Source organism: Acinetobacter sp. YH16032, from assembly GCF_013417345.1.
Taxonomy (GTDB): Bacteria; Pseudomonadota; Gammaproteobacteria; order Pseudomonadales; family Moraxellaceae; genus Acinetobacter.
This window is the reverse complement of the sequence record NZ_VPEE01000021.1, coordinates 1-53,714: the sequence shown is the minus strand read 5'-3', so window position 1 is coordinate 53,714 and position 53,714 is coordinate 1. Positions and strand designations below refer to the sequence as shown.

The window sequence follows — 53,714 nt, the reverse complement described above, 5'->3', positions numbered from 1 at the left end:
TTTGATGCCATTTCTCTTTATATTGTTACTTAGACAGGTAGGACATTTGATTTGTAGCGTTATTTTCATACCTCTATTTTATCAAAAGCCATATTGTTTTTTTCAGCATACTTTTTGAAACACCACCGGAATATTTAGATGAAGGAAGTAAATCGATGCCTTTTAGGTTAGCCCCAAAGGTACGATTTCCTAGTAAATACGCATAAGTTTCTGAGAGTAATAGTGGTGTGGGCGTACTACCTACGGCTCCAATACTATTAATTTTATTGATTAAATCCGTACGGTGAGCAGGTGTAAGTTGTTTTGCTTCTAGTAAGATTTTAGATGAACGAGCATTTTCACCATAGCTTAACCAATCTTCTGTTGTCCCTATTTCACCCGTTGACGTAAACACCGACACCCCAATATAAACATTATCTGGAATACGATAATTTCCTGATAAGTCCTTTGCATTTAAGGCATCTACCAATGAGTTTTTTAAGGCATTTAAACGGCTAACACTTTGACCTTTATAAGTTGCATCTACTGCACTCATACTCATCGAGTTATCAATCGCCAACATGATAATCGGATTATTTTTTGCTACAGGATTTTGATAAATTTGTAGATCACTGGCACTCAATTGCATTGGGATCGCACCCAATGCCATCACGACTGCAATACTTTGCGCAATCATCTTTTTTGTAAAATGATTCTTTATATTTTTATTCACAATACATCCCCATTAAGATTCAGCGCGCTGATAAGCATCAAAAATGTAACTTTGAATTTGGGTGTTATACGGCACACCAATATCCTTTAAACAGGACGAAATGGTTTGTGCATTACCCACCAATGGTGCTGTATGTGGTCGGCGCAAACAAAGATGGATTTCATCCGTTAAATCTGTCGAAGACAATGCGGGTAAGAGCGATGTTGAATAGACTGTTATTTTTTTTGTATCAGAAGGCTGTCCTATACTTTCAGTATCAGTTCCAACGTTTGCGTTTGAAAGTGGGATATCATGATCACTGTCTGATGGAGGGCTTACGATTACAGACACCTGAGTTAATTGCGCCTTACGAGCACTGGCATAATCCCCATCATTTGATAATGAACAAAACCCAGAAACACCATCGACTGAGACATCACTCATTGCTTCATTCCAACGCAATACACTACTGTTGGAAACATTACGCACTATTGGATTGGTTTCTAAAACAGAATATGACTTCGTCACCTTCATTCTGAATCGAGTAACCAATTAAGCTCAGAGGGTTACCACTGGAGGCAGCATAGCCGCCATGCCCCAATCGATAAAAAACAGTATCGGAAGATTGCATTAACAATTGTTGCGCTTGGCTGTTGGTGGTGATATTCAAACTCACCATACTTTGTCGAATCGCCCAAGTACCAATAATGGTGAGCAGAACTAACATAATCAGTACCACAATCAGCGTTGCACCACGTTGATGTTGAATCATAAGCCCTCCGCTGAATCCATCACACTCATACCATTTCGAATCGCGATCGTTTGTGTAATGACTTGTCGAATAAATTTAGTCGCGACGGTTTTTTGTGCTTTTTTTAATTTTACTTTTTGATCAAGAACTTCGAATTCTTGATGAGGAGAAATTGCTTGATTTTGACCTACATTCTCAGATGACCTTACTAATAAACCGACCTGTATTGAATTGATGCGTGGACGTGGATAAACATTGAGCTTTTTATAATCTTCAATACTTATATATCTTTGCTGTGCCGTATTATCGTCATTAGAAATCCCCAACAGATAGTGAAAGTGATCAACACGATGCATCAAAATTTCACCATTCGTTGCTCCAAAGACAGTCTGTTTATTATTAAATTTTTTTAAAATTTGAGTGCTGTTACGCGTGTACCACCCTGCTTCACAGGCCAAGACCAATGCATCGTGTGGTTCTTTTTGAATATTTGCATTTGCATCTTTACGTAGAAAAAAACGTTGAACAATATATCGTCCAGCATCGTAATTATTACCTTCACAATCCACACCTTGTGTATCAGCATAAAACTGCATGACTAATTGGTCGCTCATTCCCGCTTGAGCAGGTTGTGAAGATTCAGCTGAAACCAACTCTATATTACTCGGCATACCAGATTGCGATACAGGCACAACCTCCGTATTTGGAATATTTCGTGAAATATTGACGGGAATATTGGTCGCATTAAATGCCAAATCACCAGATGTAGGCACCACTGGAGACTGAGCTGAAGTGATAACAATGCCACCATGCGTCAAACGATCATTAATGATATTTACTTGACCATAATTTGCTTTACGAATTTCATAAGTAAGAAAGCGCAGACCAAAGTTGCCGTTATCTTGAACCTCCGACATCCCTTTCTGCATCGTGAATCCCATCTGCCCTGTAAAAAACAGATGTACCGCAGCAGCGGTAATCAATAATCCAAGCACCAAAGCGATCATAAGCTCGACTAGCGTCAAACCTTTTTGTGTATACCTAAGATGCTGCATCAATAAAGCTCCATAACGATGCATTGCGCTTTTGGTAAATAACTTCCACCATGGGTACATGCATCTTTTGCAGAAGCATCATCGATAGGTTTTGTTTTTCCCAGGCTACGTAAATGCATCGGCGAGATTGCAAATTATTACTGACTTGGCAATTCGGCATTTTGATACTCATACCAAGACCATTGGCATTTTTTATTATCTGGGCAACATCATAATGGGCAAAATCGGCTGCTTGAACACATGGATTCGTCGTTCCTTTTTGCACACATGATTTGGCTGTAGTTGTTTGTGTTTCTGCATTTATTCTGGCTTGATACTGAGTATAAGCATTTGAGTTCGCACGTATCTTCTCAGATAAGTCACGCGCTAAATTCATGGCTTGTAATTTAGACATTGCTTCATGTGAAGCATCAATTGCGCGCATTTGTAAAAATGAAAACCGTTATTTAAAACCTACTCAAACCTACTCAATGTGGGTTTGATGTTTAATTCCTACTTCACCATCAAGAACCTAAAGCATTTGCTTTAGGGATTACCTCAATTCCATAGGCTGTCACGGTGTAACTCACCGCCTTAATCACCACTTATGCAGTGATTAAATCTTTATCCGCATATCGCAGGATATTAATTGATGCATTAACATCACGATTTTGGATGGTTTGGCAAACTAAGCACCTCCACTCTCGCGCAGAAAGTGTGAGAGATTGATTTAATTCACCACAGCACGAACACATTTTACTACTTGGGAAGAATCGACCAACCGAAAGTACCGATTTTCCATGCTGTTTGGCTTTATAAATCAACTGCCTTTTAAACTCATAAAAACCCATATCGGATATAGCTCTTGCGAGTTTACGATTCCTCAACATGCCTTTAACATTCAAATCTTCAATCGAAATCACATCAAAACGTGTTACCAAATCCGTTGTGACTTGATGAAGATTATTCTTGCGTAGACAGGCAATTTTATAGTGCAGGCGAGATAGCTTGGCTTTTGCTTTTTCTCGATTCTGACTACCTTTTTTCTTACGACTAAAAGACTTGTTGAGTCGTCTTAGTTTTGCAAGCTGTCTTTTAAGTGGTGCGTTAGAAGGAATAACCTCACCATTTGAAAGAGTGGCAAGATTAGAGACACCCAAATCAACACCGATACTTAAACCTGTTTTCGGTTTAAGCTTTTCGATCTGGGTGAGTTCGACAGCGATTGATGCAAACCACTTACCACCTTGTTTAAATATTTTGGCCGAGAGAATTTTACCCTTATAGCGCAGATTCTCAGTCATTTTCACCCAACCCAAATTAGGGATTTTAATAGACCGACCCTTTACGCTAAATTGATCATTTGATAATGAAAAACGGTCATCCTTGCCTTTTTTTCTTGGCTTGGGGTATCCTGATTTGCCGTTAAAAAATCTATCAAAAGCACTACCCAACTGCTTAATCGCCAACTGTGGTGCGCACTTAGTCACTTTCTTCATGAAAGGATATTTTTCAAATTTAAAAGTGTTTAGGTGCTTTCTTAATTTACTCTCTTTAGGTCTATTAAGAAGCATTTCATTCACCGCAACATCATAATACTCACACTGATCACGATATTCCTTATCAGCCTTGTATTGTCGCTGCCACTCTCTTAAAGCCCAATTATACGACAAACGAGCAACACCACTTGCCTGAGCAAAATGGCTTGCTTGTTTATTATTGGGCATCAATTCAATGATATGCCCTCGTATAAATCGACTCATAGTGCTTCTTTGACCGCCTGTATTAGCTTTTGGTTCTTTTTACTTCGGCTTCCATATAATCGTGCTGAAAATACAGTGATAATTTCCAGGACATCTTGAGCCAGCTCCTCCTCAAAACTCAAATTTTCACCCTGATTAATAATTACAATTTCAACATTCCGAGCTTCACATAAAGCAAAAACCAATTCAGCACCAAAACGTAATAATCGATCTTTGTGGGTTAAAACCAATCGACCAATTTCATTATTAATAATTCCATCCAAAAGAGCCTTAAGCCCTTTTTTGTGATAATTCATCCCTGAGCCTAAATCACTAATAATCTCAAATGTCCATCCCTGCTTGGCACAGTACATTTCCAAAACTTGTTTTTGTCGCTCAAGATCAGCCTTTTGATCGTGACTAGATACTCTTGCATAAGCAATAGTTTTTCGGCTGTTCTGGATTGATAGATCATGGATAAGTTCAGGTGTGATCTTGCTTAGATCGTAACGTCTGTGATTTTTTGGGGTTCTATCTGCGACTAAAGTGCCTTCCTCATCCCATCTTCTTAGGGTTTGGATGGAAACACCCAGTGTTTTAGCTGCAATGCCAATACTAACATATCTACTCATTTGTATATAATAATATAGAAATAGGTAGATTTCTATTAGCAGTTATTAACCCCAATACCCCAATGGCCAAAACCAATAAGGCAACTAGAATTTCAATCATTCCTACCCCCTGTTGCGCAGCACGCATTAGCATGTCCCCTCTGCTTTTAAATATTGTGTTCCCATTCTTGTAATTGCTATCGTTTTAGAAACACCTAACACCTTATTACAAATAGAAAAATTTATGTCAGATGTAAAGTCAGAAATTCCCCCATCCATCCAGAATGTGACTTTTTCTTGTGATGAAGTCAATTTATTTTGCGCTTTGGGTGTCCAATGAAAGATTGTATTGCTATCTGATTGATTCGACTGAAGATCTACAGTCACATCTTTTCTTAACAATGTTGCTTGATTACGCGCCATCATCAGCACGCTTGATAATTCACGTACATCTGAATTTAGGCGATATTGCGCAACAATATTTTTAAAAGATGGAATAGCCATGGTTGCTGTGATTGATAGCACAATTGTGGTAATCAACAGCTCAATAATGGTAAAGCCCCGTTGTAAGTCTTTCATATTCAAACTTTTGTATTTATTTATTAATGTTACAAAAGTAATTTTTTATAATAATAAAGCCAACACAGTTATGACAAATGGTATTAAAATGAGGATAAGATCACACTTTTACAATCTGCTCACTTACCCTGCTATGTCATTGATAATTCATTATTAAGCTTGAGTAACTTGAATTCTCAATTCTTTAGGCAAGCTAAAGGTTATATTCTCCTCTCGCCCATTTAATTCCTGTGGTGACGTAGCGCCCCAATCTTGTAGACGCTGAATCACTTGTTTAATCAAAATTTCAGGTGCTGAAGCACCTGCGGTAACACCAATTTTAGTGGTTTCAGCAAACCATTCCTTTTTCAGCTCATCCGCATTATCTACGAGATAAGCATGCTTACCCATTCGCTCTGCCAACTCACGAAGACGATTAGAGTTCGAGGAGTTTGGAGAGCCAACCACTAAAACGACATCACATTGAGTCGCTAAATCACGGACCGCATCTTGACGGTTTTGAGTTGCATAACAGATATCATCTTTACGTGGCCCTTGGATGGCTGGGAATTTAGCACGTAAAGCATCAATGACTTTTGCAGTATCATCAATGGAAAGTGTCGTTTGAGTGACAAATGCTAACTTATTAGGATTATTCACCTGTAAAGCAGCAACATCATCCTCATCTTCAACCAGATAAATTGCACCACCATTTTTTAGATCATATTGACCCATGGTGCCTTCAACTTCTGGGTGCCCTTCATGACCAATCAGAATGGCTTCAATCCCTTCACGCGCATATTTTGTGACTTCGATATGCACTTTTGTCACGAGAGGACATGTGGCATCAAATACTTTTAATCCACGGCGCTCAGCTTCTTGTTGTACAGCTTTTGATACACCATGTGCACTAAAAATCACGATATTGTCATCAGGAACTTCATCTAATTCATCTACAAAAATTGCACCACGTTGGCGTAAATCGTCCACAACAAATTTGTTATGTACCACTTCATGACGAACGTAAATCGGAGGATTAAAGCTTTCAAGTGCACGATTAACGATCGCAATAGCGCGGTCTACACCAGCACAAAAACCACGTGGATTAGCTAAAACAATTTCCATAAGACCCTCAAACGATCGCTAAAATTTGGTCAATGAATCAGAATATTTTTTAAAACAAATGCGAATTGCTATTTAGTTTAAAAGCACTCTGCTCTAAAATAGAGAAGATATTTTATCATATCAGGAAAAATATCATGTCGGGTCTCTTGTTTGTCGTTTCAGCTGCTTCTGGAACTGGCAAAACATCATTAGTTAAAGCCCTACTTGAGCGCGTAAGCAATTTACACGTTTCTGTTTCACACACTACTCGAGGTCAACGTCCTGGTGAATTAGATGGTGTGCATTATCACTTTACCAGCAAAGAATCTTTCATTGAGCAAGTGAATCAAGGTGGTTTCATCGAATACGCGGAAGTTTTCGGTAACTACTACGGCACTTCACAAGCGACTGTAAAAGAACAACTTGCAAAAGGTCATGATGTTTTACTTGAAATTGATTGGCAAGGTGCAGAACAGGTTCGCAAACTTTTTCCTGAATCAAAACAAATTTTCATTCTTCCACCTACTCAATTTGATCTTCGCCAACGCCTATCAAACCGCGGTACAGATTCTGTTGAAGTGATTGAACATCGCTTAAGTTGTGCGGTAGAAGATATGCAACAGTACGTAAACTTCGATTACATCATCTTGAATGATGATTTTAATAAAGCTTTACATGATCTTGAGTCTGTCATTAATGCGAACCGTCTTTCATTATCACAACAGGCTCACCGACATAAAGATTTAATTCAAAAATTAATCACACCGAATTCGTGATTAAACTTGAGTCTATAGACAAAGCATTTTATACTGCGCAGTCTGTTAAAAAATTTCATACATACGAGAACTCTTATGGCACGCGTAACCGTTGAAGATTGTTTAGACCATGTAGACAACCGCTTTGAGCTTGTACTAGTGGCAAGCAAACGCGCGCGTCAACTTGCTCGTCAAGGTATCGAACCAACTGTAGAATGGGACAATGACAAGCCAACAGTGGTTGCTTTACGTGAAATCGCTGAAGGTCATGTCACTAAAGATATCTTGAAACAGCGTGAGCAAGATTATCAAACGTCTAGCTTAGATTTAGCACTTTCTGCAAATAACTTAAACTTAGATGGTTTTTCTTTCCAATAAGCTTAAGCCCTGCATTTAAAAGAGCCTAGTCCAATGACTAGGCTTTTTTATTGAATTTTTTTAGAGAATGATTCGACAAAATTGAAAAAATTTGTTAAAAAAATTAGATCCATTCTCTATTTAAAAATAGAGCATTGTAGCAATATGAATTTTTAGTAAAGTCTTTTACTTTTTACTCTCTTCCACGGATTCAAAGGTGTAGTATGCCAGGCCCATTGGTCAGCCAAGCTAAGCAACAGCTAAAAGTCATCATCGACGCGTATTTATCTGAAAAGGACGTCGACAGAGTACTTGTGGCCTGCGATTATGCTGACATGGCGCATGATGGTATTACACGCAAAAGCGGTGAACCCTATATTCTGCATCCGATAGCCGTAAGTTGTATTCTGGCGCATATGCGCCTAGACCCAGAAACGTTAATGGCAGCACTACTGCACGATGTTATTGAAGATACCGACTTTAGCAAAGAAGACATTACTGAAAAATTTGGCAAAACAGTGGCTGAGCTGGTCGATGGTGTTACGAAATTAAGCCATTCTAGTGACAAAGAATATAATAAAGCAGCCTCATTCCGAAAAATCCTACAAGCCACGTTACAAGATCCTCGTGTGATCATCATTAAACTTTCAGACCGTTACCATAATATGACGACTTTGGAAGCTTTAAGACCGGATAAACGTGCCCGTATTGCGCAAGAAACTTTTGATATATTCGTGCCAATGGCGCGTTTGGTCGGCATGAATGAAATGGCTGACAACCTTGAACACCTCTGCTATCAAAATCTTGATTTAGATATGTTCAATGATGTTCAAGATGCTTTGGCGCAAACCAAACCGCAGCGCTGTAAGTACCAAGCCATTTGGGAAAAGCATTTGAGTGACCTCTTGGAAAACTCCAATATTCCTGGGCGGATTAAAAAGAAAAACAATAACATTGAATTGCTACGCCACTTTGTTAAAAACGAAATTAACCTTCAAGAACTCACACATAGTCATGCGTTTGAAATCGTACTCCAGACCATTGCCGATTGCGATCGTTTAGTTGAGTTACTAAAAGATAACTTCCAAGTTTTAAATTACCAAGATCATATCCGCCGCCCTCTCCCTGGTGGCAATCAATCCTTGATGCTGCGTTTGAAAGGCGAGAAAACAACGCTTTCGCTCACCATACAAACTGAACTTATGCGTAAGGCTGCGCGATTTGGGGTAGTATTAGGTGAAAATGCTCCTCAAACATGCCGATCTGCCATTCAAGCATCTATGCAGAATTTGCATACCTTAGTCGGTGGCGATTGTGCTAAGACCACGTTTAATGATCTATTAGATTATCTACATCAAGAAAAAATATGGGTCTATACTCCTCAAGGTCACTTACATGAGTTACCACAAGGAGCTACAGCAGTAGATTTCGCCTACTCTGCAAGCTTGTTCTTAGGTAACCATGCCGTCGGCTGTAAAATTGATGGTGAAATCAAACCGCTTTCTACACCACTCTCAAGTGGTCAAGTCATTGAGGTGATTACCGATGTTCTCGCTTCACCCAACCCGGATTGGCTGAGCTTTATCAACACTCAAAAAGCCAGACGCTCTATTCAAAATATTTTGCGAGATCAAGATATTGATGAACAGCGCCTTGTCGGTCAACAAGCCTTAAATCGTGCATTAAAGTTATTTAATACCTCTATTCATGATCTAACCGATCAAAATTGGACTGAACTATTACAATGGCGCCATATTCCAAGCAAGAATCAACTTTTTGAACAAATTGCTGTAGGTGATTTGCTCCCACAACTTGTGGCGAACCATCTCTTTGCTCAAGATCATCATCAAGATCAAGCATCAAGTCGCCTGATCTTAGGTACTGATGGTGTAGATGTAAAATATGCCCATTGTTGTAATGCAGTGCTAGGCGATCCTATTCAGGGACATTTATCTCGCCGCGGTCTTATTGTTCACCGTGCTCGCTGTAAGAACCTTCTACACGAACAACAGTTACACCCTGAAAATATTATGCCGTTGCACTGGAAAGATGAAGGTGAATCAGAAATCAACTTCAATGCTTACTTGTGTATCGATCTATTATTAAGTGATGAGCAAATTTCAGAACTGATTTATATCTGTCGTAAATCAAAAATCGGAATCGAGTCCGTTCGAAAATACGATTCAAAAACCTATCTGAGTATTGTTGTTCATAGTCGTCAGCAAATTGCGCAAATCATTCGTGAACTCCGCATGCAATTTGGTTTTCCGCGTATTTCACGCATGTCAGCTCCTCTTGCGGTTGAAGAAGTCTCACAAGCCTGCTAAACAAATACAGATTAGAGCTTTCACCTATAGTGTTCATCCTTTATGATGAAGCTAGATTTGAATAATGGAGAAATAGATGTCCCGCCAAGTCATTCATACTGAAAATGCACCTGCTGCAATTGGTACTTACTCTCAAGCCATTCTTGTCGGCGATACACTTTATCTTTCAGGACAAATTGGATTAGATCCATATAGCATGGAATTGGTTGAGGGCATTGAAGCTCAAATTCGTCGTGTATTTGATAATCTAAAAGCAGTTTGTGAAGCTGCTGGTGGTTCTTTAGCTGATATTGCTAAACTGAATATTTTTCTCACTGATTTATCTCACTTTCAATTGGTAAACCAAATTATGGGTGAATATTTCGCTCAGCCGTATCCAGCTCGTGCAGCATTAGGCGTTGCAAGTTTACCTAAAGGCGCACTGGTTGAAATGGATGGTATTGTGATTATTTCTAAATAATTTCAATATCTTAGAAAATACCACCTATAAGGTGGCATTTTTTTATCTAGAAAAACGATGAATTAAACAGCATTTTTAAATGAATTTCATTGACAAACGATAATAATTATCAATAATATCAACTATCGCATTTATCCTTGTGGTTGAGCAGAAATGTACGTTTGTTTATGTCGTGGAATTACAGATCAAGATATTAAAGATGCTATGGCAAATGGCGCTGAATCTTATCGTGAAATTCGTGACTTGCTTGACCTAGGCACTTGTTGTGGACGCTGTGTTCCTGAAGCACGCAGTATTATTAATGAAGAACTTGCTGAAATAGCTGCCAGAATTTCAATCGCCGCTTAACCTTACATGTGCTAAAAAATAATAACAACTCATTCTATAACTATAATTCAGATTTCCAATTTCTCCCCCCGCTTTGACTCAGCGGGGTTATTTTTTGCAAAAGTGTATTTGATTGCGATTTTCATTTGCTGTTCAATAAATTACTCGTCAGGCTTTAGCAAGTTGGGTTAAGATAATCTCTATCGATAGCCTTCTATGATAGGCTGAATTTTGAGTTTGGAGCTAAGATCATGAAAGGCAGCCGTGACGTTATTCATCAGTTAAATCAGGTGCTTTACCACCATCTTACAGCCATCAACCAATATTTCTTACATTCACGTATGTTTAATGATTGGGGCATCGAACAACTCGGTTCAGCGGAATATAAAGAATCTATCCGTCAAATGAAGCATGCAGATAAAATCATTGAGCGCATTTTATTTTTAGAAGGTCTTCCAAATCTGCAACATTTGGGTAAGCTCTATATTGGTCAACACACCATTGAAGTGCTGCAATGCGATGTTCGGAAAGTAAAAGAAAATATTGAAACGATTCAAACTGCTGTGAAATTAGCAGAAGAACAACTCGATTATGTTACACGTGATTTAGTACAAGAGATTTTAGAAAAAGAAGAAGAGTATTTAGATTGGGCGACCACTCAACTCGACCTTGTCGATCAAGTTGGTGTAGAGAATTATATTCAAAGCCAAATTTAATGATTGAAATAAAAAAATCCCCTTTCGGGGATTTTTTTATTTCAATAAGTCATTATACTCAATATGCTGCTTATGCAATGTTTCTAAAATCCATAATTGATGCTTCGCTTCTTGCTCCTTACCATTAAAAGCCAACACTTGTGCATACTTATGTAAATCATATTTTGATGCCAAGTTTGCAACCATTCGCTCTAGATCAGCAAGTTGTTGATCCGTCATTTCAGTTTTAGGATCTAATCCGATCCACCACACGCGCTCTTTAAATTGAGTTATCAGCCAAATTTTCTTTTGCATGGTGTGTTGTTGATCTGCTGTTAAAGCTTCAGCCTTTGATGCGAGTACACTTTGCTCTTTATATAAAAAATAATCCCGTGTCGTGACTAAAGCACCCACAATCGTGATAAGAGCAACCACTGCGAACACTCGACCATTTATTTTCACTGAAGGCAATTTTGCATATTGCGCCTGAATGATGCCCAGTAAGAAACCTGCTGGAAGTAAAAAATAAGCATAATGTAAAGGAAACTCTAACATCCCATGAATGAGGATTGCACATACCATTAATGTTGCAATGATCGATATATTATCCTTCACCCCTTTATTGAGCCAAAGTAGCCAAGCTGCAAAGTACAGAAGAATAAGCCCACCTAGAATCAAGCCATTCCAGACTAATAGATCTAGAATCATGTTGTGTGCACTTTTATACCAAAGTGAAACTTGGAAGGTATCGGTAATATAATATTGTGCTAAGCCTGTTTGATTCCATCCATACCCCCACCATGGTTGATGCAGAATTGCAGCTATCATTTGTTGCCACATATCAAGACGAATATCGCCCATACCTTGGACAGCACGGTTTGCTGCGGAACTTTGCACAACTGAAGCTGAATCACCAATAGAAAAAATCAACTGGTTGATCATAGTTAAGTTCAGTGTTAAGAGTACAAATACACCTAACCAAAAAGCTAAATGGGTCAATGAAAATCGATTCTGTTTTTTGAATTGTTTGATTAACCAATAGATCACGATAAAAGCACAAACGATAATGCTTGTTCGAGATTGTGCTAAAACAATTCCGAATAAAATGACAAATGCTATTGGTATAACATAAAGATTGGAAAGTAACCGTTTTTCAAATAGATAGAGCGAACTAAGTAGCCCCAAAAAAAGTAAAGTACCTAAGTTATTGGGTTGAGCTAAATTGGCGTAAGGTCTATTTCCCTTTAGCGGGTAAATAAGATCACCAAAAAACCAATTTAACTGGAGCCATTGAAGCACAGCAAATACAGCTGAGATAACTCCAACTGAAACAAATGTTAAACAAGTAATTTTAAATACTTGTTCTCTATTTTTATGCTCAAGGCAAAGTTGATATCCAGCAATGACCATCAATACAAAGAACAGAATATACGCAAAACTAAATAAAGCATTGCTGAAATAGATATTCTGTCCAAAAATAAATTGAATGAGTGGAATACTCAAAATTGGCAATAAATAAAGCTGTGGTTTTGCGATTTTTACTTTAGATTTTGCTAAACATAGTAATAAAAAAGAGGCTGCAATAAACGTCAGTACTTCTGAACCAAAGGTTGGCCAAGGAGAACGGTGATACGGTAAGAGCAAAGAAAGGATAAAAATAAAGACAGAAAATAGTAAAAGTAGCTTCTGCATATGAAATTCAATATAGATACACTAAACCTATTATACTCTTTAAATGAGTGAACTCAGTAATTTCAATTTTCTGAGGGTATTTCGACACTTTGTGTCTTTATAAAAAGACTTTCATAAGAATGATCAATACCATACATAACCTTAAGTATTTTCAATTGACGCTCAGCCATCTCCTTGTGCCCATTATGCGCTAATAAAATTGAATATTTGTACAAATCATAAGGAGTTAGAAAAGAATTCAAATTACGCTCAGCAAGATCAAGTACATTCTGATTTACCTCCATATATGGATATTGTGCAATCCATCGAGCGCGATCTTCATATTTATCAAAGAAAAATGATTCGTAAGGTAATTCAATTTCTGTTTTTAGTTCATTCATTTCATGAGTATTAGCAGCAACTATATTGTCCGTGATCTGTGCGTACTCTTTAAAAACTTGAACCACTATCAAGAGACCAATAATTGTAGCTAAATATCCGTACTTATTACTTATTTCAATTGTTTTAATTTTTTGCTCTGAAAGACTAATACCACACAAAAATCCAAATGGTAATAAAAAATAAGCATAATTTAAAGGATATTCAAGCATAGCATGAATTAACATTATAGAAATCATTAGCCCCGAGCAGAGTGTCTCGATACTTTTAGATTTTAAGACAAATAACCAGAACATGCGTCCAAAATATAGAATAAGAATCAATCCTAAAGGAAGACCACACCATACTAAAATGTCTAAAATAATATTATGCGAACTTGATATCCATTCTCGACCATGGTAAGTATCGATTACTGCATATTGTGCAGAAGTTGTTTGTCCCAAACCATAACCCAACCAAGGTTTATCCTTAATTGCATGAATCATTTGATTCCATATATCAAAACGTAGATATCCTGAAGTTACCCTCTCAGATATTCCATTAATTTTTATTATATTAAAACGCGAATTAAGTAAATCATTAATATAGGGTAAAGATATTACTAACATCCAAAATAAAAAAAATATACAAAGCATATAACATTTTGTTAGTTTGAGAATTATTTTTTTTGATTTAAATACAACCATGATTGGAATAAAAAACATTATTACCCAAGCCGTTCTAGATTGAGTAAGCACAATACCAAACATTAAAATGATAAGAATCATGAACAGAAAAAAATTATTTCTATTTGATTTTTCATATATATAAAAAACTGATATAAGACTTAATAATAAAAAGGTTGATAAATGGTTAGGTTGGGCAAAATTAGCATAAGGTCGTAGACCTATTAGATTATTAGTTAAATATTTAATTTCTAGGTTAAGCCATTGGGAAATAGCATATATTGATGAAATCAACCCCAAGAATATGAAAACCTTAGCAGTAATGTTAAATAAATTTTGAATATCCCCCTCTTTGACCATCGAATAAGAAATAGTCAGAGAGGCAATAAAAGAGAATATATAAATTAAATAAAATTCAATTTCACCATTATTCGATATTAAAAAATTAGTTATTAAAAAAAAACCTGTATAAAATAAAAAAATCAATGCAAAATTTAATGGGACTCTATTTTTTTTATTTATTAAAAACAAAAAAATTAATGACAGAAATATAAATATTTCTGAAAAAAAACTTGGATATGGCTTATTATGAATAGGATTTAATATACCTAATCCATAAAAAAAAATGCTTAAAGCTAGATAAATTCTCATAAAAAAAGGGAGCTATGCTCCCTTATATCATTTAAGGCATCGGTGTAGCTGTAGTTGTACAAGTTTTAGGTTGGAACTCAGTTGCAACATTAGTCGCACATACCCAAGGCTTGATTTCACCAGTATCTGCGACATCTGCAGCACGTGTCCACTGTATAACTTTACCGTCAATTGAAGATGTACCTTTTAATTTACATTCAATTGTAGACTCTCCAGTTGCAGCCACACTTACTTTAATATCACAACGACCAGTAGTTCCCTGAATACCCAATACAGAAGGTGTCGTTACTGAACTTGCTAAACCCTCAGCTAATTTAGCTTCTGCATTTGTTTTAGCAGGTGTAATTTCTGCAAGGCCAGCTGCAACTTGAGACTTAGCTGTGTAATTTTGATAAGCAGGAATCGAAATCGCAGCAAGAATACCGATAATTGCAACAACAATCATTAACTCGATTAAAGTAAAACCTTTTTGAGCGTTCATAACATCTCTCCTAATTTTTTAAGTTCAAAGTTAACAACCTATCCCCAAAATAGATTTTGTTGTTGCTAACTAACTGATGCTATTTTCGGATAACGCTTCAAGGTTGCCAATAAATAATTTTCAAATTTATTATTAATGTTAATTTATGTAAAAAAGTGACATTTTTTGTCACTTTTCTTAACTCAATTTAGAATAATAGGCTGATTACTGAGCTCATTTTCTAAATCTTGCACTTTATCATCATAAAAACGATTCAAAATTTCACCGACTTCTATTACACCAACAATAACACCCTGTTTATAATTCTTATTTTTTAGCTCACGAATCATGTGATCACAGATTGCTTGCCAATCTTGTTGCGTTGTTGCGTTTTGAATCCCACGATCTATCACAATTTCAACTTTCTGTTCACATAGATTTAAATATATCAGTACACCACTATTAAATTCTGTATCCCATACACCTAATTCAGCAAAAAGTTGTTCGGCACGCTGACGAGTATTCATGGAATAAGCTAAGGCACATGGAATATACCCCTCAATGACCACTTGAATCTCTCCAACATGACCTTGCTCCGCATGTTTCACCGCCTCAGCAATTGCATTTTGATCCATCTTAGAAAAATAGCGTTTAGACGCAGGCAAATAACAAAAGTGTCTAATCCAGCGCTTGAAGCTTGGTTGAGATGCTTGTTGCAACTTTGGTTCAGTGATAATTTCTGTCGTTTCAGTTTTTGTTACCATGAGCCTGACGCACCTCCCCCACCAAAGCCACCACCACCGCCACTAAATCCACCACCGCCAAATCCGCCTCGACTGCCACTGCCGCCGCGTCCTCCGCCAGATAAAAATGCTTGGAAAATCAACTGTGCGATGGATGTAAATAATAAAAAGAAAATTCCAATACCCACAATTAAGCTGATTAAAATCCCTGAACCATAAATCATGCTCGCAGCAAAAGCAGTAACACCCGCGACCGAAGCACTTAAACGATTACCAATGATAAAAGAACCAATCACACCAGCGATCAAAACAAATAATACCGTGTTAAATGTCTTTTCTTTTGCATATTGCGCTTTTAAGGCTTGTTCTTGTCTAAGTTTCAGCTCTTCAGCAGCCTGTTGGGCAATTTCAGGATCAAGGTTAACAATTCGTTCAATTTCTCTAACCCCTGCAATTAAACCCTGTCCAAATTCATTGGCTTTAAAATAAGGGGTGATTTGTTCGCGAATGATTCGACTCGCAACGATATCTGGAATCACACCTTCCAATCCATAGCCTGTTGCGATATGTAATCTTCGATCATTAATTGCCACTGCGATTAATAAACCATTATCTTGTTGAGCAGAACCTAACCCCCAAGTCTGTGCAGTCCGCATTGCAAAATCAAAGATACCTTCCTGACCAGTTGTTGGAACGATGACGATTCCAATTTGAGCCTTACCCTCATTATATAGACCGCGAATTATTGTATCGAGTTCTGACTTTTCTTGAGGAGAAAGTATATTCGCTTGATCTATCACAGGTTCATTTAATGTAGGGAGTTGACGTTGTGTGTCTCCTTCCTGCATATCATTTGAAACAGTAACAGGAGGTACTGGAGTTGGTTTATTTTGCTGAGCACTTGATGATGGATTTGTTGAGTTGGGTTGAATCACTTTTCCCAGCACAATCGCGTCAGACTCATGATCTACTGCTGTTGCAGATTCTGCATGAACCATTTGCAATGTACAGGTCATCGCAAAGACAAATAGCCATGAAAGCAATTTCATACTATTGTGTCTAAGATGCTGAGTTCTTATGCTCATATTCATCAACTTCAAATCTTTGATTTAATCAAAAGAAACATTCGGTGCCTTTTGTGCACTCGCTTCAGCACTAAAGTTTTCTTTTGCATCCATGCCAATGACTTTCGCAGTTACGACTTGTGGGAATTGACGAACATAGGTGTTGTAATCTTGGACGGTAGAAATATAGCGATTACGCGCAACTGCTATACGGTTTTCTGTACCCTCTAATTGTACCTGCAAATCACGGAATTGCTCATTCGCTTTAAGATCTGGATAGTTTTCAGTCACTGCCAGCAAACGTGATAATGCACTTGTCATTTGCGATTGCGCTTCTTGATAACGCTTGAATAGTTCAGGATTTTCAAGAACTTCTTTATCAACTTTGAGCCCTGCAACATTTGCACGTGCCTCTGTGACTTCAGTTAAAACTTGTTCTTCATGTTTTGCATATCCTTTAACTACATTCACCAAATTCGGAACAAGGTCTGCTCGACGCTGGTATTGGTTTTGTACCTCAGACCATGATGCAGTCACCGCTTCATCTTTCGCTTGAAGTGTATTGTACCCACAACCTGTGAAAAGCAAGATACTTGATAATGCGAGCACAACAGCTGATTTTTTTAAAATTTGCATGACATCAACCTCATTATTTATTTGTATTTGTTTAATTAAAAATATTGTATACGCAAATTCAAAATTGAATGTAGCATTTATTTTATGGCTTTAATTTATATAAAAACATTAAAATAAAAAAAGCCACCCTAAGGTGGCTTTTTGTTTGAAATTACTCTTCGTCTTTTTTATCGTCAGCTGGAGGTAAGTCCTTCACAGCTTCAGCAATTAGACCAAACATGTAGTTCCCGTATGCATTAGTTTTATCATAATGGAAACGTAAACGAGGTGTGATACGTGTCTTAATACGACGACTCAGCTCATGACGCAGAAAACCTGATGCTTTATTTAAAACATCTAGAGTATCTTTATTTGCTGCTTCACTTTGCTCATCACCAAGTTCACGCCCCATGACAGTAACATAAACTTCAGCATAGCCTAAATCTGGGCTCACTTTCACCGCTGAGATGGTCACAAGACCACCTAAGCGTGGATCTTTCAGCTCCTGACGGATAAGTTCAGACAATTCTCGCTGAACCGTGTCCGCCATACGCTTAAGACGTTGACTACCCGCCATTAAAGACTCCGTTTAATTAATTGAACATCATAGACTTCGATTTTATCGAGTACTTTGATGTCTTTATAGCCTTTGACTGCAAGACCACATTCCATACCAGCACGAACTTCTTCAACCACTTCTTTATAACGGCGAAGTGATTCAAGTTCACCTTGGAACACAACCACATCATCACGTAAGACACGAATTGGTTTATTACGGTGTAATAAGCCCTCAAGAACCATACAACCTGCTGCAGCACCAAACTTACTCGAGTGGAATACTTCACGTACTTCAGCCACACCAAGAATTGTTTCACGATGTTCTGGTGCAAGCTTACCACTCATTGCATCTTTCACATCATCAATCAATTGGTAAATGATTGAGTAGTAACGGATGTCGATACCATCTGCGTCAGCTTTTTGGCGCGCTGTATTATCTGCACGAACGTTAAAGCCTAATAAGAATGCTTCTGAAGATTCTGCAAGTGTGACATCAGACTCAGTAATCGCACCAACACCTGAACCAATTACACGCACTTTCACTTCATCAGTTGAAAGTTCAGCCAATGCAACATGAAGCGCTTCCAATGTACCGCGAACATCTGTCTTCAGAACAACATTCACAATCGGCACATCTTTTTTGCCCATAGAAGCCATTAAGTTTTCAAGACGCATTGCAGATTGACGCTCTAAACGTTTTTGACGTTCACGATCCATACGCGCATCAGCCACTTCACGTGCTTTCTTCTCATCATTTACAACAAGAACTTCGTCACCTGCCATTGGCGCTTCTGGAAGACCTAAGATTTCAACTGGAATCGATGGACCTGCAGACTTAATACGTTGACCATTTTCATCAGTCATCGCACGTACACGACCGTAAGATGCACCAGCTAGAACAAGGTCACCTACTTTTAATGTACCATTTTGAACAAGAATCGAAGTAACCGCACCACGACCTTTATCAACACGTGCTTCGATTACAACACCTTGTGCCGCACCTTCTTCAGAAGCTTTAAGCTCTAGAAGTTCAGATTGAATCAAGATCAAGTCAAGAAGCTCATCAATACCTGCACCGGTGTGCGCAGAAACCATCGCTACAGGGACATCACCACCCCATTGCTCAGGCACGATTTCTTTAGTTGTCAATTCATTCAATACGCGATCTGGATCAGCAGATTCTTTATCCATCTTGTTGATTGCAACAATGATTGGCGTACCTGCTGCACGAGCATGGTCAATCGCTTCCGCTGTTTGTGGCATAACACCATCATCAGCTGCGACCACCAATACAACGATATCAGTTGCTTTCGCACCACGTGAACGCATCGCAGTAAATGCTGCGTGTCCCGGAGTATCCAAGAACGTGATAATACCTTTATCCGTTGTAACGTGATAAGCACCGATATGCTGTGTAATACCGCCCGCTTCACCTTGCGCTACTTTCGCACGACGAATACGATCAAGAAGCGATGTCTTACCATGGTCAACGTGACCCATGATAGTAACCACTGGTGGACGCGTTGTTTGTGCACCACGTGCTTCTTCAGCCGCCTCAAGCAAGTTATCTTCCGCTTGAGTATCTGATACTAGAACTGGGTTATGACCCATTTCTTCAACCACTAGAACTGCTGTATCTTGGTCGATTGATTGGTTTTGAGTGACAAGCTCACCCATTTTCATGAGTGTTTTAATTACTTCACGAACCTTAATCGCCATTTTTGCAGCAAGGTCAGCAACAACAATAGTTGCACCGATTTCAACATCATAAACTTGCTTTTTAACTGGCTTCTCGAAACCATGTTTATTAGCTTGGCTTGATTTCAAACCACGTTTATGAGAGTTGTCACGGAAAGATTGCTCTTCTTGACCACGACGACCACCTTTCTTAGGAGAACGTGCACCTGGTGTGTTATTACCACGCTTAATGTCACGGTCTTCTTTCGCGAATGAATCTTCGTATGCTTGACCAACAAGACCAGCAGCCAATGGAGAATCATCGACCACACGAATCGTTGCAGTTGCATCTTCATTAGAGTACTTAGAAGCCATCTGACGCATTTGTTCAAGCGTACGTTGTTGTGCTTCTTCAGCTGCTTTACGACGTGCTGCTTCTTCAACTGCTTTTAATTTAGCAGCTTCAGCTTCACGTGCTTTTTTCTGTTCTGCAGTTTCAGTTGGCTTAGTTGCTTGTTTAACAATCGGTTTATTTGTTGACTTGCGTTTAACCACAACCGCAGCTTTAGCAACTTCTTGCTTCTCACTCGATTGTTTCGCTGCAGCACGCATTGCATCTAAGTTCGCTTTCGCTTTACTTACTGCAGGTTGCGCCTTCTCTTCAGCTTGAACTGGTTTAACTTCAACTTTTTGCTGTGCTTTTGCTTCAGTTTCAGCTTTTGCTTTTGCCAATGCTTCAGCTTTAATTTGTTCAGGATCTGGCTTAGTGAACGTATGCTTCTTACGAACTTCTACGTTAATAGTTTTAGCTTTACCTGATGTACTTGCTACTTTTGCAGTACTCGTAGTTTTACGTTTCAACGTGATTTTTCCTGCGCTGCCGCTGTCTTGCCCATGCGCTTTTTTCAAATGAGCGACTAAACGGTCTTGCTGTTCTACTGAGATTGTGTCTTCTGCCTTAGATTGAGGCAACCCAGCATCTCGCACCTGATCTAATAGTTTTTCAACTGGAAGACCTACGCTGACTGCTAACTCTTTAATTGACTTATCCGTCATGTATGACCTCCTCGTTAATTAAACCATGATTCACGTGCTTTCATGATCAATTGACCTGCTTTCTCAGCACCTAAACCTTCGATATCAGAGATATCATCAGTTGCCTGATCTGCTAAATCATCTACTGTGATTACACCGCGAGCCGCTAATGCATAAGCAAGCTCTGAACTCATTCCTTCCATCGCTAGAAGCTCTTCGCTCGGTTCTTGAATATTTTCTTGCTCTTTCAGTGCATCTGCTAATGCAACTTCTTTCGCACGGCTTTGTAAAAGCTCAACCGTTTCTGCATCTAATTCGATTTCATCAAATGTTTCAGCTGGAACGTAAGCAATCTCTTCAAGTGAAGTAAAGCCCATTTCTACCAATGCCATCGCAAGGTCTTCTTCAATATCAAGACGACCTACAAACATATCGAGATATTGCTGTGCTTCATTTTGTTGACGAGCACGGTACTCTTCTTCAAGCATCATATTGAGCTTATAACCAGTTAACTCAGAAGCTAAACGTACGTTTTGACCTTGAGAACCAATTGCACGCGCCAATTGATCGCTTGTAGCAAAAATAATATCTGCTGTGCGTTCTTCTTCATCAATCACAATACCCGATACATCTGCTGGCTCTAAAGCACTTGCGATATATTGAGCTGGATCATCTGACCAAACTACAACATCAATACGCTCACCGTTCAATTCTTGCTGTACAGCTTGAATACGTGTTCCACGCATACCAATACATGCACCAACTGGATCAATACGATGATCGTTCGTTTTCACTGCAATTTTAGCACGAACACCCGGTTGACGTGCAGCAGCTTTAATTTCGATGATTTCTTCAGAAATTTCTGGAATTTCTTTTTTCATCAATGCCATTAACATTTCTGGCTTAGCACGAGAAAGTTGTAGCTGCGCACCACGACCTTCACGGTTTACGTTAAATAAAATCGCATTTACACGCTGTTTAGGACGTAAAATTTCTTTTGCGATCATTTCTTCACGTGCAAGATATGCTTCCGCATTCTCACCGAGGTCAATGATGAAACCATCTTTAGTTTGTTTCTTTACTTCACCGTAAATTAACTCACCAACTTTAGATTCATATGCATCTGCAATAAGCGCGCGTTCAGCTTCACGAATTTTCTGAACAATAACTTGCTTCGCGATTTGAGCTGCAATACGACCAAATTCAATTGATTCTACTTCAAGCTCACGCACATCACCGATTGACCACTTCGCTGGGTCCACATCAGAAATCGCGTCTTGGCATGCAGGCATTTCATGATCTTCATCTGCTACTACAGTCCATTGACGGAAAGTACGGTATTCACCAGTCTTACGATCGATTTCAACGCGCAACTGTGCTTCTTCAGAATTTGTGCCTTCGTAGAATTTTTTCTTCGTTGCAGCAACTAGAGCTTGCTCGAGCGCTTCGAAAATCGCTTCACGACTAACACCTTTTTCATTACTAACCGTCTCAGCAACGGTAAGAATTTCACGGCCCATAAGTCACCTACTATTCAAATTCTTTTAGTTAAGATTAATTTAGTCTTGGTAGATCAAGTTGGCCTTATCGATATTGTGACTATCGATCTCGAGCACTTGTTGCTTTTCAACTTCAACTTGGATCATTTCATTTTCTACATCTACAGCAACCAGTTTCGCTTGGAATTTACGGCGGTTATCCACTGCAGAAATCAAACGTAAAGCAACTTGTTGACCAATATATGCTTGCATCTGTTCAAGTTTAAAGAAAGTGCGATCCCAACCTGGTGATGAAACTTCTAATGCATATTCACCAGAAATTGGATCATGAACATCGAGGATTGCACCAACTTGTTGGGTAACACGTACACAATCTTGCACACCCACACCACGACCAAGATCAATTTCACCGTCTTCGGAAATAACAGGTTCTTTGTTTGGATCTTCAGGCTTGTCAATGTAGATACGTACTAGCGAACGCTTACCCTGAGGTGTAAATTCTAAACCCCATAGTTCAACATCGCACGCCTCAACAGCGGGTGCGATCAGTTCATACAATGCTTGGGTTTTATTTGATAACTTCATTTACTCTCGTCATTTATGTGCGATTCAATCGGCCAACAGACCGACACAGACTAACTATAGTGATAGCATGATTATTTGACCAATTGATGTCCACACTACACGATAGATAACAAAAAAGGGCGCATTCGCCCCCATTATTGCACAGAAAAGCAATGCCCACTGTGCAAAAAGGCCCACCTAGTTGTGAGCCTCTTTAGAAACTTGGTAGCGGGAGCTGGATTTGAACCAACGACCTTCGGGTTATGAGCCCGACGAGCTACCAGACTGCTCCATCCCGCATCAACGTGCAAAATTATATCTAAATTTGAATCATTTTTCAATCAGAAAAATTTTCTAATTAGACTTGATTAAGTTGCACCTTAATCAAAAGTGGTAGCGGGAGCTGGATTTGAACCAACGACCTTCGGGTTATGAGCCCGACGAGCTACCAGACTGCTCCATCCCGCATCAACGTGCAAAAAGTATATCTCAACTCAAACCTTGTTTAAGTTGCCTATCTTAAGTTTGCATCTTAATTATAGGATTGATTGGTAGCGGGAGCTGGATTTGAACCAACGACCTTCGGGTTATGAGCCCGACGAGCTACCAGACTGCTCCATCCCGCATCAACAGATTTTGCTGCAAACACCAACTTAAACTTCTGGATTATAAGTTGGTGCGGAAGGGGGGACTTGAACCCCCACGCCCGAAAGCACTACCACCTCAAGGTAGCGTGTCTACCAATTCCACCACCACCGCAGCTGTGACGCATTCTAGTGGTTTCAATGAAAAATTGAAAGCGAAATATTCAATTATTCAGCTGGTTTTGGTGCAGTTGATGAAGTTTCAGGCGATTTTTGATCAACTTGCTCAGTTGTGTTAATCGTTTTCAAACCATAAGCATCTGTCGTTTGCTGCTTCGCAAAGTAAGCCAAGCTAATACTTGTGATAAAGAATAAAGCAGTAAGTATCCCGGTTAAACGAGTTAAGAAGTTACCAGAACCAGAAGCGCCGAATACAGTCGCTGCACCGCCACCGCCAAAAGACGCACCTGCATCTGCACCTTTACCATGCTGTACTAGAATTAAAATAATCATCAATAACGCTAAAATGATGTGTAGCACCAGTACAAAAGATTGCATGATGAACTCCTAATTATTTTGATTGGGCAAATGCTTGCGCAATTTGAACAAATGATTCTGCATTGAGTGATGCACCGCCTACAAGGGCACCATTGATATCAGGGCATGCTGCCAATTCAACAGCATTCTCAGGTTTTACACTACCACCATAAAGAATTGCTATGTTTTGACCTTCAGGTGTAATTTGACTCAATCCTTCACGAATTTTAGCATGCATTGCTTGTGCATCATCCGGGGAAGCTGTTTTACCAGTTCCAATTGCCCAAATTGGCTCGTAGGCGACGGTAATATGCACCCATTGCTCTGGATTCACAACACCTGCAATGTCACAAATTTGTTGTAACACCACTTGCTCAGCTTGCCCACTTTCACGCTGTTCAAGGCTTTCACCCACACAATAGATGATATGTAAGTTAGCAGCTAAAGCATTTTTTATTTTTTCATTAAGAATCGCAGGCGTGTCATTAAATATTTCACGACGCTCAGAATGTCCAATTAATACATAATCGACTTGGCTATCCTTTAAAAGATCTGCGCTAACTTCACCTGTAAATGCACCAGTACCCGCAATACGTGATACATCTTGAGCGACCACAAACACTTCATGAGCATCTGTTGCAAGTTCATTTTTTACTTGGAGTAAAGCCAATAAAGTTGGCGCAACACCAATTTTACAAACATCATGAGGGATTGAAGCTTGCTCAAGCTGTTGTTTCAAATCAGCTAAAAGCTGTTGCGTGTTAGCCTGCATTGGGTTCATTTTCCAATTGCCTACAACCCACGGAGTAATTGTCGAACCCGACATAGATCTAACCTTCTATCAAAAATGCGCACATTCTACACGGATTTTAAAAAATTAACGTAAAAATTCAATGGATACAGATTCAGCACCTAGAATTCTTTAAAAAAAGACAACCTAAGACACAATACCCACCAGAATTAGTGAAAAAATTCAATTTTTTCATAGTATTCGGATAATATTAATGATTTTAAGTATAGAATTTTCTACTTATAACCGTATAATTTTAGTATTCGAATTATAAAATGAATTTAAGGCGTATTGGGGATGACTTTAGATCAAAGTGGGCCAAAATTTTCTGGGTTAAGTCGTCGTTTGGTTGATGAAGGCATTTTGACCTCCCAGCAAATGCAAAATGCTATTATTAATTCAAAAAAATCTCACCAAAAATTAGTACCTTACCTCGTTGAACATCTCAAAATACGAGCAAATACGATTGCTGAAATGGTTGCTCAAGAGTTTGGGGAGCCACTGTTCGATTTAGATGCATATAATGTTGAGTTACTACCCAAAGATATCGTTGCAGAAAATCTTGTTACAAAACATTTAATCTTACCTTTATATCAACGAGGTATATCTTTATTTGTAGCGACGAGTGATCCTACAGATATCGAAGCATTGGAAGCAATTCGATTTAATAGTAAATTAAACGTCGTTCCTATTACTGTAGAACATAATAAACTTGAAAAACTGATCGAAAAGCATTTTTCTGAAAATGAGAATTTCAATTTCGGTGATGAAGATCTTGACGTTAATGTGGTCGAGAACGATACACCGCAAAATAATAACGATGATGGTCCTTCAGGTGATGATTCCCCGATTGTTAAGTACATCAACAAGCTTTTAGTTGATGCCATTCGCATGGGTGCATCAGATTTACACTTCGAACCTTATGAAAAAACGTACCGAGTTCGATACCGCGTTGATGGTGTTTTAAGAACTATTGCAAATCCACCATTGCAACTCGCGAATCGATTAGCTTCACGCTTGAAAGTTATGTCTCAAATGGATATTTCAGAAAAGCGTATTCCGCAAGATGGCCGTATTAAGCTTAAATTATCTCGTACTAAAGCGATCGATTTTCGTGTTAACTCATTGCCAACCTTATTTGGTGAAAAAATCGTATTACGTATTTTGGATCCGTCTAGTGCAATGCTCGGTATTGATGCATTAGGTTATGAAGAAGATCAGAAAGCTTTATTTCTTGAGGCACTTGAGAAGCCTCAAGGCATGTTACTGATTACGGGTCCAACAGGTTCTGGTAAAACAGTATCGCTTTATACAGGATTGAATATTTTAAATACTGAAAATGCCAACATCTCTACAGCAGAAGATCCCGTAGAAATTAACTTAGAAGGCATTAATCAGGTCAACGTCAACTATAAAGTGGGCTTAAGCTTCTCAGTCGCATTGAAATCATTCCTGCGTCAAGATCCTGATATTATTATGGTCGGGGAGATTCGAGATCTCGAAACAGCTGAAATTGCAATTAAGGCAGCACAAACAGGCCACATGGTGATGTCTACACTTCATACCAATAGTGCTCCTGAAACCTTAACCCGGTTGCGCAATATGGGGGTTCCCTCTTTTAATATTGCAACTTCGGTGAATCTCGTCATTGCTCAACGACTTGCTAGACGACTGTGTGTACACTGTAAAGTACCTGCTGATATTCCTAAACCAAGTTTGTTAGAAATGGGATTCACAGAACAGGATTTAGCAGATCCAGATTTTAAAATTTATCAACCTGTCGGTTGTCCTGAGTGCCGTGATGGTTATAAAGGACGTGTCGGTATTTATGAAGTCATGAAAGTGACACCTGAAATTTCGAAGATTATTATGGATGATGGCAATGCATTAGAGATTGCAGCTGCATCTGAAAGACTGGGGTTTAAGAATCTTCGACGTTCAGGATTAATTAAGGTCATGAACGGACTTACTTCTTTACAAGAAGTGAATCGAGTGACCAGTGAATAATTAAAAATAAGGAAATCATTATGGCGGTGAAAAAAGCACAGATGATGCCAACGTTTGTATATGACGGCGTGGATCGCAAGGGAACCAAAGTTAAAGGTGAAATGCCTGCGCGTAATATTCAACTTGCAAAAGTCATGCTCCGCAAACAAGGCATTACGGTGCGTAGTATCCGCGAGAAGCGCAAGAATATTCTTGAAGGCTTAATGAAGAAGAAAGTGTCTACTTTGGACATCACCATCTTTACGCGTCAGCTTGCCACCATGATGAAAGCAGGTGTACCACTTGTTCAAAGCTTTGAAATTGTTGCAGAAGGCTTAGATAATCCTGCAATGCGTGAAGTGGTTTTGGGTATTAAAACTGAGGTCGAAGGTGGTAATACTTTTGCAGGTGCACTACGCAAATATCCTCAGCATTTTGATCAGTTATTCTGCTCATTGGTAGAATCAGGTGAGCAATCAGGTGCGCTTGAAACCATGCTCGATCGAGTCGCGATTTATAAAGAAAAAAGTGAAGTTCTCAAACAAAAAATTAAAAAAGCGATGAAGTATCCAATTGCTGTCATCGTGGTTGCAATTATTGTGACCATTATTTTGATGGTTAAAGTGGTTCCTGTCTTCTCTGAGATGTTTAGCTCATTTGGCGCAGACTTACCTGCGTTCACGCAACTCGTAGTGGCAATGTCTGAGTGGGTGCAAAAATATTGGTTTATTTTAATTATTGGTATCGCGCTGACCATTATCGGCTTTATTGAAGCCAAAAAACGTAGTCAAAAATTTGCGGATGCATTAGATCGCACGGCTTTAAGGCTGCCTATTTTTGGTGATTTGGTTTATAAAGCAATTATCGCACGTTATAGCCGTACACTTTCAACCACATTTGCTGCCGGCGTCCCTTTAATCGATGCACTCCAATCAACAGCTGGCGCAACGAATAACGTGGTATACGAGCAAGCAGTTATGCGTATTCGTGACGACGTTGCGACTGGTCAACAACTTCATTTCGCTATGCGCTCGACCAATTTATTCCCATCTATGGCTGTGCAAATGGTAGCGATTGGTGAAGAATCGGGTTCACTCGATGCTATGCTAGATAAGGTTGCAACCCATTATGAAAGTGAAGTCGACAATGCAGTCGATGGCTTAACCTCCATGATGGAGCCCTTAATTATGGCCATTCTAGGTGTCTTGGTCGGCGGCTTAGTCATCGCAATGTATCTTCCAATTTTCCAAATGGGTTCTGTGGTGTAATGAACGAAATAATTGGGTATTTAATTCAATCGCCTACAGCACTCTATTTAACTGTAGGAATCATCAGCTTATGTGTCGGCAGTTTTTTAAATGTTGTCATTTACCGCACACCTAAAATGATGGAGCAAGAATGGCGTCAAGACTGTCAGATGCTTTTACATCCCGACCAAGCCATAATTGATGAAGATAAACTCACGCTAAGTAAACCTGCATCGACCTGCCCGAAATGTAAAACACCTATTCGTTGGTATCAAAATATCCCCGTGATAAGTTGGTTATTTTTACGTGGAAAATGTGGTGAATGTGAAAATCCGATTGGTATTCGTTATCCACTGGTAGAAGTTTTGACTGCTGTTTGCTCATTAGTGGTCGTCGCGGTATTTGGTCCAAGCCTACAAATGCTTTTTGGCTTAATTTTAACGTGGACACTGATCGCACTCACATTCATCGACTTCGATACACAACTTTTACCCGATCGATATACTCTCCCCTTGGCTGCACTTGGTTTAGCGGTAAATAGCTATGCACTCTACACCTCACCTACCTCCGCAATTTGGGGATATTTGATCGGTTTCCTCTGTTTATGGGTGGTGTACTATCTATTTAAAATCGTGACAGGCAAAGAAGGAATGGGATATGGCGACTTCAAATTACTGGCCGCGCTTGGTGCATGGATGGGTCCATTTTTATTACCGCTCATTGTCCTACTTTCATCCTTAGTCGGTGCAATCATCGGCATCATTTTGATGAAAGTCAAAAAAGAAAATCAGCACTTTGCTTTTGGACCTTATATTGCGATTGCTGGATGGATTGCATTCTTATGGGGTAACGAAATTATGAAGGTTTATTTAGGCGGTTAAGCTAAAATAAGCCCCATTATGATAATTACAAGGTTTTTTACATGCGCTTTATTTTGGGCTTAACAGGTGGTATTGGAAGTGGAAAAACTGCTGCAAGTCAGTGGTTTGAAACACAAGGTATTACTGTTGTTGATGCAGATATCGTAGCACGTGAAGTGGTTGAAATTGGAAAACCTGCACTACAAAAAATTAAAGATCATTTTGGGGATTGGGTGCTATTGGAAGATGGCGCACTCGACCGCAGAGCGTTAAGAGACCATATTTTTAAACATCCTGAAGCTAGAAAGATATTAGAAAATATTACGCATCCTGCAATTCGCCTATCGATTATTGAACAACTACAACGGGCGACCAGTCCTTATGCCATTTTAGTTTCCCCACTCTTATTTGAAACCAATCAACACCAACTTACTCAACGTACTTTACTAATCGATGCATCCACAGAATTACAAATCTTGCGTGCTTCGCAACGTGATCATCAAGACATTGAGCAAATTAAAAAAATAATGAGTGCGCAAATGTCTCGTGAAGAAAAATTAAAACGTGCAGACCATGTTGTTATTAATGATGGTGAACTTGATCATCTCTATCAACAACTCGCAGTAAAACACCAATATTATCTTAGTCTTGCACAACAAGCTTAGATTAAAAAAAAGCAGTCTAAGAAGACTGCTTTTTTTGTTGCTCAAGTTTTTGGCTTAGTGCATCTTGGCGACCCAGCCATCGCCATGGTTGTAATGCGCCTATCGCCATACCCAACAACCCAAATAACATCGCAATACTTAAAGGTTCATTTAACAAAGGCACTGCCAAAATTGCAGCTAAAAAAGGTGCTAAATTGGTAATGCTCCCTGCTTTAAAAGCCCCGAGTCTTTTAATCGCTTCCACATAAGTTAAAGTTGCAATAATGACCACAAATATGCCATGAAATATTGTTTGAAACATTAAATGCTGAGGCTCAGGAGTACTAAGATCTTTGGGTAAAAATAACACGTAAATGGGTACATAAATCACGGCTGACCAGATGGCAACCCCACACATCGCCTGCCATGCACTCAGTTGGAATTTACGCAGTAATACGGTAAATATTGCCCAAAAAATGGCGCTCAAGAAGAATAATCCATCACCAGCACCAAAAGGAATGCCAGATTCACGATACATCAGGAGACTCATAATACCGAGCACGGTGATCATAATGATCAAACTTGCCCATGTATGACGATCAAAAGCCTGCTTCATCAATATAAAAGCCACGATGGCAGTACAAATAGGAATACAACCATTGAGAAAAATTGCAGCATGCGCAGTCGGTGCATAGTGAAATGCGCTATAAGCCAACAAACAATAGATCACACCACCAATCATTGCCAAGATAAATGGTTCTTTTTTAAGTAAAAAAGAGGCTTCTCTACGATAAAGTAAAATCGGCATTAAGATCAAAAAAGCCAGTGAAAAACGCAGTGCCACAATGTCCCACGTATTGATATGCCATAGCGCATTTAATCGTGCAGTGAGGGTAAATCCCCCCCAGATGCACATGGTAGTAATAAGAAAAAAATAGCCTTGGGCTCGATCTGAAAGTGCCATCTCTAATTAGGCTTGACGTTGTCTACACGCTTCGTAAAGTGCCATGCCTGTCGCCACACTCACATTCAAACTTTGTAAATTGCCACTCATTGGAATATAAACTTTGTGATCGCATTGCGCCTGAGTAATCGGTCTTAAACCAGTATCTTCAGCACCCATAATCACTACGACAGGACCAGTCAAATCACATTCGTGAATAGGTAGAGCATGCTCATCTAACATCGTGCCAATCACTCGTACATTAAAATCATCTTTGATTTTAGCTAAAGTACGAGCCAAATTCGTCACTTGGATAAATTTAACTTTCTCTGCACCACCAGCAGCAACCTTACGAGCCGTTGGTGTTAAGCTCGCAGAACGATCACGAGGAACAACAACCGCGTGTACGCCCATGGCTGCCGCAGTTCGAATACACGCACCCAAATTATGCGGGTCCGTCACTTGGTCAAGCGCTAGTAAAAAAACATTGTCTGTACTTTTGATTAATTGCTCAAGATCATTTTCATTCAGCGTTGGATGAGGACGAACTGCAGCAACGACACCTTGATGAAAAGGTTGTCCAGCCAGTTTTTCAAGGCTGTCTCGACTCGCTTTTTGAATACTAATTCCGAAAGGTTCAGCCAACTCAAAAATACGTTTTAAACGTTGATCTTCACGACCTTTTAGTGCAAATAGAGTCAAAACGCGTTCAGGTTCTAACTCCAACAATGACTCCACAGAATGAACGCCATAATAATATTCGGGTTTAGCCATGAACGACCTCAACTCACTAAGACAATACAATAATATAGAAAAGAAAAATCCCGCAAAGCCAACTTTACAGGATTTTATATAGCTAATAGTTTAACCGATTTGACCATTGAATGTTGGTCAAATTTTTTTTTGGTAATTAGCCTTCGAAATGACAAACGTAGTCTAATACGTCATCTGTTTCGATTTTGAAACGGCTCTCACCAGGCACGTAAAACGACTGCCCTGCACGGAAAAGCTCATGTTCTTCATTGTCTGCAATTGTGACACGACATTCACCAGAAATAATTTCCATACGCTCTGGTACATGTGTTTCAAAAGTAAGCGGTTGTTCCGTCGGTAGAATAACCCCAAGTGTTTTTTTCGTACCGTCTTCAAATTGAACAGTGTGGCTAATACACGTCCCGCCAAAATAAACATTTGATTTTTTTACAACAGATACATGATCAAATTGTGATGACATGCGTATTCTCCAAATAATGCGCATTTTATAAATTTTAATTGCTGTAGTTTAATTGCGCTCGAGCAACTAATCAATCAGTGTTTTGCAATGGTTTTTATAAGCAACTTTTATTCCCTATTGATGAAATTTAAAGATTTTTTTGATTTCTTCTATGTATCTTTTGTACACAGGTAAAAGAATATATTCAGTCACTAGTAATCAACCTAATTTCAGTTAAAATGCAAATTAAAAGTTCTCATATTCAAATGTCGTGACTTGAGACTAAAACAAAATTTCTCTATCTTAGAATCCACACTTTCGCAGCTCGGATGCGTTTATGCTGACACACCTTAATCTGATCAACTTTGCTTTAGCCGATAACTTAGCCATTGATATTGATCAAGGTTTCAATGTTCTTACGGGTGAAACTGGTGCAGGTAAATCTTTATTACTCGATGCATTATCAGCGTGTTTAGGCGAGCGTACTGATACGAATTACGTACGTTATGGTTCAGATAAGGCTGATGTTACAGCCGTATTTAGTTATCAAGATCAAAGTCCCGAAGCTGAATGGTTAAGCACTCATGAGCTGGCAGATGAATCAGGTGAAATTCACCTAAGACGGGTAATATTTGCTACAGGTCGTAGTAAAGCTTGGATCAATGGACGTCCAAGTAGCCTGTCAGAATTAAAGGAAATTGGCAGACTCTTAGTCCAACTTTACAGCCAACATAGTCAGCAACAATTGTTAGAACCACCCTATCCAAAACATTGGTTGGATCGTTACAGCAATTTTGGTCAGCATACGCTCGCTGTCAAAGACAGTTATAACGCATGGCAAAAAAATATCCGACAGCATCAAGCTGCGCTTGATGCACAGACCACCCGCCTTCAACGCATTGAGATACTTAATCTTCAATTAGAAGAATTAGAAGAAGTGGTTCGACTTGACTATAAAGAAATTGAACAAGAGTTCGATCGCTTAAGTCATCATGAACACATCATGCAAGATTGTAGTTATGCAATCAACGTTTTAGATGAGTCTGATCAAAATATCACTCAGGAAATTTCAAGTATTATTCGCAAGCTTGAATCTCATGCAGGTCGTAGTGATTTACTCTCTGAAATTTATAACTCATTATTAAATGCGCAAAGTGAACTCGATGATGCCAGTGCTAATTTAAAACAATTCATTGACCGTCAGAGTTTTGATCCTGAACGAATGGAAGAGTTAAACACACAACTGGAAATATTCCATCGTTTAGCGCGCAAATATCGAGTACAACCCGAAGATTTAAAATCAGAATACGAACATTGGCAGGCAGAGCTAGAACAATTACATCAGCTTGAAGATCCAGAGACTTTGGCTGAACAAGTTGAAATTTCACATCAACAGTTTATAGAGAAAGCTCAATATCTAGATGATATTCGTCGTAAAGCAGCAGAGCCCTTAGCCAAACTCTTAACAGAACAAGTCAAACAACTGGCTTTACCAGAAGCTCATTTTGAATTCCGTTTCGATCCTCTGGAGCAGCCTTCATCTGAAGGGTTTAGTTTTATTCAATTATTGTTCACAGCAAACAAAGGGATTCCACCTCAACCGCTTGCGAAGGTTGCCTCTGGTGGTGAATTGTCACGTATTGCATTGGTCATGCAAGTCATGAATGCAGAAAAAACCGAAGCTGAAGTACTCGTTTTTGATGAAATTGATGTGGGTATCAGTGGTGGGACAGCTGAGATTGTCGGTCGCTTATTGGCTGGATTAGGTCAACATGTTCAAATTCTATGTATTACACATCAAGCCCAAGTTGCAGCGCAATCGGACCAACATTTGTTAGTGAAAAAACTACAAACAGACCCTGCTAGCAGCACTATCGTTGAGCTTGATGAAGATCAACGGATATTAGAGCTTGCTCGTATGACTGGTGGTGTCGAAATTAGCGAGACCACCCTTCAACATGCAAAACAATTAAGACAATTAAAGTTTCAAAATTGAAAAAAAATCCCAGTTTTTCAACTGGGATTTTTTTCACCATTTAATTGGTTTTTCACTAGAACCAGGCGTCATTTCATAAGTAGGTACAAAGTTTGTCCCCTCACCTAATGATTTAGCCTTTAGTTTGAGTGCTACTAAGACATCATCAGCCAATGACTCTGCGAGCTTTTCAGCGCCGCTAGCTTGGATTGTATTATCTAATAAATTTTGAACCTGATTTTTACTCATATTACGATTAAAATTACCAGCAGCAACAACTTTACTTGTGTTCGCCTCAATCACTCGCCAAGATAGTCTTACTTGTTCAGCACCATGATTTAAGCCATACATGGTTTGTCCATTATCTTGGCTTAAATTATTTATGCGTCCCACTAGTAGATAATCCGCTCCGACTTTTTGTTGAAGTCTGGCCATTTCTTGTGGAGCACCATCCCAGAAAAGGAACTCATTTTCGAATTGCATTTCTTCTAAGTAGTGACGATCTACCAAGCTTAATTGACCAGACTGGGATAAATAATTTCCCAAACTATCAGCGAGTTCTGAGCTAAACTCTCTCGCAGTCTGATTGCCGGCTACACGATTATTTTTTTCAAAAAATTGAAATGGTAAAACAGCAATCCTACGCTGTCCTTGATCCTGAACTGAAGATTGAAATTGAATGATATGAGCACGAACTTTTGCACGATAATTATTCTTTGATCCAGAAACACTCAAAACCTGAAATTTTGAAACTGATCCAGAGCCTGAGCTTTCCACGCTAAAGACAGGTGAAGATTTACCTACATATGTCCATTGGCGATTAGACAAAGACATATTGACCGTCTGCTCCATATCAACGCGTTGAGAAACTGTTGTACCATTAACAGATTGAACTGCTATAAGTAAAGCTTCAGATATAGCTTGATGTTGTGTAGAACCACTTCCTGAAGCCTCTTTCACAACCTCTTTCAGCTGTGCATATGCAGAACTACTGCAAACTCCTAAGATTGCTAAAGCAGATATAAGTATTTTTTTCATAAATTTCTTCTAAAGTGATTACGCCTAAGACATAATCACTGAGCTATTTTTATTACAGACCAAATGCAGAGCGCTTACCTGATTTACGAATTTCTTTTTCGCTTGTCCATTCAACAATACCCGTTTGGACATTTTGTAATTTCAAAGTAAATTTGTAGTACACATCGCTACGGCCACCAGCATTTTTAACAATGCTAGAGAGATTCCCATTCAGCATAAATTCCGCACCAATATGACCGCCAGCTTTAACAGAAGTCGCTTGATTAACTAATCCACTATTTTTTTGATAATTCAATTGATTCGCCATAGCGTTAACAGCTGTCATATCTACAAAACGAAACTTACCAGAGTTAATCAATTTATTTTGAATCGTGTCAGTAATTGATTCCGTATCAATATGTTCTTGAGTTTTATTACGTATACGATCAACAAACATAACGGGACGGCGTGTCTGAGTAAGTTGGACGATTACTGGGAATGTCAGCATGTCATCAACCATTTTGTCTGCAATCATTTGCAAATCCGTTGATCCAAAATCAGTTGTTAAAGTTTCAACAGATTGTGCATCACCATAACGAACCGCACTAGTCGATGCACAACCAGTAAATGCGGCTGCCATTAATACTGAAGCAAATAAAACTTTAATATTCATTGTGAGATCCTTAATCTTTCTTTAAATAAACAACAACATCTACAGCTGATGGATTTGGTGCCACGGATTGGACTGTTTTTACTTCACGTCCAGTGAGTTGAATCGGCTTCCAACGGGAGCCTTCAGGATTGACCTCCATCCCTTGTGCATCAACCCATACAATTTTGTACTCGAAATTTTTATTCACATACCAACGGTCTTTGATTGACAGAGACACTTTCTTTAAATCACCAATGGTTGCCATGCTTACACGCTCAATCATCACCTCTGATGTAAGCTTAGGATTATTACCAATTGTTTTTACGACATAACTTCCATCTAAAGCGGTATGAGTTGAAAGTGAGTTTGATGCTGTACAACCTACTAAAACAGCAGAAAAGCCAAGCGCCAATGTGATTTTAAAAATAGAATTCATAATTAACTCTTTATAAATTTTTAGTGAGAGACTGTACTAACACTAGTCGTAATTTTATCGTTCACGTCATTCACATAAACAAATACTGTTTGATTAGGCAAAGCCTCCAACTTCATAATTTCACTTTTTGCTTTACGTCCAAGGATCTGCAAAGAATGAACACCTGGCTTTAATTCAAATCTTGATATTTGAGTATTACTTGGAAGCGTAGACCAAGCTCTCAAATCTGCACGCTCAGTGGCTATATTCATTAATGTCCCTGCCAATTGACCAATCGCACCAAGTTGATTACCCAACTCTTGCTGAACCGCGTACTTTGCTGTTGCTCTTATTATTTGAGTAGTGACAGTATTGAGTGTTTTTTCTTTTAACTCTTTAACTGCTAATGCTCCAATATCATTCAGTACAAAGCTTTGATGCATCGTCTTATCTCCCACCTTCACTCGCAGTGTCTGAGGTATTTGATATGTACTAGGTTCATAAGTTGCAAACGCAATATTCACGATGCCATTCGGCAAAGGTAACGCTAATTTATTTTCAATTTTTTCTGGGACTGTCCCCTGTTCAATAAAAACAATAACAGGAACGAAATTACCTTTTTTAATTTGGCTATGATCTAAACGCTTAACATCTTTAGCAATATATTGATCAGGCTGTAATTCATATGATTTTTTATAATCAACAAGTGCATCATTTAATTCACCTGTAGCCTCCCATAAATTTGCCGCCATATAAAAAGCATAGGCATTCTGATATGAATTTTTAATTTTGCCAGCAATTGGATCTAATCCTACAAAAGCTTCATCAAGCACATTAAAAGCTGATGATGTATTAGCATTGCTTTCTTTTTCTTTAAGCTTTTCAGCTTTTTTTTCTAATTCCTTTTGATGATCTATTTCGATTTCTCGCTGTATGCGCTGAGCTATACGCATTTCAACGCCAGCAGCTTCTGGATTATTTAAATAAATATAATTTTTGGCCTGAGCAACGTGAGCCAATACTTGCTCATAACGAGGCACATCATAAGGCATGACGGAGTCATTACTCAGTAATGATAAAGCTTTAAAACCTAGACGGCTCACACTTACTTTAGCTCTATTATTTTGTTTATCTATTATCTCAAAAGCTTGCTTATACGCATCGGCACTTTCTTGATACTGATGATTAACTTGTAAAAGACGAGCTTTTTCAAGTAAATAAAGTCCAGCATCTTTTGATTTAATTTTTTTATCAAAACTCTCAATAATATTTGATGCTAACTCACCATTTAGATGGCTTCTAAACAAACTCCCATCTTCAGCATAAGTATTAAAAACAGCACTATTTGTAGTACTACACAATCCCAGTAAAACAAACGAAAAAATAAGTGTATTTTTTTTAAAAAAATTCATGATCTAAATTAATTTATTACCCCTTATCAAAATGATACAAATATTAATATTATGTTTCAATAAAATAACAAATTACAAAATTAAGATACAATAACCTGAGTTCAGTTACACTTAACAATATATATTTTAAAGTTTTAGATAATCGTTAAAAGAATAAAAAAAACACTTAATTACTTAATATTACTAAATTTTAATTGTTACAATTTTTTTATATTTTTGAGTTCCTTATTTCTTTTTACCATATTTTTTCAAATCTATATAAATTAAGGTATTGTTCTTGGAAAGACATATTTTGGAGAAGCCATTAGGTGAGTAAACAATTTCTAACGCACCGTTGCCTGATTGCCCCACCTGATTTAGCAGATGATTTCTTCGCAAATAGTGTGGTCTATATCGCTCGTCATGATCATGAAGGTGCGCAGGGAATTATGATCAATCGTCCAGCTGGGATTCAGGTTAAAGAACTCTTAACAGATCTTGATATCGTTGCAGATCATGTTCACCCACATGATGTCTTACAAGGTGGTCCTTTACGACCAGAAGCGGGTTTTGTACTTCATACAGGTCAACCTACTTGGCATGCGTCCATCGCTGTAGGTGAAAACCTTTGTTTAACAACTTCAAAGGATATTCTTGATGCAATCGCACACAATGAAGGTGTTGGTCGCTATCAAATTGCTTTAGGCTATGCAAGTTGGAGTAAAAACCAGTTGGAGCAAGAAATCGCTCGAGGTGACTGGCTCATTTGTGACTCTGATATGGATTTGATTTTTAACTTACCCTATGACGATCGCTGGGACGCTGCCTATAGAAAAATGGGGGTCGATCGTACATGGCTTTCATCTGAGATTGGACATGCCTGATTCAACTACCGCTCAACTCATTATGGCCTTTGACTTTGGCACACAAAAAACAGGAATGGCTGTAGGATCGTCTATTATTGAAAGTGCTACACCACTTTCACTTTTACCGATGAAAGATGGCATTCCCAATTGGGATGATCTTCTCAAAATTGTAAAACAGCATTCTCCAAATCTGTTTTTAGTCGGGCTACCACTGAATATGGATGATAGCGAATCGGAACTATCAACACGAGCACGTAAATTTGCCCGTCGTTTAAGACACCAAACCAATATAGAAACATGGATGGTGGATGAGCGATTAACAACTCGCGAAGCGCGTGATGAACTCGATCATTATCAGGCGCAAGGGCGTGGAAAAAAGTTGTCCGCAGACAGCTTGGCAGCCGCTTTATTTATTGAAAGTTGGTATCGTAATCCTCAAGGTATTCAACCTTAATAGAATACTTGCCATTTCATCTAGGATAAAAATAGCGAAAGGTTAAATTGATTCTAGGCTCTAATACTTTGGTTGATTTCGCTAAAGTGTGTTTCCAAAAACGCTGTGTTTGACCTTTCATCACAATCAACTGTCCTGATTGTAGATACATTTCCGCAGTATGAATTTTATCACGATGTTTAAATCTAAATTTTCGGGTTGCGCCGAGACTCAGTGAGGCAATGACAGTCTCGCCATGTTCAGGATCTCTTAATGCAGCCTCATCATCACTATGCCATCCTACACCTTGAGTTCCATCTTCATACAAATTAGCCAAACAAGAATTAAATTGAACTCCTGTTATAAGTTCAATTTTTTGCTTGAGTGCTAATAATTTCAAATCCCAAATCTGTGCTTGTTTATCCATTCCTGAATAGTGATATTGATAGTTTTGGTCACCATACCATACGACTTTACGACCCGTCTTAAAATATTGGCCGTATAAAATCACTTCATCCTGTTTCCAAGCCAAACCTTCTAAAAAATAATCGAAATAATCCTGTGATTCAGCATGAGTAAGTATAAGGCCGTAATCTTCTACAATCCCATCACAAGGTAGGAGATTTGAATTGGGTTCGGGTGCAAACAGCTCAAAGTTCATAACCAATTTGCCATGAAAATATAACCGTATATTAGCTGAATATTTCAACTGACAAATTGAAACATTGTGAACGCTTGTGACACTGGACAATCAAGCTTAGACTGGCATAAATCTAGACAATAAAAACAATCGCTTATGAATTTATGGCAACTTTTTCTAAAACTTAAACCTTTCGTTCGACCTTATCGCTTTTTAGTGATTGCCACTCTCTTTCTTACGCTCATCGGCTCTTTCACAGCTCAAGTGAATGCACTCACTTTGCAATATGCAGTTGATGAAATTAATGCGCTGGTTGAGAATGGCTTTGGCTTAGCCGAAGGCTGGAATATCCTGATTACCATTACAGCGATATTATTGGGTAAAGAAGTGATTAATGCTTTTGTTCAATTCGGACAAAAGTTTTATGGTGAAAAACTTAGAATTTTTATTTCTCAAGATCTAGCACAAGGCATCATTGAAAAATTTCTGACCTATAGATTAGCTTTTTTCAACGAAGAGAATAATCAGGCGGGAAAATTACAAACACGAATCGATCGTGGTATTGGCTCTCTGACTCGTCTAGTTCAAATATTCTTTATTGACATTTTGCCGTTATTTACCAGTGCGATCGTGGCTTTAGGATTAATGTACTACGCCAACTTTTATGTTGGCTTGGTAGCGACCACTATCGTTCCAATCTACTTCTGGTTAACTTATAAACAAGCACAAAAACTCGGAGGCTGGCGTCGAAATTTACGTGATGGTCGAGAAAAGAAAAGCCAAGGTATCCTCGGAATTATTAATTCAATTACGGTTATCAAATCTTTCAACCGCGAGTCAATAGAATCAACCAAACAACTCAAACTACAAAAAGAACTCACAGATAATCAAATGCAAACCCGTCAAGTCAGCTTTTTATTTGATGGGTTAAAAACCTTTATTGAACAAATAGGCATTGTTTTAATCATCATCCTAACTGCGTATTTTGTGCTTGATGGTCAGATGAGCATCGGTATGATCATGTTTCATGTACTGTTGTTCAATAATGTATCCGCGCCAATTCGCTCCTTACATCGTATATATGATGAAGTAAATGATGCCATGATCTATTCAGAAAGCTTCTTTAAAATTTTAGAAGCAGATGATCAAATTGAACCTACAGGTCAACTCAAACCCGAAATTCAAGGAAAATTTACGCTGAAAAATGTTGAATTCTTTTATCCAAACGGTCACCACGCACTAAAGAATATCAATATGGAGATTCGACCCAATAAAATTACTGCATTAGTTGGCTTATCAGGTGCGGGAAAATCAACCTTAATCAGTCTTTTAGATAAATTTTATGAACCTAATCAGGGATGTATCGAACTCGATGGCATCGATCTTAATCAAATTGATACACAATATTTGAGAGATCATATTGGATTAGTCCTACAAAAAAATCATATTTTCCAAGGGACTATTCTTGAAAATATTCGCTATGGTAAAACAGATGCCACTGAAGAAGACGTGATCATTGCTGCTAAAAAAGCCTCCATTCATGAGCAAATTTCACAACTTCCAGATGGCTATCATTCCGATGCATTGCAACTCTCTGGAGGACAACAACAGCGTATTGCGATTGCTCGTATGTTCTTGAAAAATCCGCCGATTATCTTTTTAGATGAACCGACAGCGAGTTTGGATGCCATCGCTTCGGAACAAATTAAACAAAGCCTTGATGAGATTAAACAAGGACGTACTGTCATTATTATCTCACACAGCCTGTCGCAAATTATCGATGCGGATTATACCTATGTCATGAAAGAAGGCGAAATTGCCGAGCATGGAGAACATGATGCCCTTTACCATCAAGACGGTGTGTATAAACAAATTTTTGATGCGATGGCTAAAAGTTTGAATATCGAAAAAATTGCAAAAACTTTTGAAGACGATGGAGATGAGGAAACCCATAGTTAAAGTTTAATCTAGGTAACCTTGGCATTGAAGCAGTTGAATCAATACACAGTCATCTGCTTCATATAGCTGACTTAACTTCGTGTAAGGATCACCATCGAGCGCTAATATTTGTGCAAATGCAGGTTCAGTTTTTATATCTTTTTGCTTAAGGCGAATGATTTCCTGTTTAAATTGGTCATTTGCCAAATCTAATATTCTATGTTCAACGTAGAAGTGCTGGAATCCCGCCTGCTGATGAATTGGTGTTGTAGAACAAAATATCTCAATTGACCAAGCACAATATTCGAATCGGCAAATCCAAGTATCACGTTCAAAATAACTTCGCTCAATGCACCATGCCTTATAGGTTTGAAATAATTTTAGTGTTTCAATCAAATGATTCTCTTGCTCAATCGGATAACTACAAATGAGGTCGATATCACTTTCTGCTGTTGCAATTCCTAAAGGTGGCGTACCGACCACTGTAACTTGATACCGCTTGAGTATTTCCAAAAGGTTTAAGTCATCAATGACTTTCTGAAAGTGTATTTTTTTCATTGTTATTTTTAATCTCTAAGATGATTCAACTTTAAAGCGGTTGAATCCCCCAATATGGATTACTTTAACCCTCAGCAGAAAAGCTTAAGCAATTAAGGTTATTTTTGATTTTCGATAACATCAAACGCATAAACAGTTTTAATATAATTTCGATACTGCGTTGAATAAGAGATTTCCAAACAACGCATAAGGTATGCTTTCTCTTTTGAATATTGATAGCTGCCTAACGCTTCTTTGAGCGCTTGATCAATATAATTTTGCACTTGTTTTGACGCCTCATGGCTATGCTCACCGAGTTGAAAATATCCACCTCTCGCAATATTTGCTTCATTTGTATAAATCTCAGAATGAGATAGACAATACGCGATTCTATCATTATGCAAATACTCTTGTGCCCGTGATAAATCATCCACATAAATGCTTGAACTCGACAAGATACTCAAAGCAATAGCAAATTTACTTCTCATTTTTTAATTCACGTTCTTAACGAAATAAAAAAAGCGCCTTTTGGCGCTTTAAATACATTAGGGTTGTTTTAGATACGGCCATGCCGCTCTTAAATAAATAAACATGGACCACAGTGTTAAAATTACAGCGGTATATAACAAACCATATGCAACTAATTCAAGTGGTTTCCAATTGAGTAAGAACACGGAAATAGCAATCATCTGAAAAGCTGTTTTATATTTGCCAACTGTAGATACAGCTACATTGGTACGTGCACCGAGCTCAGCCATCCACTCACGTAAAGCAGAAACCGTAATCTCGCGTGAAATAATCACAATCGCAGCAAAAGCCATCGAAATTGTAGGTTGCCATTGCACCAAAACAATCAATGCTGCCGCGACCATTAATTTATCCGCAACAGGATCTAAAAAACGTCCGAATGCAGAAGTCTGATTCAATGTTCTTGCCAAGTAACCATCAAACCAATCTGTGACAGCAGCAATCACAAAAATTGCAGTCAGAATGATATGACGCGTCATACCCCCTTCATGCCCACCCACACCAATCGCAGGAGGCCAATAGGCAATAATTAAAAAAACAGGTATTAACGCAATACGTGCTAGCGTCAAGATATTTGGTATATTCAGGATGCGACCTGTAGACATAGACACCGCCAGTTTGCCCCAATTACAGCTAAAATTTGCAATAAAAACTTGAGCTTTGATTCTTTAATCCGCTTACTTTAAACGATTCACTACCCGCTGTCGACTAGGCAAAAATCGCGACAGTCTGTCTACAAATTGCAACGAGACAGTCATTATGGTCCCAAATATGGGCATATTCAGTAGAATAACCATGCGCAGAATGATCTGTAAATACTTTATATTTAAACCAATCTCGTCGGTCAGCTTGAATAGGTTCTAACAGCGTCACATACCAAGAAATTGAACTTCCCGGTGCTGGTTTTTTTAATATAGGAAAAATTCCTGCAGGCCAAATATCTAACATTGCTATAAATTCAGGCATGCTCAGCGGACCTGCTTCAAATTTAGATTCTGCATATCGAAACCACCCACCAAAATCTGGCTTTTCAGCAGCCGTACAAGGGTATTTCCCTTCAGCCCAAATCAGATCATAGTTCTGATAGCATTGCGGCATAAGAGGATGATAAGGCAACTTAACTAAACTTTCAGGCGAATCATACTGTGGTGCTGTGCGAGTTTGATCCATATTCACAACTGATTCACGGTCTGAACCAAAACTTGCCAGCAGAATTCCCTGTACAGCATCATCCTGCCAAATCCGAGCCTCAATATTAGTCACAGATTTACCTTGCCTTAAAATTTCCACTGTCACTTTGACTGGCTTTTCCTGAACAGGACCCACAAATACCACACTGGTGCTCAATAATCTTTTTTGAGGGTCATGAATCATTTGTGTTGCTTTGTGTAGCATCATCGCCGTGGTTAAACCACCAAAAATGGTACGACCTTGCAACCAACCCTCAGGGATCCCCACCCATTCTTGTTGATCAATTTCTTGAAATACCTGTCCAAATGACATGTGCAACCCTTTTATTTTAAATTTCTTATCGCGCTAGCATGCTGAATTTTCAGATTGAGGTAAATGATCAATGACTCGCAGGTCAATGAGCATTTTGGCAAATTGATATGCATGATTACTCATGCAAGATTTTGTACACAGTCCGAGCGAGATTTGCACCAAAACCTGGGACTAAATTCAGATCCTTTTCAGAGGCTTTTAATACCCCTTGAATCCCACCAAAATGTGTTAATAAATCACGGCGGCGTTTTGGTCCTAGCCCTGGAATGGCTTCTAAAACTGACTGCCCACGACGTTTATCGCGCTTGGCACGATGTTTAGTAATGGCAAATCGATGCGCCTCATCACGAACCTGTTGAATTAAATGTAGCGCTTTATGGTCTTCAGGCAGTTGAATCTTTGTGCCATCAGTGAAATGTAAGGTTTCCAAACCAGGCTTACGTCCTTCCCCTTTTGAAACCCCCACCATGAATGCATCCAATCCAAGATCTTGCATGACCTGCATTGCCATATGTAATTGCCCTTTACCACCATCGATGAGAAGCAAATCTGGCAGCATCGCCTTCTTATACCGTCGTGTCAAAGCCTGACGCATGGCAGCATAATCATCACCGCCAGTGATATCTTCGATAGCAAACTGACGGTAATCGCGCTTGCGAGCCCCTCCACTATCAAAGACAACACAAGAAGCGATCGTTGCTTCGCCCATCGTATGGGATATATCAAAACATTCGATACGATCAATTGGACGTCCGACCACCTCTTCTAACTGATGAAAACGTTCATTCAATTCATAATGGTTAGCAAGTTGTCCTTTAATGGCATGCTGTACATTCATGGTCGCAAGCTCGAGCCATTCTGCACGGGTTTCTCGAACTTTTGATTTAATCAGAATTTTTTTGCCAAAATTTTGTTGTAGTGCCTCTTCTATGTCTTTCTTGTCTGGCAGCTCCACGTTGACGATTAATTCTGTTGGAATCTCATCGGCAACTTGGAAATAAAAGTTCGCGATAAAATCTGCCAGCATTTGTCCCAAATCATCGCCCAACATATCTGGGAAATAACTTTTTCCTCCCAACATCTTGCCATTACGCACATGCATAATCTGAACGCACGTTACCCCCGCTTGGTATGCGATCGCCAATATATCTGCTTCACCTTTGACTTTATAAATCGCTTGTTGCGTTTGGACATCACGCAATAATGCCATCCGATCACGATAAAAAACGGCTTTTTCAAATTCAAGAGCTTCTGCTGCCGCTTCCATTTTGGCAATTAATTCTTGATTAAGCTCACGTGTGTCCCCTTGTAAAAAACGAATAGAGTTATCAACATCATCTTTATAATCTTCAGGTGATATCATACCCACACATGGAGCTGAGCAACGTTTAATTTGATACTGCAAACACGGTCTTTTACGTTGCGCAAAATAACTATTTTCACATTGGCGGACATTGAATAATTTTTGTAAGACCACCAATGTATCACGTGCATTATAAGCACTTGGATAAGGTCCAAAAAATTTACCTGCTTGATGTTTCCCCTTACCACGACCTGCTGCAATACGTGGATAAGGCTTATCACTGGACACAAAAATATAGACGTAAGATTTATCATCTCGCAGCATGATGTTATACGGCGGTCGATGAAGCTTAATTAAGTTTTGTTCAAGAAGTAATGCTTCCGTTTCTGAGCGGACCACCATGGTTTCAATATCATGAATGCGGGCAACTAAAGCCTGTGTTTTGGGATGCTCAATGGTTTTAACAAAATAGCTAGAAACACGATTTTTTAAATTCTTCGCTTTTCCCACATACAACAACTCTCCATCTTTACCTAACATGCGATAGACACCAGGCAAAGTCGTAAGATTGGCTAAGATTTTTTCAATGTGTTCACGTGCGTTTTCGTTCACAAGCAGCCTTTAATGTAGAGTCAGTCATTCATGCAACAGCATGAGCTTATTGTGATGGTAACGCGCTCTATTTCAAGTGCATTTCGGTAGACGATTTTAAAACCTTGTTGATCCAACAGTTCAGAGCAATGATCGCAGATTTGATAATCAGCTGATTGTTAAAAAGTCTGAGTTGTTAAATTCAAGTTTGATATGCTTTTCAACTGATTCATTCATGGATGCGCCAACATGACTGCGACCGATCGTGCTTTTCACGCCATACAACCTGCACTCTCATCCCATAGTCCTTCAGAAAAAGATCGACTCATTGGAAAGTCTCGCTTTCATTTTGAACCAGCCAAAGTGATGCAGTTATTGCGTGATCGTATCATTGGGCAAAATCCAGCCTTAGATGAAATCGAAAAAATGCTTCACGTGGTCAAAGCTGACTTTTCAAGTCCTGAACGCCCCTTGTCCGTCACCTTAATGCTTGGACCAACAGGTGTTGGTAAAACAGAGACTGTTCGTTTGATTGCTGAAGCGATTTATGGTCGTCCTGATGCATTTTGTCGTATCGATATGAATACACTGGCTCAAGAACATTATGCAGCCGCTTTAACAGGCGCTCCGCCTGGATATGTCGGTTCAAAAGAAGGTCATAGTTTATTCGATGAAACTGCGATTAATGGCTCTCATACCCGTCCTGGCATTATGCTGTTTGATGAACTTGAAAAAGCCTCTCCCGAAGTGATTCGTGGCTTAATGAATGTGTTGGATACAGGTCGCCTAACCCTTACTGCTGGAACAAAAACGATTGACTTTCGTAATTGTATGATCTTTATGACCAGTAATGCAGGAGCACGCGCAGCACAACAATATTTAGATAAATTAAATGTTTTACCGCAAAAACTTCAGAATCTATGTTTAAAACGCTTACCCACGAAAGCCATTATTGAAAAAATACTGCATCGCAGTTTTGATCCCGAATTTCTGAATCGAATTGATCGTGTCCTTCATTATCAACCTGTTCAAGATGATGCACTCCCTAAATTGGTAGATATTGAACTGGAAAAACTCAATATTCGTTTGCAACATCAAAAACGTCAGGTTCATTTATCAGACCTTGCCAAAGCATATTTCTATCAGGGTCATGATATCCGCTTTGGGGCACGTCATTTAGCACGTAAAATAAGAACTGAACTAGAACCCATTATTGCGATCTACTTTCTAAAGCATCCAGATCAACTTCATCTCAAGCTGGATTGCAAAGACGGTCAGCTCACGATCATCAATTAATAAAAAAAGCCCATTATGGGCTTTTTTTAAACAAATCATCTTAAACCAGGAATCGTGACAAAGGATTCTGCTGCCGTTTTATTATAATACGTACACCCTTTTTCAATATTTGCCATTAACAACTGATAACGCTGTCTATTTTCTGCAACATCATCGTTCATTAACAATTTTTCATAGAGTTTATATTCATCATCAGTCGTACGCTTCAAAGTTTGATGATATTCAGCAGGATATAGTTTGCTTTCAAATTCAATGGCTGTTGAATCATCTAAACTAATCTTCATACTGGTGTCAAAAATACTGCTAAAATTCATACCCATCCAACGATCTTTAGCGAGTTGAAATTTCACTATTGGATTTTTGTCATTTAAAAGATCAAGATACAGCAAGTTATCTTCATAAAATTGGTTAAAACTCTCTTCCAATGGTTCACTCGTGTTTGGATAGAGTTGTAAATAATCTACTCTGTTTTGTTCTGCTTTCTTTCTATAACAATAGCTACCTGAAGAAAAATTTTTAAGACCATCTTTGGCGATAAACAATCTCACATTAGGGCTCAAATCATTTCGATCAATGTTGCGATAACCTGGTAAAACTGTATCAAAAACATTTTTACCCGATAGGTTTACACGCTCCATTTCGATATCCGTTTGGATGTCACCAATGATATTCATCGTCCAATGACTAGGACTATTCACACTGAGCGTATTTTGGGCTTGATCATAGGTTTGATAGATACGATTTCGCGTCACAATCACACTATTCAACGGTTTAAAACTATCCGTATAAGTAAATTGTCCATTTTGAAATTCAATATAATTTAAGCCGAATCGATCATTGGAATTATAGTAAATTGAATAGAGTTGATCACCGTTTCGAAATTGTGTACTCGGTGATGATTCATACGAATCTCCCGACCCACCGCCGCCACAGGCACTTAAAAAAAACGGTAAAACACTTAGTACTAATATTGTTTTTTTGAGATTCATTTGAATTTTCTTTTGTATATTTTACAGATAAAAGCATAGCTTTTATTGAACCACTTCTCAATTTTAATTTACATCATTTTAAGTAAAATTAAAAAATGCGCCCTGAGGCGCATTTTGATCTGAATGCTCTTAAAACACATAAGGTCGAATAAAAATCAGGAAGAATATCCCTAACATCAAGAACCATTTTAAAAAGTAATATAACTGACGGTTCTTCGCTTTCAGTGCTTTTGCTTTCACACGCAAGCGATAAATATAACCAAATGCTTTGTTCAGACCACCCGTTTGATCCCCTGCTTCATTCGGTGAACTTGCCGCAGTCATTACATTTTTACCAAACCAATGATTAAACCGTTCCATCCAACGTGTCTTTAAAGGACGCTCTACATCAGCAAAGAAAATAATACGATTTTGATCCGTCGTGTTTTCTGCATAATGAATGTAGGTTTCATCAAACACAACGCTTTCACCATCTCTCCATGAATATCGCTGACCATCTACATCAATAAAGCAACGATCATCATTTGGCGTCAACAACCCTAAATGATAGCGTAAAGATCCCGCATAAGGATCACGATGACGAACCAATCGACTATCAGGAGCAAGCTCAGTAAACATCGCCGCTTTAATGGTTGGCAATGTTTTAAGCAATGCTGTCGTTTTAGGGCACAGTTCTGCTGCTGAAGGATGTGCAGAGTCATACCATTTTAAATAAAAACGCTTCCAACCAGTTTTAAAAAATGAATTAAAGCCTAGATCATCATATTTTTCAGAGGCTTTGATCCCACCCTGCTCATATAAAGCTTTGGCTTCATCACGAATCATTTCCCAATTTTCATCTAACACTTTTAAATCTTTAAAATGCTGTGTGTCGATATAAGGCTGGTTTGGCACCTTAGAGAACATATACATCAAAAAATTAATAGGTGCCAAAATGGTCGAATGATCAAAGAATTGACGATAGAACGAATGTCGTACTTTTCCACGACGTTGAATATACAGTGCCGATATGATGAATATCGCGAGAATAATCCACTTGATCATTGATTGACTCGGTTTATCTTTGGTTAGCGGGTTAAATGAAGAGATGCTGCACCTAAATTGGAAGTGAATTGTTCCAATTTAGATGTATAGATAATCACGTAAATTGTATAACGACTACCCCAAACAACGAAACATTGTGTTCTACAAATAGACTTTTGATGGCTTTATATTTCAGTTTATTGACTTTTATGACGAAATTTAAAGTGCAAAATAACTTGAAATTACCTACCTACCCCAGATATAAGTTGAAGTGTTTTTAAATAAAATGCCAATTGAAACAATCGCTTTATTGTAAGAAGAACAAACTCTACATGCGCATCTGCTGTTTTATAACGCATGCTGGTGCAATAAATAGATGACCATTGCGTCACGGCTTGATACAACTTGTTATGTTCTTTTTCGATATAGTTATCGTAAGATTAGCGAAGCTTTAATGTGCGCAGGAAATACGCACTTGCTTCACAACATCAACTTAGAAGTCCTCCAAAAAAAAGGAGATCAGGGCATGATCCACGCTGGCAATGCCATTACCGTCCAAATGCTTTCGGACGGAATTGCAGAATTCCGCTTTGACTTACAAGGTGAGTCGGTTAATAAATTCAACCGCGCAACAATTGACGACTTTAAAGCTGCAATTGCTGCTGTTCAATCAAACGCTGAGATTAAAGGTCTTATCGTTACATCTGGTAAATCTACATTTATCGTTGGTGCAGACATCACTGAGTTTGGTGAAAACTTTGCGCAAGGCGAACAAGTCATTGTAGATTGGGCGATGCCTGTTCATGAAATCTTCAACTCATTCGAAGATTTAAATATTCCTAAAGTTGCTGCAATCAATGGTATGGCATTGGGCGGCGGTTTCGAAATGTGCTTGGTGTGTGACTATCGCGTGATGTCAGAATCAGCACAAGTTGGTCTTCCAGAAATTAAACTTGGGATCATTCCTGGTTTCGGTGGTACCGTTCGTCTAAGCCGTGTAATCGGTATCGATAACGCTGTTGAATGGATGGCAATGGCGAACCCGAAAAAAGCGCCTGCTGCACTTAAAGATGGTGCTGTCGATGCTGTGGTCGCTGCTGATAAATTACAAGATGCTGCGATCTCTATCGTTAAACAAGCAATCGAAGGTCGTTTAGACTGGAAAGCGAAGCGTCAAGAAAAATTAGATCCAATTAAGTTGAATCCATTAGAACAAATGATGGCTTTTAACTCATCTAAAGGTGTGGTGCTTGCGAAAGCTAATCCTGCACAATACCCTGCGCCAAAATTATTGCTTGATTCTATGCAAGCAGGTTCAAGCTTAGATCGTGCTGGTGCACTTCGCCAAGAAGCTGAACACTTTGCAAAAGCAGCGGTAACGCCACAAGCAGGCGCGTTGATTGGTCTATTCATCAACGACCAAGTTGTGAAGAAAACTTCGAAAAAATATGAACAAGGCGCTCACCCTGTAAATCAAGCTGCAGTGCTTGGTGCAGGTATCATGGGTGGTGGTATTGCTTATCAAGCGGCAAGCAAAGGCACACCAATTATCATGAAAGATATTGGTAACCCACAACTTGCTTTAGGAATGAAAGAAGCAAACGGTCTCCTGACTAAACAAGTTGAACGTAAGAAAATCAAGCCTGCTCAAATGGGTGAAACGCTTGCACGTATCCGTCCGACATTAAGCTATGATGAGTTTAAAGAAGTCGATATCGTAATCGAAGCGGTAACTGAAAACCCGAAAGTGAAAGGCATCGTACTCAAAGAAACTGAATCTAAAGTACGTGAAAACACGATCATTGCATCAAACACTTCTACGATCTCAATCACGCGTTTGGCTGAAAACCTAGAGCGTCCTGAGAACTTTGTAGGGATGCACTTCTTTAACCCAGTGCATATGATGCCTTTGGTTGAAGTGATCCGTGGTGAAAAAACTTCATCTGAAGCGATTGCAACGACTGTCGTCCTCGCTCAAAAAATGGGTAAAACTCCTATCGTTGTAAACGACTGTCCGGGCTTCCTTGTAAACCGCGTATTGTTCCCTTACTTTGGTGCGTTTGACCTTCTTCTTAAAGACGGCGCCGACTTCCAACAAGTCGACAAAGTAATGGAAAAATTTGGCTGGCCAATGGGTCCTGCATACTTAATGGACGTTGTCGGTATTGATACTGGCGTTCATGGTGCAGAAGTGATGGCTGAAGGTTTCCCTGACCGTATGAAGCCTGATTTCAAAGGTTCAATCCAAACAATGTATGAAGCACAACGTCTCGGTCAAAAGAACGATGTTGGTTTCTACAAATATGAATTGGACAAGAAAGGCAAGAAAGCAAAAACTGTTGATCCAACAGCGTATGACGTAATTGCTTCTGTCGTGACTGGTGAAAAACGTGAATTTGATCCTCAAGAGATCATTGACCGTATGATGATTGCTTTCTGTAACGAAACTGTTCGTTGCTTGGAAGACAACATCGTTGCAACACCAAACGAAGCAGATATGGCAATGATCATGGGTGTAGGCTTCCCTCCATTCCGTGGTGGTCCATGCCGTTACATCGATCAAACTGGTGTAGCTGAGTATGTTGCGCTTTGCGACAAGTATGCGCATTTAGGTAAGGCTTATGAAGCGCCACAAATGTTGCGTGACATGGCTGCTAACAATAAAAAATTCTACGGTTAAGGAGCAACGTGAATGGCTACTTTAAATCCACGTGACGTTGTCATCGTTGATGGCGTACGTTCAGCAATGGGTAAAACCAAAAATGGTATGTTCCGCAATGTACGTGCCGATAACTTATCTGCTGAATTAGTTCGTGCATTGGTTGCTCGTAACCAGTTTGATGTGAACGAAGTTGAAGATGTGATCTGGGGTTGTGTGAACCAAACTCTAGAGCAAGGCATGAACATCGGTCGTAACATCGTGTTATTGGCAGACTTACCAAAAACTGTTGCAGGTCAAACTGTTAACCGTCTTTGCGGTTCTTCAATGCAAGCAATTCATACCGCAACTGCTCAAATTGCGACTAACCAAGGTGATATCTTCATCATTGGTGGTGTTGAGCATATGGGCCACGTTGGCATGATGCATGGTATCGACTTGAACCCACAAGCATCTAAACATTATGCAAAAGCATCTAACATGATGGGCTTAACGGCTGAAATGTTAGGTCGTATGAATGGCATTAGCCGTGAAGAGCAAGACGCTTTTGGTGTTGAATCTCACCGTCGTGCTTGGGCTGCTACTCAAGAAGGTCGTTTCAAAAACGAAATCATTGGTGTTGAAGGTCATGATGCAAATGGCTTCAAAATCCTATGTGATGTAGACGAAGTGATTCGTCCAGATGCGAACCTTGAAGCATTTAAAGCGTTGCGTCCTGTGTTTGACCCTAAAGGCGGTACAGTGACTGCTGCTACATCATCAGCGTTGTCTGATGGTGCATCTGCAATGTTATTGATGTCTGCTGAGCGTGCACAAGCATTAGGTCTTAAGCCACGTGCTGTAATTCGCTCTATGGCGGTTGCAGGTTGTGATGCTGCGATCATGGGTTATGGTCCAGTTCCAGCAACTCAAAAAGCGCTTAAACGCGCTGGCTTGAGCATTGGTGATATTCAAACTGTTGAGTTAAACGAAGCATTTGCCGCTCAAGGTCTTTCAGTATTGAAAGGTCTAGGTTTACATGACAAACAAGACATCGTGAACTTAAACGGTGGTGCGATTGCGCTTGGTCACCCATTGGGCTGTTCTGGTGCGCGTATCACAACGACGTTGTTAAACGTGATGGAACAACAAGATACACAAATCGGTCTTGCGACGATGTGTATTGGTTTAGGTCAAGGTATCGCGACCATCATCGAACGTGTTTAATTCTTAAATACTTCGATAAAAAGAAACCCCGCTTATTGCGGGGTTTCTTTTAGATTCCTCTATATTTAATATCTGAAATTTCTGAAATTTTATTTCTAAAATAATTAATCAAATTTTTATAAATCTCAGGATTGATATTTTTAGCTATAGATTGATCTATTATTTTTATATATTCACCAAGTTCAATAAAATGTATAAAACCATATGAAAAATAAAAAGGCAGAATAATTTTATGATGATGTACAAAATCAATAAAAAAAGAATCTAATAAATCCGCATTCATTTTTATAGGAAAATCAAAAATCTCATCATCTTCTCTTACATATTGATTTTCACACTTAATCAAAATATTTTTCCTTAAAAAGTATTCAAGGTTATTTAAAACACTTTCAATTTTAAAAATATTCTTATTGTCACATTTTATTTCATCTTTATTAAAAAGAATACCAATATGCCCCTGTATTTTAAAAAGACTAAATCCTTCAACCCTATAAGAAAAGAATCCAACCATACATTTCAAGAATGCATCTAAGAGATGCATACTTTTAATTATTGAGTAATCTTCAATATTAAGTTCTTCCAAAACAGAATCATAATTTGAAAAATAATCATTAGTGATATAAAATTTGTTTTTTTCAATTATTTTAGGCTTTGTTGCACAAAGATTTGAAATGCAAAGCGCCCCTAATTGAGCCAAATTTAAGGCGTAACTTGGGTAAGTGGTCGACCTAATTCCGTAAATCTGTTAAGGACTGCTACACGTGCATGGATCTCATTCACTTGGCTATCAAAACTCCTTGCACTGAGCTTATCTCCTAATAATTTGATGCAATGCATCTTAGTTTCAACCAAACTTCGCCGATGATAGCCTGACCATTTTTTCCATAGTATCCTACCTAAACGTTTAATTGCTCGAAGTAATTCATTTCGCTCTA

General features: G+C 38.8%; 55 protein-coding genes, 4 tRNA genes and 1 pseudogene. 17 read left to right on the top strand and 43 right to left on the bottom strand.

Going from position 1 to position 53,714, the window contains the following annotated elements; all coding sequences use genetic code 11:
• Window positions 1-73: 73 nt before the first annotated feature.
• The 10 genes from FTV32_RS11275 to ispH all read right to left on the bottom strand — a co-directional run bounded on the left by FTV32_RS11275 (window position 74) and on the right by ispH (window position 6,512).
• Window positions 74-712, bottom strand: a complete 639-nt coding sequence (locus FTV32_RS11275) for a hypothetical protein (RefSeq protein WP_180028680.1) — start codon at window positions 710-712, stop codon at window positions 74-76.
• A 12-nt stretch (window positions 713-724) separates the two neighbouring features.
• Window positions 725-1,219 carry a hypothetical protein gene (locus tag FTV32_RS11270; protein WP_257227622.1) on the bottom strand — a complete coding sequence of 165 codons (495 nt, stop codon included), beginning with the start codon at window positions 1,217-1,219 and terminating at the stop codon, window positions 725-727.
• The gene (locus FTV32_RS17515; RefSeq protein WP_257227621.1) at window positions 1,173-1,463 is read right to left on the bottom strand and encodes a PilX N-terminal domain-containing pilus assembly protein; all 291 of its coding nucleotides are present in this window, start codon (window positions 1,461-1,463) and stop codon (window positions 1,173-1,175) included. The genes FTV32_RS11270 and FTV32_RS17515 overlap by 47 nt, the downstream gene beginning before the upstream one ends.
• Window positions 1,460-2,497, bottom strand: a complete 1,038-nt coding sequence (locus tag FTV32_RS11265; protein ID WP_180028679.1) for a PilW family protein — start codon at window positions 2,495-2,497, stop codon at window positions 1,460-1,462. Before FTV32_RS11265 ends, FTV32_RS17515 begins: the two co-directional genes overlap by 4 nt.
• Window positions 2,484-2,921 (bottom strand): hypothetical protein, encoded by a 438-nt coding sequence (locus tag FTV32_RS11260; RefSeq protein WP_180028678.1) that lies wholly within the window; start codon window positions 2,919-2,921, stop codon window positions 2,484-2,486. Before FTV32_RS11260 ends, FTV32_RS11265 begins: the two co-directional genes overlap by 14 nt.
• Window positions 2,922-3,081: 160 nt before the next feature.
• On the bottom strand, window positions 3,082-4,239 hold the full coding sequence (locus FTV32_RS11255) for an RNA-guided endonuclease TnpB family protein (RefSeq protein WP_180028677.1): 1,158 nt from the start codon (window positions 4,237-4,239) through the stop codon (window positions 3,082-3,084).
• Window positions 4,236-4,850 carry an IS607 family transposase gene (locus FTV32_RS11250; protein WP_180028676.1) on the bottom strand — a complete coding sequence of 205 codons (615 nt, stop codon included), beginning with the start codon at window positions 4,848-4,850 and terminating at the stop codon, window positions 4,236-4,238. The genes FTV32_RS11255 and FTV32_RS11250 overlap by 4 nt, the downstream gene beginning before the upstream one ends.
• Complete coding sequence (locus FTV32_RS17510; protein ID WP_257227620.1) at window positions 4,843-4,977, bottom strand: prepilin-type N-terminal cleavage/methylation domain-containing protein; 135 nt, start codon at window positions 4,975-4,977, stop codon at window positions 4,843-4,845. The genes FTV32_RS11250 and FTV32_RS17510 overlap by 8 nt, the downstream gene beginning before the upstream one ends.
• Window positions 4,977-5,408 (bottom strand): Tfp pilus assembly protein FimT/FimU, encoded by a 432-nt coding sequence (locus FTV32_RS11240; RefSeq protein WP_092766666.1) that lies wholly within the window; start codon window positions 5,406-5,408, stop codon window positions 4,977-4,979. The genes FTV32_RS17510 and FTV32_RS11240 overlap by 1 nt, the downstream gene beginning before the upstream one ends.
• 153 nt (window positions 5,409-5,561) lie before the next feature.
• The gene (ispH, locus tag FTV32_RS11235) at window positions 5,562-6,512 is read right to left on the bottom strand and encodes a 4-hydroxy-3-methylbut-2-enyl diphosphate reductase (RefSeq protein WP_092766665.1); all 951 of its coding nucleotides are present in this window, start codon (window positions 6,510-6,512) and stop codon (window positions 5,562-5,564) included.
• A 134-nt stretch (window positions 6,513-6,646) separates the two neighbouring features.
• Between ispH and gmk the strand changes: the two genes are divergently transcribed.
• The 6 genes from gmk to bfr all read left to right on the top strand — a co-directional run bounded on the left by gmk (window position 6,647) and on the right by bfr (window position 11,433).
• Entirely contained in the window at window positions 6,647-7,267 is a 621-nt protein-coding gene (gmk, locus tag FTV32_RS11230; RefSeq protein WP_035264330.1) for a guanylate kinase, read from the top strand.
• Window positions 7,268-7,342: 75 nt separating this feature from the next.
• On the top strand, window positions 7,343-7,624 hold the full coding sequence (gene rpoZ, locus FTV32_RS11225) for a DNA-directed RNA polymerase subunit omega (protein WP_035264331.1): 282 nt from the start codon (window positions 7,343-7,345) through the stop codon (window positions 7,622-7,624).
• 203 nt (window positions 7,625-7,827) lie between these two features.
• Window positions 7,828-9,930 carry a bifunctional (p)ppGpp synthetase/guanosine-3',5'-bis(diphosphate) 3'-pyrophosphohydrolase gene (locus FTV32_RS11220; RefSeq protein WP_180028675.1) on the top strand — a complete coding sequence of 701 codons (2,103 nt, stop codon included), beginning with the start codon at window positions 7,828-7,830 and terminating at the stop codon, window positions 9,928-9,930.
• Between the two features lie 76 nt (window positions 9,931-10,006).
• Window positions 10,007-10,390: a RidA family protein gene (locus FTV32_RS11215; RefSeq protein WP_180028674.1), complete on the top strand. Its 384-nt coding sequence runs from the start codon at window positions 10,007-10,009 to the stop codon at window positions 10,388-10,390.
• Between the two features lie 153 nt (window positions 10,391-10,543).
• A complete protein-coding gene (locus FTV32_RS11210) occupies window positions 10,544-10,738 on the top strand; it encodes a bacterioferritin-associated ferredoxin (RefSeq protein WP_035264349.1) in 195 nt (64 codons plus the stop codon).
• 230 nt (window positions 10,739-10,968) lie between these two features.
• Window positions 10,969-11,433 (top strand): bacterioferritin, encoded by a 465-nt coding sequence (bfr, locus tag FTV32_RS11205; protein ID WP_180028673.1) that lies wholly within the window; start codon window positions 10,969-10,971, stop codon window positions 11,431-11,433.
• A 36-nt stretch (window positions 11,434-11,469) separates the two neighbouring features.
• On the opposite strand, the gene FTV32_RS11200 is transcribed toward bfr, so the two are convergent.
• From FTV32_RS11200 to tpiA, 16 genes are all read right to left on the bottom strand, one after another.
• Window positions 11,470-13,104, bottom strand: coding sequence for a PglL family O-oligosaccharyltransferase (locus FTV32_RS11200; protein ID WP_180028672.1), 1,635 nt, complete (start codon window positions 13,102-13,104; stop codon window positions 11,470-11,472).
• Between the two features lie 62 nt (window positions 13,105-13,166).
• Complete coding sequence (locus tag FTV32_RS11195; protein WP_180028671.1) at window positions 13,167-14,798, bottom strand: O-antigen ligase family protein; 1,632 nt, start codon at window positions 14,796-14,798, stop codon at window positions 13,167-13,169.
• A 31-nt stretch (window positions 14,799-14,829) separates the two neighbouring features.
• Entirely contained in the window at window positions 14,830-15,279 is a 450-nt protein-coding gene (locus FTV32_RS11190; RefSeq protein WP_180028670.1) for a pilin, read from the bottom strand.
• 182 nt (window positions 15,280-15,461) lie between these two features.
• On the bottom strand, window positions 15,462-16,022 hold the full coding sequence (locus FTV32_RS11185) for a TPM domain-containing protein (protein ID WP_180028669.1): 561 nt from the start codon (window positions 16,020-16,022) through the stop codon (window positions 15,462-15,464).
• Window positions 16,016-17,050, bottom strand: a complete 1,035-nt coding sequence (locus tag FTV32_RS11180) for a YgcG family protein (protein WP_180028668.1) — start codon at window positions 17,048-17,050, stop codon at window positions 16,016-16,018. The genes FTV32_RS11185 and FTV32_RS11180 overlap by 7 nt, the downstream gene beginning before the upstream one ends.
• A 60-nt stretch (window positions 17,051-17,110) precedes the next feature.
• Entirely contained in the window at window positions 17,111-17,701 is a 591-nt protein-coding gene (locus FTV32_RS11175) for a LemA family protein (protein WP_180028667.1), read from the bottom strand.
• A 151-nt stretch (window positions 17,702-17,852) separates the two neighbouring features.
• Window positions 17,853-18,257, bottom strand: coding sequence for a ribosome-binding factor A (locus FTV32_RS11170; protein ID WP_035266025.1), 405 nt, complete (start codon window positions 18,255-18,257; stop codon window positions 17,853-17,855).
• Window positions 18,257-20,971, bottom strand: a complete 2,715-nt coding sequence (gene infB / locus FTV32_RS11165) for a translation initiation factor IF-2 (RefSeq protein WP_180028666.1) — start codon at window positions 20,969-20,971, stop codon at window positions 18,257-18,259. The genes FTV32_RS11170 and infB overlap by 1 nt, the downstream gene beginning before the upstream one ends.
• Window positions 20,972-20,985: 14 nt before the next feature.
• Window positions 20,986-22,470: a transcription termination factor NusA gene (gene nusA / locus FTV32_RS11160; protein WP_035266021.1), complete on the bottom strand. Its 1,485-nt coding sequence runs from the start codon at window positions 22,468-22,470 to the stop codon at window positions 20,986-20,988.
• A 39-nt stretch (window positions 22,471-22,509) separates the two neighbouring features.
• Complete coding sequence (gene rimP / locus FTV32_RS11155) at window positions 22,510-23,034, bottom strand: ribosome maturation factor RimP (RefSeq protein WP_035266019.1); 525 nt, start codon at window positions 23,032-23,034, stop codon at window positions 22,510-22,512.
• A gap of 202 nt (window positions 23,035-23,236) precedes the next feature.
• Window positions 23,237-23,313 (bottom strand) — tRNA-Met (locus tag FTV32_RS11150).
• Between the two features lie 91 nt (window positions 23,314-23,404).
• A tRNA-Met gene (locus FTV32_RS11145) sits at window positions 23,405-23,481 on the bottom strand.
• 81 nt (window positions 23,482-23,562) lie between these two features.
• Window positions 23,563-23,639 (bottom strand) — tRNA-Met (locus tag FTV32_RS11140).
• A 48-nt stretch (window positions 23,640-23,687) separates the two neighbouring features.
• Window positions 23,688-23,772, bottom strand: a tRNA-Leu gene (locus FTV32_RS11135).
• A gap of 53 nt (window positions 23,773-23,825) precedes the next feature.
• Complete coding sequence (secG, locus tag FTV32_RS11130; RefSeq protein ID WP_035266018.1) at window positions 23,826-24,155, bottom strand: preprotein translocase subunit SecG; 330 nt, start codon at window positions 24,153-24,155, stop codon at window positions 23,826-23,828.
• Window positions 24,156-24,168: 13 nt separating this feature from the next.
• Complete coding sequence (gene tpiA / locus FTV32_RS11125) at window positions 24,169-24,960, bottom strand: triose-phosphate isomerase (protein ID WP_180028665.1); 792 nt, start codon at window positions 24,958-24,960, stop codon at window positions 24,169-24,171.
• A gap of 261 nt (window positions 24,961-25,221) precedes the next feature.
• Between tpiA and pilB the strand changes: the two genes are divergently transcribed.
• The 4 genes from pilB to coaE are packed head-to-tail and all read left to right on the top strand — an operon-like array spanning window position 25,222 to window position 29,682.
• On the top strand, window positions 25,222-26,931 hold the full coding sequence (pilB, locus tag FTV32_RS11120; RefSeq protein ID WP_035266015.1) for a type IV-A pilus assembly ATPase PilB: 1,710 nt from the start codon (window positions 25,222-25,224) through the stop codon (window positions 26,929-26,931).
• Between the two features lie 20 nt (window positions 26,932-26,951).
• Window positions 26,952-28,178, top strand: a complete 1,227-nt coding sequence (locus tag FTV32_RS11115; protein ID WP_035266014.1) for a type II secretion system F family protein — start codon at window positions 26,952-26,954, stop codon at window positions 28,176-28,178.
• Window positions 28,178-29,038 (top strand): A24 family peptidase, encoded by an 861-nt coding sequence (locus FTV32_RS11110; RefSeq protein WP_180028664.1) that lies wholly within the window; start codon window positions 28,178-28,180, stop codon window positions 29,036-29,038. The genes FTV32_RS11115 and FTV32_RS11110 overlap by 1 nt, the downstream gene beginning before the upstream one ends.
• A gap of 41 nt (window positions 29,039-29,079) precedes the next feature.
• Complete coding sequence (gene coaE, locus FTV32_RS11105) at window positions 29,080-29,682, top strand: dephospho-CoA kinase (protein ID WP_180028663.1); 603 nt, start codon at window positions 29,080-29,082, stop codon at window positions 29,680-29,682.
• 16 nt (window positions 29,683-29,698) lie between these two features.
• Here the strand turns inward: coaE and FTV32_RS11100 are convergent, their stop codons facing one another.
• The 3 genes from FTV32_RS11100 to FTV32_RS11090 form a co-directional block, all read right to left on the bottom strand.
• On the bottom strand, window positions 29,699-30,625 hold the full coding sequence (locus FTV32_RS11100) for a DMT family transporter (protein ID WP_180028662.1): 927 nt from the start codon (window positions 30,623-30,625) through the stop codon (window positions 29,699-29,701).
• Between the two features lie 6 nt (window positions 30,626-30,631).
• Entirely contained in the window at window positions 30,632-31,378 is a 747-nt protein-coding gene (gene rlmB, locus FTV32_RS11095) for a 23S rRNA (guanosine(2251)-2'-O)-methyltransferase RlmB (protein ID WP_180028661.1), read from the bottom strand.
• Window positions 31,379-31,514: 136 nt separating this feature from the next.
• Complete coding sequence (locus FTV32_RS11090; protein WP_092766653.1) at window positions 31,515-31,838, bottom strand: pyrimidine/purine nucleoside phosphorylase; 324 nt, start codon at window positions 31,836-31,838, stop codon at window positions 31,515-31,517.
• A 316-nt stretch (window positions 31,839-32,154) separates the two neighbouring features.
• Between FTV32_RS11090 and recN the strand changes: the two genes are divergently transcribed.
• The gene (gene recN / locus FTV32_RS11085; RefSeq protein WP_180028660.1) at window positions 32,155-33,813 is read left to right on the top strand and encodes a DNA repair protein RecN; all 1,659 of its coding nucleotides are present in this window, start codon (window positions 32,155-32,157) and stop codon (window positions 33,811-33,813) included.
• Between the two features lie 33 nt (window positions 33,814-33,846).
• Here recN and FTV32_RS11080 read toward each other — a convergent pair whose 3' ends face one another.
• From FTV32_RS11080 to FTV32_RS11065, 4 genes are read right to left on the bottom strand one after another with little or no spacing between them, the layout of a single operon-like run.
• Window positions 33,847-34,830 carry a CsgG/HfaB family protein gene (locus FTV32_RS11080; protein ID WP_180028659.1) on the bottom strand — a complete coding sequence of 328 codons (984 nt, stop codon included), beginning with the start codon at window positions 34,828-34,830 and terminating at the stop codon, window positions 33,847-33,849.
• A gap of 52 nt (window positions 34,831-34,882) precedes the next feature.
• The gene (lpoB, locus tag FTV32_RS11075) at window positions 34,883-35,482 is read right to left on the bottom strand and encodes a penicillin-binding protein activator LpoB (protein ID WP_092766650.1); all 600 of its coding nucleotides are present in this window, start codon (window positions 35,480-35,482) and stop codon (window positions 34,883-34,885) included.
• Window positions 35,483-35,492: 10 nt separating this feature from the next.
• Window positions 35,493-35,897, bottom strand: a complete 405-nt coding sequence (locus tag FTV32_RS11070) for a YcfL family protein (protein ID WP_092766649.1) — start codon at window positions 35,895-35,897, stop codon at window positions 35,493-35,495.
• 20 nt (window positions 35,898-35,917) lie between these two features.
• A complete protein-coding gene (locus FTV32_RS11065; protein WP_180028658.1) occupies window positions 35,918-37,288 on the bottom strand; it encodes a COG3014 family protein in 1,371 nt (456 codons plus the stop codon).
• Between the two features lie 308 nt (window positions 37,289-37,596).
• Between FTV32_RS11065 and FTV32_RS11060 the strand changes: the two genes are divergently transcribed.
• Both FTV32_RS11060 and ruvX read left to right on the top strand, forming a co-directional pair.
• The gene (locus tag FTV32_RS11060; protein WP_035266003.1) at window positions 37,597-38,151 is read left to right on the top strand and encodes a YqgE/AlgH family protein; all 555 of its coding nucleotides are present in this window, start codon (window positions 37,597-37,599) and stop codon (window positions 38,149-38,151) included.
• Window positions 38,144-38,587 (top strand): Holliday junction resolvase RuvX, encoded by a 444-nt coding sequence (gene ruvX, locus FTV32_RS11055; RefSeq protein WP_035266001.1) that lies wholly within the window; start codon window positions 38,144-38,146, stop codon window positions 38,585-38,587. Before FTV32_RS11060 ends, ruvX begins: the two co-directional genes overlap by 8 nt.
• 16 nt (window positions 38,588-38,603) lie before the next feature.
• Here ruvX and FTV32_RS11050 read toward each other — a convergent pair whose 3' ends face one another.
• Window positions 38,604-39,227: an alpha-ketoglutarate-dependent dioxygenase AlkB gene (locus FTV32_RS11050; RefSeq protein WP_180028657.1), complete on the bottom strand. Its 624-nt coding sequence runs from the start codon at window positions 39,225-39,227 to the stop codon at window positions 38,604-38,606.
• 135 nt (window positions 39,228-39,362) lie between these two features.
• On the opposite strand from FTV32_RS11050, the gene FTV32_RS11045 reads away from it, so the two are divergent.
• Window positions 39,363-41,165, top strand: coding sequence for an ABC transporter ATP-binding protein (locus tag FTV32_RS11045; protein WP_180028656.1), 1,803 nt, complete (start codon window positions 39,363-39,365; stop codon window positions 41,163-41,165).
• A gap of 3 nt (window positions 41,166-41,168) precedes the next feature.
• On the opposite strand, the gene FTV32_RS11040 is transcribed toward FTV32_RS11045, so the two are convergent.
• From FTV32_RS11040 to uvrC, 5 genes are all read right to left on the bottom strand, one after another.
• The gene (locus tag FTV32_RS11040; protein ID WP_180028655.1) at window positions 41,169-41,702 is read right to left on the bottom strand and encodes a DUF4269 domain-containing protein; all 534 of its coding nucleotides are present in this window, start codon (window positions 41,700-41,702) and stop codon (window positions 41,169-41,171) included.
• A gap of 98 nt (window positions 41,703-41,800) precedes the next feature.
• Window positions 41,801-42,115: a hypothetical protein gene (locus FTV32_RS11035; protein WP_218947407.1), complete on the bottom strand. Its 315-nt coding sequence runs from the start codon at window positions 42,113-42,115 to the stop codon at window positions 41,801-41,803.
• A gap of 111 nt (window positions 42,116-42,226) precedes the next feature.
• Complete coding sequence (pgsA, locus tag FTV32_RS11030) at window positions 42,227-42,814, bottom strand: CDP-diacylglycerol--glycerol-3-phosphate 3-phosphatidyltransferase (RefSeq protein ID WP_035265993.1); 588 nt, start codon at window positions 42,812-42,814, stop codon at window positions 42,227-42,229.
• A 103-nt stretch (window positions 42,815-42,917) separates the two neighbouring features.
• Window positions 42,918-43,712, bottom strand: a complete 795-nt coding sequence (locus tag FTV32_RS11025; RefSeq protein WP_180028653.1) for an acyl-CoA thioesterase II — start codon at window positions 43,710-43,712, stop codon at window positions 42,918-42,920.
• A gap of 115 nt (window positions 43,713-43,827) precedes the next feature.
• A complete protein-coding gene (gene uvrC / locus FTV32_RS11020) occupies window positions 43,828-45,627 on the bottom strand; it encodes an excinuclease ABC subunit UvrC (RefSeq protein WP_180028652.1) in 1,800 nt (599 codons plus the stop codon).
• A gap of 228 nt (window positions 45,628-45,855) precedes the next feature.
• Between uvrC and FTV32_RS11015 the strand changes: the two genes are divergently transcribed.
• Entirely contained in the window at window positions 45,856-46,902 is a 1,047-nt protein-coding gene (locus tag FTV32_RS11015; RefSeq protein WP_180028651.1) for an AAA family ATPase, read from the top strand.
• A 35-nt stretch (window positions 46,903-46,937) separates the two neighbouring features.
• Here FTV32_RS11015 and FTV32_RS11010 read toward each other — a convergent pair whose 3' ends face one another.
• Together FTV32_RS11010 and lpxO are read right to left on the bottom strand one after the other, a co-directional pair.
• A complete protein-coding gene (locus FTV32_RS11010; protein WP_035265985.1) occupies window positions 46,938-47,891 on the bottom strand; it encodes a hypothetical protein in 954 nt (317 codons plus the stop codon).
• 129 nt (window positions 47,892-48,020) lie between these two features.
• Window positions 48,021-48,935 (bottom strand): lipid A hydroxylase LpxO, encoded by a 915-nt coding sequence (gene lpxO, locus FTV32_RS11005; RefSeq protein WP_035265982.1) that lies wholly within the window; start codon window positions 48,933-48,935, stop codon window positions 48,021-48,023.
• A 505-nt stretch (window positions 48,936-49,440) separates the two neighbouring features.
• Here lpxO and fadB point away from each other — a divergent pair.
• Complete coding sequence (gene fadB / locus FTV32_RS11000) at window positions 49,441-51,594, top strand: fatty acid oxidation complex subunit alpha FadB (protein ID WP_180028650.1); 2,154 nt, start codon at window positions 49,441-49,443, stop codon at window positions 51,592-51,594.
• A gap of 12 nt (window positions 51,595-51,606) precedes the next feature.
• The gene (gene fadA / locus FTV32_RS10995; RefSeq protein WP_180028649.1) at window positions 51,607-52,779 is read left to right on the top strand and encodes an acetyl-CoA C-acyltransferase FadA; all 1,173 of its coding nucleotides are present in this window, start codon (window positions 51,607-51,609) and stop codon (window positions 52,777-52,779) included.
• A gap of 49 nt (window positions 52,780-52,828) precedes the next feature.
• Here the strand turns inward: fadA and FTV32_RS10990 are convergent, their stop codons facing one another.
• Window positions 52,829-53,476, bottom strand: coding sequence for a hypothetical protein (locus tag FTV32_RS10990; protein WP_180028648.1), 648 nt, complete (start codon window positions 53,474-53,476; stop codon window positions 52,829-52,831).
• A gap of 2 nt (window positions 53,477-53,478) precedes the next feature.
• Window positions 53,479-53,714: pseudogene (locus FTV32_RS10985) on the bottom strand (IS5/IS1182 family transposase); the annotation flags it as partial.

Bases quoted from the DNA above. Each gene is read 5' to 3' on its own strand.
- FTV32_RS11040 (WP_180028655.1), bottom strand. From the start codon at position 41,702: ATGAAAAAAATACACTTTCAGAAAGTCATTGATGACTTAAACCTTTTG.
- nusA (WP_035266021.1), bottom strand. From the start codon at position 22,470: ATGGGCCGTGAAATTCTTACCGTTGCTGAGACGGTTAGTAATGAAAAA.
- FTV32_RS11180 (WP_180028668.1), bottom strand. From the start codon at position 17,050: ATGAAATTGCTTTCATGGCTATTTGTCTTTGCGATGACCTGTACATTG.
- FTV32_RS11050 (WP_180028657.1), bottom strand. From the start codon at position 39,227: ATGAACTTTGAGCTGTTTGCACCCGAACCCAATTCAAATCTCCTACCT.
- FTV32_RS11070 (WP_092766649.1), bottom strand. From the start codon at position 35,897: ATGAATTCTATTTTTAAAATCACATTGGCGCTTGGCTTTTCTGCTGTT.
- FTV32_RS11255 (WP_180028677.1), bottom strand. From the start codon at position 4,239: ATGAGTCGATTTATACGAGGGCATATCATTGAATTGATGCCCAATAAT.
- fadA (WP_180028649.1), top strand. From the start codon at position 51,607: ATGGCTACTTTAAATCCACGTGACGTTGTCATCGTTGATGGCGTACGT.
- gmk (WP_035264330.1), top strand. From the start codon at position 6,647: ATGTCGGGTCTCTTGTTTGTCGTTTCAGCTGCTTCTGGAACTGGCAAA.
- FTV32_RS11010 (WP_035265985.1), bottom strand. From the start codon at position 47,891: ATGAATCTCAAAAAAACAATATTAGTACTAAGTGTTTTACCGTTTTTT.
- FTV32_RS11250 (WP_180028676.1), bottom strand. From the start codon at position 4,850: ATGAGTAGATATGTTAGTATTGGCATTGCAGCTAAAACACTGGGTGTT.
- FTV32_RS11115 (WP_035266014.1), top strand. From the start codon at position 26,952: ATGGCGGTGAAAAAAGCACAGATGATGCCAACGTTTGTATATGACGGC.
- pilB (WP_035266015.1), top strand. From the start codon at position 25,222: ATGACTTTAGATCAAAGTGGGCCAAAATTTTCTGGGTTAAGTCGTCGT.
- FTV32_RS11240 (WP_092766666.1), bottom strand. From the start codon at position 5,408: ATGAAAGACTTACAACGGGGCTTTACCATTATTGAGCTGTTGATTACC.
- FTV32_RS11185 (WP_180028669.1), bottom strand. From the start codon at position 16,022: ATGGTAACAAAAACTGAAACGACAGAAATTATCACTGAACCAAAGTTG.
- rlmB (WP_180028661.1), bottom strand. From the start codon at position 31,378: ATGGCTAAACCCGAATATTATTATGGCGTTCATTCTGTGGAGTCATTG.
- FTV32_RS11220 (WP_180028675.1), top strand. From the start codon at position 7,828: ATGCCAGGCCCATTGGTCAGCCAAGCTAAGCAACAGCTAAAAGTCATC.
- pgsA (WP_035265993.1), bottom strand. From the start codon at position 42,814: ATGTCTACAGGTCGCATCCTGAATATACCAAATATCTTGACGCTAGCA.
- FTV32_RS11170 (WP_035266025.1), bottom strand. From the start codon at position 18,257: ATGGCGGGTAGTCAACGTCTTAAGCGTATGGCGGACACGGTTCAGCGA.
- FTV32_RS17510 (WP_257227620.1), bottom strand. From the start codon at position 4,977: ATGCGTGCTGCGCAACAGGGGGTAGGAATGATTGAAATTCTAGTTGCC.
- FTV32_RS11175 (WP_180028667.1), bottom strand. From the start codon at position 17,701: ATGCAAATTTTAAAAAAATCAGCTGTTGTGCTCGCATTATCAAGTATC.
- FTV32_RS11200 (WP_180028672.1), bottom strand. From the start codon at position 13,104: ATGCAGAAGCTACTTTTACTATTTTCTGTCTTTATTTTTATCCTTTCT.
- ruvX (WP_035266001.1), top strand. From the start codon at position 38,144: ATGCCTGATTCAACTACCGCTCAACTCATTATGGCCTTTGACTTTGGC.
- FTV32_RS11195 (WP_180028671.1), bottom strand. From the start codon at position 14,798: ATGAGAATTTATCTAGCTTTAAGCATTTTTTTTTATGGATTAGGTATA.
- ispH (WP_092766665.1), bottom strand. From the start codon at position 6,512: ATGGAAATTGTTTTAGCTAATCCACGTGGTTTTTGTGCTGGTGTAGAC.
- FTV32_RS11025 (WP_180028653.1), bottom strand. From the start codon at position 43,712: ATGTCATTTGGACAGGTATTTCAAGAAATTGATCAACAAGAATGGGTG.
- FTV32_RS11260 (WP_180028678.1), bottom strand. From the start codon at position 2,921: ATGCGCGCAATTGATGCTTCACATGAAGCAATGTCTAAATTACAAGCC.
- recN (WP_180028660.1), top strand. From the start codon at position 32,155: ATGCTGACACACCTTAATCTGATCAACTTTGCTTTAGCCGATAACTTA.
- tpiA (WP_180028665.1), bottom strand. From the start codon at position 24,960: ATGTCGGGTTCGACAATTACTCCGTGGGTTGTAGGCAATTGGAAAATG.
- FTV32_RS11190 (WP_180028670.1), bottom strand. From the start codon at position 15,279: ATGAACGCTCAAAAAGGTTTTACTTTAATCGAGTTAATGATTGTTGTT.
- coaE (WP_180028663.1), top strand. From the start codon at position 29,080: ATGCGCTTTATTTTGGGCTTAACAGGTGGTATTGGAAGTGGAAAAACT.
- FTV32_RS11090 (WP_092766653.1), bottom strand. From the start codon at position 31,838: ATGTCATCACAATTTGATCATGTATCTGTTGTAAAAAAATCAAATGTT.
- infB (WP_180028666.1), bottom strand. From the start codon at position 20,971: ATGACGGATAAGTCAATTAAAGAGTTAGCAGTCAGCGTAGGTCTTCCA.
- FTV32_RS11100 (WP_180028662.1), bottom strand. From the start codon at position 30,625: ATGGCACTTTCAGATCGAGCCCAAGGCTATTTTTTTCTTATTACTACC.
- FTV32_RS11015 (WP_180028651.1), top strand. From the start codon at position 45,856: ATGACTGCGACCGATCGTGCTTTTCACGCCATACAACCTGCACTCTCA.
- FTV32_RS17515 (WP_257227621.1), bottom strand. From the start codon at position 1,463: ATGATTCAACATCAACGTGGTGCAACGCTGATTGTGGTACTGATTATG.
- FTV32_RS11045 (WP_180028656.1), top strand. From the start codon at position 39,363: ATGAATTTATGGCAACTTTTTCTAAAACTTAAACCTTTCGTTCGACCT.
- bfr (WP_180028673.1), top strand. From the start codon at position 10,969: ATGAAAGGCAGCCGTGACGTTATTCATCAGTTAAATCAGGTGCTTTAC.
- lpoB (WP_092766650.1), bottom strand. From the start codon at position 35,482: ATGAATATTAAAGTTTTATTTGCTTCAGTATTAATGGCAGCCGCATTT.
- rpoZ (WP_035264331.1), top strand. From the start codon at position 7,343: ATGGCACGCGTAACCGTTGAAGATTGTTTAGACCATGTAGACAACCGC.
- FTV32_RS11265 (WP_180028679.1), bottom strand. From the start codon at position 2,497: ATGCAGCATCTTAGGTATACACAAAAAGGTTTGACGCTAGTCGAGCTT.
- lpxO (WP_035265982.1), bottom strand. From the start codon at position 48,935: ATGATCAAGTGGATTATTCTCGCGATATTCATCATATCGGCACTGTAT.
- FTV32_RS11210 (WP_035264349.1), top strand. From the start codon at position 10,544: ATGTACGTTTGTTTATGTCGTGGAATTACAGATCAAGATATTAAAGAT.
- FTV32_RS11110 (WP_180028664.1), top strand. From the start codon at position 28,178: ATGAACGAAATAATTGGGTATTTAATTCAATCGCCTACAGCACTCTAT.
- fadB (WP_180028650.1), top strand. From the start codon at position 49,441: ATGATCCACGCTGGCAATGCCATTACCGTCCAAATGCTTTCGGACGGA.
- FTV32_RS11215 (WP_180028674.1), top strand. From the start codon at position 10,007: ATGTCCCGCCAAGTCATTCATACTGAAAATGCACCTGCTGCAATTGGT.
- FTV32_RS11080 (WP_180028659.1), bottom strand. From the start codon at position 34,830: ATGAAAAAAATACTTATATCTGCTTTAGCAATCTTAGGAGTTTGCAGT.
- secG (WP_035266018.1), bottom strand. From the start codon at position 24,155: ATGCAATCTTTTGTACTGGTGCTACACATCATTTTAGCGTTATTGATG.
- FTV32_RS11065 (WP_180028658.1), bottom strand. From the start codon at position 37,288: ATGAATTTTTTTAAAAAAAATACACTTATTTTTTCGTTTGTTTTACTG.
- rimP (WP_035266019.1), bottom strand. From the start codon at position 23,034: ATGAAGTTATCAAATAAAACCCAAGCATTGTATGAACTGATCGCACCC.